A 55260-nucleotide genomic window follows, 5' to 3' on the forward strand; every position below is an offset into this window, starting at 1 on the left:
ACCATGCCGCTCGAGGACATCAACAAGGGGTTTGACCTCATGCATTCCGGAAAGAGTGTCAGGGGCGTCGTGGTTTATTGATCATCCAAGGAAATTATGGACCGGAGCGACATTCAGCGCTCCGGTCCAATTTATTCATGAACGGCTGTATCTGTTGTGCTACTGTTCCGTGGGTAAGGACCAGGACATTGTCATGCATCGAAACCAATCTGTTTCATTGACCGACCGCCAGCAAAAGCTTGTCGACCAACTTGTCGGATCGGGCCGTTATCACGGCGCGAAGGATGTCATCACAGCGAGCTTGCGCTTACTTGAAGACCACGAAAGACAGGCGAATGCCTTCATCGCGGATATGGAACGAGAGATTGCTCTCGGTTTGGAAAGTGGAGAGGCTAAACCGATGGAATCGGTGGACGAATTGCTGTCGATGTTCCGTCGGCAAAAGTAACGCATGGCAGGACAGGTAATCCGAAGGCCGCTTTTCGTTGAAGATGTTCGCTCGGCCTGGGCATATATTGCGGAAGAAAACCCCACCGCCGCCGATGCTTTAGTTCGGGAATTGGAAAAACGGTATCAGATCCTCGCCGCTAATCCGCTGCTCGGTGTTCAGCGGTTTCCGAGATATCCAAATCTTCGTATGTTTCCTTTCCGACAGTACATCATAATCTATGATCCACTGGCGAACGGTTCCGGCGTAGAACTGATCCGCCTACTCCACGCCGCGAGAGATTATCATCGCTTCTTTGATGATTGATGCCATGTCTTTCATCGTTCCCGGATGTTCCATTTTAAGCTTAGCACAATGATTTATGTCGATGCCGATGCCTGTCCGGTGAAACCGGAGATCCTGAAGGTTGCCGAACGCCACGGCATCGAGGTGACCTTTGTCGCCAATTCGGGGCTGCGGCCATCGCGGGATCCGATGGTGCATAACGTCATTGTCTCCAACGCCTTCGATGCCGCCGACAACTGGATCGCCGAGCATGCGGGCGCCGGCGACATCGTCGTCACCGCTGACGTGCCGCTTGCCGGCCGCTGCGTCGCGACCGGAGCGCTGGTGACGGGGCCGACGGGGCGCATCTTCGACAAGACGAATATCGGCATGGCAACGGCCATGCGCGATCTCGGCGCTCATCTTCGCGAAACCGGCGAAAGCAAGGGCTACAACGCCGCTTTCTCGCCGCGGGACCGCTCCGCCTTTCTCGAAACCTTCGACCGGCTTTGCCGGCGTGCCAGAGCATGATCCCAAAAAGTGCGCGGCGTTTTTTGGATAAGATCATGCAAAATCAAAACCCCAGAGCTTGATGGCGTTCGAAGAAAAGTCATCAAGATCTGAAACCAATCAAACGCCTGGAGACCAGCCGTGAACATTATTTCCCAGAACACCGCCTTCGGCGGCATGCAGGGTGTCTTCTCGCATGAGTCCGAAGCCTGCAAATGCGAGATGACGTTCGCTGTCTTCGTGCCACCGCAGGCGGTCAAGGAGCCCCGCCCCGTTCTTTGGTATCTTTCCGGCCTCACCTGCACCCACGCCAACGTCATGGAAAAGGGCGAGTATCGCCGCATGGCCGCCGAGCTTGGTCTGATCATCGTCTGCCCGGACACCAGTCCGCGCGGCAATGATGTACCGGATGAGCTGACCAATTGGCAGATGGGCAAAGGCGCCGGCTTCTATCTCGACGCCACCGAGACGCCCTGGGCCGAAAACTATCGGATGTACAGCTACATCACCGAGGAACTACCCGCGCTCATATCAAAGCAATTCCGTGCCGATATGAGCCGCCAGGGCATCTTCGGCCATTCCATGGGCGGCCATGGTGCCATGACGATCGCACTGAAGAACCCCGAGCGTTTCAAGAGCTGCTCGGCCTTTGCCCCGATCGTACAGCCGTCGACGGCCGATTGGTCCGCACCTGCCCTCGAAAAATATCTCGGCGACGACAAGACCGCGTGGCGCCGCTATGACGCCTGCGCGCTCGTCGAAGACGGCGCCCGATTCCCGGAATTCCTTGTCGAACAGGGCAAGGCCGACAGCTTCCTTGAAAACGGCCTGCGTCCCTGGCTGTTTGAAGAGGCGATCAAGGGCACCGGCATCGGCCTGACGCTGCGCATGCATGAGCGCTACGACCATTCCTACTACTTCATCTCGTCCTTTATGGATGATCATCTGAAGTGGCACGCCGAACGCCTGGCAAAGTGAATGTCTTGAAAAGGGCCTTCGGCAAAGGCATATACCCAATGCGCAGACGACTGCGGCGGCCGGCGGATATGACCAGCCGTAGATACCGCGGGGACGGCCTCGCTCTTAATGATGGAGCGTAAAATGGCTTGGTTCCTGCTTTTCCTCGCAGGCTTGTTTGAAATCGGCTGGGCGGTCGGCCTCAAATATACCGACGGCTTCACCCGGCTACTGCCGACGGTCCTAACCGTCATTTCCATGGTCATCAGCGTCGTGCTGCTTGGTCTTGCCGTAAAGACCCTGCCGATGGGCACGGCCTATGCGGTGTGGACCGGCATCGGCACCGTCGGCACGGTTCTCCTCGGCATATGGCTGCTCGGCGATCCCGCCACTTTCGTCCGACTGCTCTGCATCGGCCTGATCGTGGCCGGCATTGCCGGCCTCAAGCTCGCGGCCTGACAGGCTGCAAGCGGCGCTGGCGATTGTCCAGCGCCCATTTTCCCGGTCCGGCAAACACCAGAAACAGGAAGATGAAGCAGAACAGCACTGCGCCATCTCCCTCATTGTTGGCCGGGAAGAAATTGATCGGCATATGCACCATGAAATAGGCGATCGCCATTTCGCCGCTGAGGAGGAAAGCGACTGGGCGGGTGAAGAGACCAAGCAGGACGAGGATGCCGCCCACGAACTCGATGATCGCAGCCACGAAGAACAGCGTCGTGATGGTATAAGGCGCCGGCGGAAAGCCGAAGAGCTTCTGCGTGCCATGTTCGATGAACAACAGGGCAGTCACGATTCGCAGAATTGAGAGGGCTGTGGGCTGATAGGGCGACAAGCGTTCGGAAAGTGACATGAAGATCTCCGTTCGAAGGGGGATGCGAAGGGAGATCCTGTCGAAAGTATTCTCGCTTCGCTGACAGAGGCATCAACACGCGAGAGACGGATTTATTCGGCAGGCTGGTGCTCGAGCCTGCCGAATAAATGGATTACTTCTTGTTGTTGTCCAGCGCCAGAAGGCCCGGACCTGCGAAGATCAGGAACAGGAAGAGGAAGCAATAGAGGATGGCTCCGTCACCGCCATTGTTGGCCGGGAAGAAATTCTTCGGATAATGCGCCATGAAATAGGCGACCGCCATATTACCGCAGAGAATGAAGGCAACCGGGCGGGTAAAGAATCCGACGACCGTCGCCAATCCCCCGACAACTTCGATGATACCCTGAACCAAAAGCAAGGTCGGCAGCGGGCTTGGAAATTGACCGCCGGCCGGAAAGCCAAACAGCTTCTGCGTGCCATGTTCGATGAACAGCAGGCCGGTCACGATACGCAACACGGTAAGAGCATAGGGCTGATATTGGTTCAGCCGATCGGAAAGCGCCATTTTAAACTCCAGTTTTAACTCCGCCACGAGGAAGCATTAGTGCGGACAGTCGCGAACGTGAAAACACGGCTTCTGACGGCAGATCAATTTTCCGTGTGGTATCCGTGGCCTGTTGTCACAGACCTATAGCGGAATGTTGTCGTGCTTCTTCCAGGGATTGGTCAGATCCTTGTTGCGCAACATCCGGAGCCCCTGCGCCAGCCGGCGCCGCGTCGAGCGCGGCATGATCACCTCGTCGATATAGCCGCGCTCGGCGGCGACGAAAGGCGACAGGAAACGATCCTCGTACATCTTCGTATGCGCCGCGATCTTATCCAGATCGGCGATATCCTTGCGAAAGATGATTTCGACGGCCCCTTTGGCGCCCATGACGGCGATCTGCGCTGTCGGCCAGGCATAGTTGAGGTCGCCGCGCAGATGCTTCGAGGCCATGACGTCATAGGCGCCGCCGAAGGCCTTGCGGGTGATGACGGTCAGTTTCGGCACGGTCGCCTCGGCATAGGCAAAGAGCAGCTTGGCGCCATGCTTAATCAGCCCGCCATATTCCTGTGCCGTACCCGGCAGGAAGCCCGGCACATCGACGAAGGTGACGATCGGGATATTGAAGCAATCGCAGAAGCGCACGAAGCGTGCCGCCTTTCGCGACGCATCGCTGTCGAGCACGCCGGCGAGCACCATCGGCTGATTGGCAACGAAGCCGACCGTGGCACCCTCGATGCGACCGAAACCGCAGACGATGTTCCTGGCGAAACTTTCCTGTATTTCAAAGAAATCGCCCTCATCCGCGATCTTCAGGATCAGCTCCTTGATGTCGTAGGGCTTGTTGGCATTGGCCGGGATCAGCGTATCGAGCGAGTTATCCGGCTCCGTCACGGATTGATAGTATTCGATCTCCGGCACCGTCGCCGTGTTCGACTGCGGCAGGAAATCGATGAGACGGCGCACCTGCAGCAGCGTATCGACATCATTGTCATAGGCAGCATCCGCGATCGACGATTTCGTCGTGTGTACCGAGGCGCCGCCGAGCTGCTCGGAGGTAACGGTCTCGTTGGTGACGGTCTTCACCACATCCGGCCCGGTGACGAACATGTAGGACGTGTCGCGCACCATGAAGATGAAATCGGTCATGGCGGGAGAGTAGACATCGCCGCCGGCGCAGGGTCCCATGATGATGGAGATCTGCGGAATGACGCCGGAAGCCAGCACATTGCGCTGGAACACTTCGGCGTAGCCGCCGAGCGCGGCCACGCCTTCCTGAATGCGGGCGCCGCCGGCATCGTAAATACCGATGATCGGCGCCCGGTTCTTCAACGCCATATCCTGTACCTTGGTGATCTTTTCCGCATGTGCTTCTGAAAGAGATCCACCGAAGACCGTGAAATCCTTGGCAAAAATGAAAACAGTACGCCCGTTGACGGTGCCCCATCCGGTCACAACGCCGTCGCCGGCAATCTTGCTCTTGTCCATGCCGAAATCGGTCGAGCGATGTTCGACGAACATGTCGAATTCCTCGAAGGAGCCCTCGTCGAGAAATATGTCGATGCGCTCGCGCGCCGTCAGCTTGCCGCGCGCATGCTGCGCGTCGATCCGCACCTGCCCGCCTCCGAGCCTCGCGACCCCGCGACGGCGCTCCAGTTCCTGCAGGATTTCCTTCATGCGGTTCTCTCTCCTTCACCGCTTAGACTAGAGCATTTCGCTCTATCATTGCGCGAGCGTCTTTTGAAGCCGGCGGCTCAGTCCGCCAGCCGTGGCGTCGTCAGGGAAAAGATGGAGCGGACGCGTGCCGCGATATCCTCTGCCATCAATTCATCCGCCGTGGCCGGGTCGGGAGCGGTGGTTTTCGTCTCGAAAGACGCCATGGCGACCACGGCACCGCCGTCCACTGCCGCCGCGTCGATGTTGACCTTGGCGCTGTTGCGGTCACGATTGAAGCCGCGCGCCCTGCGAACATCGGTCAGCCGCACGGTGATTGCGACCTGTGGCAAGGGTTGGCTATAGGTGGTTGCCGCGATCGCCGCATTCACGCGATCGTTGACGGCGGCGACCAGCGCCGGCGACACCGGCGGCAGAGCCTGATCGGCGACGACGCTCGCGCTGCGCACGGCATAGGTCGGAGGTGGAGGGTCGACGGACCAGCTTGAGCAGGCTACCAGTGCCAAACATCCCACGAGCGCCGAAGCGACACCCGACTTCAACCACGACATGATATCCGTCCAGACCTACGAACTTTTAAGAAACGAAGGCCGATATAAAGGACTGGAAATCAACAATGTTCAACTGCGAAGCGCGGAAAAAACATCGGTCGCGGCCTGAAATTCCTCAAAACGTTGTGCACGACGCAGCTCGGCCTCTTCATCGCTGCCCCAATGCTCGATCGTCCAGTCTTCATCGAGATGGGCAAGCGACCAGACGTCAGTGAGCGGCAGGAAACCTTCGGCAAACGCCAGCGCCAGGATCGCCGAGCCGGTGAGCGTCGTGATCGTGTGCAGGCTCGCAAGCTCCATCGGCGTGTCATACTTGCGCAAGGCGGCGGCGAAGGCTGCAGTGGCTTCGCCGGGCTGTTCTTGATGCATGACCCCTTCGGCCAGGATGAAGCGGGCGCCGATATCGCGCGCCGCCCATTCGATCACCGGGTTCCAGCGTTCCGACTGTCGCTCGACAAGGCGCTCCGGCGCGTCGGCGCGGTAGCAGAGCAGATCGCTGCCGGAGAAGCGGACGATTTCGTCGAACACCGCGTGGCCCTCCGTCGCAACGCCGTCGATGGCCGTGTTGACGAGGCGCGTCACCGGCATCTTTGCAGGGTCGATGACATCGACCTGTCGCGCCCATTCGGCAGCCACCAGCCTGGCAAGCGCTTCCGTCGGAACTGCTAGGGAATGCCGTGCCGGCGTCTTCACCACCTTGCCGTCAAGAGCGATGGCATGGCCGCCCTCGTCCGCGCTGATCGTCACATCCTTGTAGAAGCGTTTCGGCAGCGGCTTCTTCATCTGGATCTGCGCGCGGCGGATCGGATCGGGATGGCTAAGACCTTCGGAAAGATCGTTCAACAGGTCGCGCATGGCGTCACCTCAGAGAATATGGCTCAACAGGTCGTTCGGATGGTGGGCGATGGCATCGGCTCCGGCCGCCAGCAGCTCCTCGACCGAGGCATAGCCCCAGGCAACGCCAATGGCAGTCGCACCCGCCGCCTTCGCCATCTGCATGTCGTAGATGGCATCGCCAATCACGATCGTATCATGCGGATCCATGCCGGTTTCGTCGCAGCATTCCGTCACCATCGCCGGATGCGGCTTGGACGGGCAATCGTCGGCGGTGCGCGAGACAATGAAATAGGGCGTGAAATCGTTGATCTCAAGGATATGGGTCAGGCCGCGGCGGGATTTGCCCGTCACCGCGCCGATCAGCAGTTCATCGCGGGCCGCAAGCGTCTCGATCAGCGGCTTGATGCCGTCGAAGAGCGGCGTCAGCATGTCCGCCTCGTCCCGTACGTCAGTAAAGATCGACTTGTAATGCGCCGTCATCGCGATCGCTTCGTCGTCGACATGCGGCTTGCCCTGCAGGCGGGCGATGGCGATATCGAGCGTCAGGCCGATGATCGACTTGGTCGCCGAAACATCCGGGCGCTTATAGCCGAAGGCGACAAAGGTTCGCGCCATGACCTCGTGGATAAGCCGCGCGCTGTCGACCAGCGTGCCGTCGCAATCGAAAAGGACCAGCCTCATTCGTCGTCCGGCTCCCCTGCCGATTCCATATCAAAGCCGAGAAGGTTCCAAGTCTGCACCATATGCGGCGGCAGAGGCGCGGTGACGCGCAGGCGTCCGCCGTTCGGATGCGGGATATCGATATGGCGTGCATGCAGATGCAGGCGCTTCTGGACACCGCCCGGAAAATCCCAATTCGGATCGTCATCGAAATATTTCGGGTCCCCGATGATCGGATGGCCCATATGCAGCGCATGGACGCGCAGCTGGTGGGTACGGCCGGTATAGGGCTCCATTTCCAGCCAGGCGAGGCTCTGAGCAGCCGTTTCGAGCACGCGATAGTAGGAAATGGCGTGATCGGCGCCCTCCTCTCCATGCTTGGCGATGCGCATGCGGTCGCCATCCGGCGTCGCTTCCTTCACCAGCCAGGTGGAGATCTTGTCCTCGTGCTTGCGCGGCACGCCCTTGACGAGCGACCAATAGGTCTTCTTGGTGTCGCGCTCGCGAAAGGCCGCGGTCAGCTTCTGCGCTGCACCGCGCGTGCGGGCAACGACGAGCACGCCGGATGTGTCGCGGTCGAGACGGTGCACAAGGCGCGGCTTCTCGCCCTTCTTGCTCGTCCACGCCTCCAGCATCTTGTCGATATGACGCGTAAGGCCGGAGCCGCCCTGCACCGCAAGGCCAGCCGGTTTGTTCAGCACATAGACTTTGTCGTCTTCATGCAGCAGCATGCGCGCAAGAAGCTCGGCGTCGCCGGAATGTTTGAGGTCATTGCCCGCGATCGGACCGCTCTTCAGCGCCTTTGCGTCGACATCGAGCGGCGGCACGCGCACCGTCTGCCCCGGCTGCACGCGCGCATCCGTCTTCACGCGGCCACCATCAACGCGCACCTGTCCGGAACGCATCAGCTTCTGCAATTGCCCGAAGCCGAGCCCCGGGAAATGCACCTTGAACCAGCGGTCGAGGCGCATGCCGGCCTCCTCAGGCTCGACCTGTATATGTTCAATCCCGGCCATTCTTCTTCTTTCAAATACCGCGGCATGTCCCAGGAAGCGCCAAGCGCTCGTTGGACGGGGTCATGCGAATTCAAACGATGGGACCATGAGCCCCACGGCCGGAGATTTCCTAGCCTTTTGACGTGGCTTTAGAGCATTTCGAGGGAAAGTGGAAACCGGAATTACACGGCAGGATAATTTTCTGGCTCAGTTTCCCTTGGCCGAGACGACAGGCAGATCGACGTCGACCATGCCCGCCTTGTCGAACATCAGCATCACGGGCACCGTGCCGCCCTGCTTGAAAGGCGCCTTCACCTGCTTGAACATCATGTGCATCGTATTGGGCGCAAGGGTAACCGTGGCGCCGGCGGGAATGGCGACGCCGCCCTTGATTTCGCGCATCTTCATGATCTCGCCTTCCATCTTCATCTCATGCAATTCCACCTTGCCTGCGGAGGATGAGGTCACGGAGGTGAGCTTGTCGTCGGTCTTGCCGCCGTTGTGGATGGTGATGTAGCCGCCGCCGACCGGCTGGCCGGGGAGCATGGCGCGAACATAGCCGCCGCTGATATCGAGATCGCCGAGCTTCGCCGTGGCAGAGCCCGCAGGCGCTGCGCCCGCATCCATATGCATGCCCGGCATGGATTTCATCGCGCCGCTGTCCTGCGCCATCGCCCCACTAAGGGATAGCGAAAATGTGCCAATCGAAATCAGCAATGCGGCGGAATAGCTGCGGTTCATGGTCATCTCCTGCCCGGCTCCTCAATCGATGAGAAGGGATAGCCTCTCCCATGACAGTTGCAAAGGCCCGCAATCATTAGGGAACGCAGGATTGAGCGGCGCGACAAAAATTTGTTCAGCGGCGACATTTGCCCCTTGCCATCTTTGGCCGCGACCGGATAATGGCAACTGACCTTGTTGGGAGAATCCGGCGCGAGCCGGTGCCGAAGGAGCAACCGCCCCGGAAACTCTCAGGCCAAAGGACCAGCAAGGGGCAGACGGAACTCTGGAGAGAAGCGCGTAAGCGTTCGCCGAAGGGATAACAATCTCAGGCAAACAGACAGAGGGGGCTCATCGTAAGGCGCAGTCGCGCCGAAAGTGTGAGCTCTGCGCTTCGAGATAAGCGCAAAACCCGGAGGCGTCATTTGGACGAGACCGCTGCCCTCAAGACAACACCCCTTCACGCCCTGCATCTGTCGCTCGGTGCCCGCATGGTGCCGTTCGCGGGCTATGACATGCCCGTGCAATATGCACCCGGCGTTCTGAAGGAACATCTTTGGACCCGATCCTCCGCCGGCCTGTTCGATGTGTCGCATATGGGTCAGGTAACGATCCGCGCCCGCTCCGGCAAATATGAGGATGCGGCGCTTGCGCTGGAAAGCCTCGTGCCGGTCGATATTGTCGGCCTCGCCGAAAATCGTCAGCGCTATGGTTTCTTCACCGACGATAAAGGCGGCATCCTCGACGACCTGATGATAACCCATATGGACGACTATCTTTTCGTCGTCGTGAACGCCGCCTGCAAAGAGCAGGATTTCGAGCATCTTCAAGAGCATATCGGCGAGAGCTGCGAAGTTACATTACTCGATCGCGCGCTCATTGCCCTTCAGGGACCGCGCGCCGTCGATGTGCTTGCCGAGCTATGGGCCGACATCGCCCACATGAAGTTCATGGACGTGCGCCATTGTCGCCTCCATGACGTCTCCTGCCTCGTGTCGCGCTCCGGCTATAGCGGCGAAGACGGTTTCGAAATCTCCGTACCAGCAGACAAGGCCGAGGATATCGCCAAGCGGCTGCTGGAGCATCCGGATGTGCAGCCGATCGGCCTCGGCGCCAGGGACTCGCTGCGCATCGAGGCCGGTCTCTGCCTCTATGGCAATGACATCGACCAGACGACGACGCCGATCGAAGGCGCGCTGGAATGGGCCATTCAGAAGGCCCGCAAGACCGGTGGCGCACGCGCCGGCGGCTTTCCAGGAGCACCTCGTATTCTCGGCGAACTCGATGGCGGCACCTCACGCCGCCGCGTCGGCCTGAAGCCCGAGGGCAAGGCACCGGTACGCGGTCACGCCAAGCTCTATGCCGATGCCGAAGGCAAGACGGAGATCGGCGAAGTCACCTCGGGCGGTTTCGGCCCGAGCGTCGAATCTCCGGTCGCCATGGGCTATGTGCCGACCGAGTTCACTGTCCCCGGCACCATCATCTACGCTGAAGTGCGCGGCAAATACCTGCCTGTTGTCGTCAGTGCTCTGCCTTTCATCAAGCCCACCTACAAACGTTGAACGTCTTTTCCAGAGAGGATTATCCATGCTGAAATTCACCGAAGAACACGAGTGGTTGAAGATCGAAGGCGATGTCGCGACGGTCGGCATCACGGCGCATGCGGCCGAACAGCTCGGCGACCTCGTTTTCGTCGAATTGCCGGAAGTCGGCGCCAGCTTCTCCAAGGGTGCTGATGCGGCAACCGTCGAATCCGTCAAGGCGGCCTCCGAAGTCTATTGTCCGCTCGACGGAGAGATCACCGAAGTCAACGAAGCCATCACCGCCGATCCGGCGCTGGTCAATTCCGACCCGATGGGTGCCGGCTGGTTCTTCAAGCTTAAATTGAAGAATGTAAGCGATGTTGATGGTCTTCTTGATGAATCCGGTTACAAGGAGCTGATCGGATAATGACGACGCCTACGGAATTCACATTCACCGACTACCAGCCATATGATTTCGCCAATCGTCGCCATATCGGCCCGTCTCCCTCCGAGATGGCCGATATGCTCAAGGTGATTGGCTACAACAGCCTCGATGGCCTGATCGACGCGACGTTGCCGCCGGCCATCCGCCAGAAAACGCCGCTCGCCTGGGGTGCGCCGATGACGGAGCGCGAGGCGCTCGACAGGCTGCGCGAGACCGCCAACAAGAACAAGGTCCTGGTTTCCCTCATCGGCCAGGGCTATTACGGCACGATCACGCCGCCCGTCATCCAGCGCAATATCCTGGAAAACCCGGCTTGGTACACGGCCTATACGCCCTACCAGCCTGAGATCAGCCAGGGCCGCCTCGAGGCGCTGCTGAACTACCAGACGATGATCAGCGACCTCACCGGTCTCGATGTCGCCAATGCATCACTGCTAGACGAAGCGACCGCCGCGGCTGAAGGCATGGCGATGGCGGAACGCGTCGCGAAATCGAAGGCGAAAGCCTTCTTCGTCGATGCCGAATGCCATCCGCAAACCATCGCGCTGATCAGGACCCGCGCCGAGCCGCTCGGCTGGACCGTCATCGTCGGCAATCCCTTCACCGATCTCGATCCGGTCGATGTTTTCGGCGCGATCTTCCAGTACCCGGGCACGCATGGTCACATCAACGACTTCAGCGGCCTGATCGCACGCCTGCACCAGACAGGTGCCATCGCCATCATGGCGGCCGATCTTCTTTCCCTGACGCTGCTGAAATCTCCCGGCGAGATGGGCGCGGATATCGCCATCGGCTCCTCGCAGCGCTTCGGCGTTCCTGTGGGATATGGCGGCCCGCATGCGGCCTACATGGCCGTCAAGGACGACTACAAGCGCTCCATGCCCGGCCGTCTCGTCGGCGTTTCGGTCGATGCTCGCGGCAATCGCGCCTATCGCCTGTCGCTGCAGACCCGCGAACAGCATATCCGCCGCGAAAAGGCGACGTCGAATATCTGCACCGCCCAGGTCCTGCTTGCCGTCATGGCCTCGATGTATGCGGTCTTCCACGGTCCGCAGGGCCTGAAGGCGATCGCACAGCAGGTCCACCAGAAGGCCGTTCTGATGGCCAAGGGGTTGGAGAAGCTCGGCTATACCGTCGAACCGGAAGCCTTCTTCGACACGATCACCGTCGAAGTCGGCCACATGCAGGCTCTGATCCTGCGCGCGGCCATCGCCGAGGGCGTGAACCTGCGCAAGGTCGGCGAGACCAAGATCGGCATCAGCCTGGACGAACGCACCCGCCCGGCAACGGTAGAGGCCGTATGGCGCGCATTCGGCGGCGATTTCCGCATTGCCGATTTCGAGCCGTCCTATCGCCTGCCGAAGACCCTGCTGCGCACCAGCGAATACCTGTCGCACCCGATCTTCCATATGAACCGCGCCGAAAGCGAGATGACGCGTTACATACGCCGTCTCTCCGACCGCGACCTGGCGCTCGACCGTTCGATGATCCCGCTCGGCTCCTGCACTATGAAGCTCAATGCGACGGCGGAAATGTTGCCGATCACATGGCCGGAGTTTTCCGATATCCATCCCTTCGTGCCGGCCGATCAGGCGCTCGGCTACCGCGAGATGATCGACGACCTGACGGAAAAGCTCTGCGCCATCACCGGCTACGACTCCTTCTCCATGCAGCCGAACTCCGGTGCGCAGGGCGAATATGCCGGCCTCCTGACCATCCGCAACTACCATATTGCCAATGGCCAGGGTCATCGCGACATCTGCCTCATCCCGACCTCCGCGCATGGCACCAATCCCGCCTCGGCGCAGATGGCGGGCATGAAGGTCGTGGTCGTCAAGGTCAGCGACGACGGCGATATCGACATGGCCGATTTCCGCGCCAAGACCGAGCAATATGCCGACAACCTCTCCTGCTGCATGATCACCTACCCGTCGACGCATGGCGTCTTCGAGGAGACTGTGAAGGAGATCTGCGATCTCGTGCACAAGCATGGCGGTCAGGTCTATCTCGACGGCGCCAACATGAACGCCATGGTCGGCCTCTCACGTCCCGGCGATATCGGCTCTGATGTCAGCCACTTAAACCTGCACAAGACTTTCTGCATCCCGCATGGCGGCGGCGGCCCGGGCATGGGTCCGATCGGTGTCAGGGCGCATCTGGCGCCTCACCTGCCCGGCCATCCGGAAACGGACGGCCGCAGCGGTGCGGTCTCGGCGGCAGCCTTCGGTTCGGCCTCCATCCTGCCGATCTCCTGGAGCTACTGCCTGATGATGGGCGGCGAAGGCCTGACGCAGGCGACGAAGGTGGCGATCCTCAACGCCAACTATATCGCGGCGCGGCTGAAGGGCGCCTATGACGTGCTCTACAAGTCCAAGACCGGACGCGTCGCGCATGAATGCATCATCGATACGCGCCCACTGGCCGCAAGCGCCGGCGTGACGGTCGACGATGTCGCCAAGCGCCTGATCGATTGCGGCTTCCACGCACCGACCATGAGCTGGCCGGTTGCCGGCACGCTGATGATCGAGCCGACCGAATCGGAAACGAAAGCCGAGATCGACCGCTTCTGCGAGGCGATGCTGGCAATCCGCGAGGAAGCCCGCGCCATCGAAGACGGCCGCATGGACAAGGCCGACAATCCGCTGAAGAACGCTCCGCACACGGTGGAAGACCTCGTCGGCGAATGGAATCGCCCCTATTCGCGCGAACAGGCCTGCTTCCCGCCCGGTGCTTTCCGGGTGGACAAATACTGGTCCCCGGTCAATCGCATCGACAACGTCTATGGCGATCGCAACCTGATCTGCACCTGCCCGCCGCTGGAATCCTATGCCGAGGCAGCCGAATAGGATTTTTGCGAAAAAGCGAAGCGGTTCAGTCGCTTCGCTGGAAACAGACATAAATCCATCGCGAAACTTGTCTATGAAAACGCCGCGCATCCGAAAGGATGCGCGGCGTTTTTGATGACGCGGCAATGGGGCCCTGGAATTCAGATTGATGCCGGAACGACCGGATTTTCATTTCGTCGCCGGGGCGAGTGGAGGCCTGTTTGCGCCGCCCCGAGTCCGACCGGCTTCTCCAATGGAGCCACCATGGCTGCATCTGCTCCGCGCCGGGAATCATCCACGATTGGCTTCTACGGAAAGGCATATGACATGATTGAGGAGACTCTTTTGGACGCGGACAATCCCGACAGCTACATTGCGGCCGCATTCGCTACCGACGATCCAGCCTCGATCGCCAGGGCATTGGGCGAAGTCGCCCGCACGCGCAACATGAGCAAGCTCGCCAAGGATGTCGGCATGAACCGTTCGGCGCTCTATCGTGCGCTGAGCGGTGATGGAAATCCGGAATTCGCGACGATCCTCAAAGTGATCAGAGCGCTCGGCCTCAAGCTGACGCCGGTATCGGCAGCAAACTAAAGCGCGTCGCGATCTTTCAGATTCGCTTTTCGCGCTTTAGGTCTTTGATTTTACGCATGTCGTTGCCGCAAAACCGCTATACACTTTTGCGCGACATGCATTAGGATTTAGCAGTCCTGTTCCGGGCGTCGCTACCCAATCGCCTCTTCGAGCAGAAGCAACACGAGAAAGCCCGCGAAGAACATCGCCGTCACCCAGGGGCGATCGGGTGTTTCATGGGCTTCGATCAGCAATTCCTCGGTGACGAGATAGAGAAGTGCGATCAGCCCGAAGGCGAAAAAACCGGTCAGAATTGGGCCGGGCAGCGAAGCGATTGGCGTCCCGAGCAAGGCGCCGATCGGCAGCAGGAGCGCAAGCGCGGCCGTAACGGCGACGATCCTCGCACGGGAACGTACGCTCTCACCAAGCTCGTTCGCCACGGTCAGGCCAAGGAACAGCACCTCGATCGTCAGAGCGATCGTCAGCAACAAGCCGACCTTCGGGCCAGCTGCAAAGCCGATACCAAGCACGAGGCCGTCAATCAGGATATCGATACCGATGGCCGCAAGGAGACCGACCGGCCCCTTGGCCCAGTTTTCCAATTGTTTGACCAGCAGCATAACGACGACGCCGATTGCGCCGCCGATCACCGTGGCCACAGGAGAGCCGCGATGCATGACATCGGGCAGGATTTCGCCGGCTGCGGCCGCGAATACGACGCCGGCGGCAAAATGCTGGATTGCGCTGACAAGGTTCGGCCCCGGCCGCGTATTCACCGCAACCGCGGCACCCGCGATGGCTGCAGCCGCCGGGATCAATGTGTAAATCCACGCCGAAGCCACCATGAAGTCCCTCCGTTATTTGCCTTGTCGACTTTATCCGGCTGCGCCGGTCAGCCAAGGAGGCGACAGAGAAACCTAGGCATGCGTCGAGCAAAGCACGAAACGCATCAAGGTGAAATACGACGAAATCTGCTTTTAGGCGGGTTGCGCGGCCTGGCGCTGAGCCGCCAGCGCGGCGAGATCGGCGGGCTTCAATTCGACGGATTCGCCGCAGCCGCAGGCCGAGGTCTGGTTCGGGTTGGTAAAGATGAAGCCCGAGCGCAGCGTCGTTGTTTCAAAGCCCATTTCCGTGCCGAGAAGATAAAGCACGGCCGACGGCTCGACCCAGACCCTCACGCCATCGCGCTCGATCAGGTCGTCCTTTGGATTCGGCTCTGTCACCAGGTCGATGGTATATTCCATGCCGGCGCAGCCGCCCTTCTTGATTCCGACGCGAACGCCCTTGGCGTCCGGTCCGGAATTTTCGACGATTGCCTTGACGCGGGCTGCTGCCGCATCCGTCATGCTCATGACTGCAAAGCCCATGGGCTCATTCTCCTTCCGCAACCGGGGTCAAGATCCGGCGCTTCGAGTCTTAATGTAAAGCCGGCGGCTGAAAGCTTCAATACCAGCCGACGGCGACCTGTGCTTCTTCCGACATGCGGTCCGGCGTCCACGGCGGATCGAAGGTCATGCTGACCTCGACGCCGGACACGCCTTCGACGGCGCCGACGGCATTTTCGACCCAGCCCGGCATCTCGCCGGCAACCGGGCAACCAGGTGCTGTCAGCGTCATGACGATTTTCACCATGCGGTCGTCTTCGATATCGATCTTGTAGATCAGGCCGAGCTCGAAGATATCGGCGGGAATTTCCGGATCGTAGACAGTTTTCAGCGCGGAAATGATGTCGTCGCTGAGGCGGGCCAGCTCATCCTCGGGGATGCTGGAATGCACGATCCCTTCGCGCACGTCGATCTTCTGTTCGCTTTCGTCGAGTGACATTGCTTGCCTCCTTAGGCAAAGAATTTCCGCGCATATTCCAATGCATCCGCCAAAGAATCCACCTCAGCGCGCGTATTGTACATGCCGAACGATGCACGGCATGTGGAGGTGACGCCAAACCGTTTCAAGAGTGGCTGGGCACAATGGGTGCCGGCACGAACGGCAACACCCTGGCGGTCGATCACCATCGAGACATCATGGGAGTGAATACCCGCCAGCTCGAAGGAGAAGATGCCGCCCTTGCCCGGCGCCGTGCCGATCATGCGCAGCGAATTGATATCCCGCAGCCGTTCCGCCGCATAGGCGGCAAGATCGGCCTCGTGGCGAGCGATCGCTTCCCGGCCGATACTGTCGATATAGTCGAGCGCGTAGCCAAGACCGATCGCCTGGACGATCGGCGGCGTTCCCGCTTCGAAGCGATGCGGCGGCTCGTTATAGGTGACGTTTTCCTCGGTAACGTCGAAGATCATCTCGCCGCCGCCCTGGAACGGCCGCATCGCTGCAAGCCGCTCCTTCTTGCCGTAGAGCACGCCGATACCCGAGGGGCCATAGAGCTTGTGACCGGTCATGACGTACCAGTCGCAATCGATATCCTGCACGTCGACGGGCATATGCACCGCACCCTGCGAGCCGTCGATCAGGACGGGAATGCCGCGCTCATGCGCGATCCGGCACACTTCCTTCACTGGAACGATGGTTCCAAGCGCATTCGACATATGGGTAATGGCGACGAGCTTGGTGCGCTCCGTGAGGCTCTTCTCGAAGTCCTCGATATGGAACGCGCCCTCGTCGTCGACAGGCACCCAGACGAGCTTGGCACCCTGCCGCTCCCGGATGAAATGCCAGGGAACGATATTGGAGTGGTGCTCCATGATGGAGACGACGATCTCGTCGCCCTCGCCGATCTCAGGCATGCCCCAGCCGTAGGCGACCGTGTTGATCGCCTCGGTCGAGTTCTTGGTGAAGACGATATCGTCGACCGACGGTGCATTCAGGAATCGGCGCACCTTTTCGCGCGCTGCCTCATAGGCTTCCGTGGCCGCATTGGAGAGGAAGTGCAGGCCGCGATGCACGTTCGCATATTCGTTCGAATAGGCATGCGAGATGGCATCGATGACGACCTGCGGCTTCTGCGCCGAGGCGCCGTTGTCGAGATAGACCAGCGGCTTGCCATGTACCGTCTTCGCCAGGATCGGAAAATCCCGGCGAATGGCTTCGACGTCATAGGCCGTTGCCGGCACGATCTTGTCCACGGGCTTTGCCTCCAATCAGGCGTGCTTTTCCAGCCAGGCCGAGATAACGCCTTCCAGCGCCTCTACCAGGGCTTCGTCTTCCAGTTCCTCGACGATCTCCGCCACGAAGGCATTGACCAGCATGGCCCGCGCCTTGTTCTTCGGAATGCCGCGCGCCATCATGTAGTAGAGATGGTTCTCGTCGATATCGGCGACGGTGGCGCCATGGCCGCACTGAACGTCGTCGGCGAAGATTTCGAGCTCCGGCTTGACCGAGAATTCGGCGTCATCCGACATCAGCAGCGTGTTGCAGGCCATCCGCGCATCCGTTTTCTGCGCATCGGGCGCAACCCGGATCATGCCCTGGAACACGCCACGGGCACGATCGAACACCACGTTGCGAACGATCTCGGTCGAGCCCGTGTGCGGCACGTTGTGGCCAAGCGTCAGCGTCACATCGGTATGCGTGTCGCCGCCCAAGAGGTTGATGCCGCGCAAGGTCAGATCGGAGCCCTCGCCCGTCACCTTCACATGCAACTCCTGGCGCACCAGCTTGCCGCCGGCATTGATGACGAAGAGCTTCAGCTTCGCATCGGCACCGAGATCGACGCGGATCTGACCGAGATGCGTATCCTCGGATCCCTGCTTCTGCAGGATGATCCAGGTAACTTCCGCACCCTTGCCGATCTTGATTTCGCTCACCGACGAAACGAGAGCGGCAGCGCCCTCCACTGCCTGATGGCGTTCGATGACCGTTGCCTTCACGCCAGCTCCGAAGGAAACCGGCAAACGGCTGTGGATCTGCCCGCCGGCATGCACGAATTGCACTTCCAGCGGCGATTCGAGTTCGGCGCCATCGGGGAAATCGATGACATAGCCATCGCGCACGAAGCTCGCATTGATGCGCCCGATGGCGTCATCCTTGTCGAGCGCTTCAAGTCCGGCGGCAGCCGTGCCATTGATCAGGCTGTCGGCATAGCGTCCGACCGCCAGGTTCTTGGCAACAGCCTTTTCACTTGCCTTCCCTTGGAGAACGGCAAAAACCGAAGATCCCTCGACCGTCGGCGGCAACGCCTCCACAAGACCCTTGCCGATGTCGCTCGGAACCAGACGCAGCAGGCTCTTGAAATCGGTATAATGCCAGGCTTCGACGCGGCGCGTCGGCAGGCCCGCGGTCTTCAGCTCGTCCAGCAGGCGATCGCGGACGGCGAAAACTTCGCCGTCACCAGGCAGATCGCCCATCTGGTCGTTATACGCCTCGATCAGCGCCGTTTCGGCTGATGTAAGGCGGTTCGTCGTCTGAATGTTCATCGACGTGTCCTTTCCGCCTCGATCAGGCTGCAGCTCCGATGATGTCGGCATAGCCGTTGGCTTCGAGCTCATGCGCCAGCGTCTTGTCGCCGGACTTGATCACCTGGCCCTTGTAGAGGACGTGAACGGTGTCCGGAACGATGTAGTCGAGCAGGCGCTGATAGTGGGTGATGACGATCACGGCGCGATCCGGAGAACGCAGCGCGTTAACGCCGTCGGCAACGATCTTCAGCGCATCGATGTCGAGGCCGGAATCGGTTTCGTCGAGCACGCAAAGCTTCGGCTCGAGCAGCGCCATCTGCAGGATTTCAGCGCGCTTCTTCTCGCCGCCGGAGAAGCCGACGTTGAGCGGGCGCTTCAGCATGTCCATGTTGATCTGCAGCTTGCCTGCGGCGTCCTTGACGCGGCGGATGAAATCCGGCGTCGTCAGCTCGTCTTCGCCGCGCGCCTTACGCTGCTCGTTCAGAGCAACTTTCAGGAACTGCATGGTGGCGACACCGGGGATTTCCACGGGATACTGGAAGGCCAGGAAAATGCCCTTGGCGGCGCGCTCGGCGGCGTCGAGCTCCAGAATGCTCTCGCCGTTATAGAGGATGTCACCCTCGGTGACTTCGTAGTCGCTACGGCCGGCGAGGATATAGGAGAGCGTCGACTTGCCGGAGCCGTTTGGGCCCATGATGGCGGCAACTTCACCTGCCTTCACGGTCAGGTCCAAGCCACGGATAATCTCGGTGCCGTCTTCGGCGATGCGGGCATGCAGGTTCTTGATTTCAAGCATTTTAGAATCCTATCGCAGGAATGAGTGTGCGGCGCGCCTGGCGCGCCAATGCTAATTCTGTTTCGTGGGCGTCAGCCGACGCTGCCCTCGAGCGAGATGCCGATCAGCTTCTGCGCTTCGACGGCGAATTCCATCGGCAGTTCCTGCAGGACTTCCTTGACGAAGCCGTTGACGATCAGTGCGATCGCCGCTTCGGTCGGAATGCCGCGCTGCAGGCAGTAGAACAGCTGATCCTCAGAGATCTTCGACGTCGTGGCTTCATGTTCGAATTGAGCCGTCGAGTTCTTCGCTTCGATGTAGGGCACCGTATGCGCGCCGCATTTGTCGCCGATGAGCAGCGAATCGCACTGCGTGAAGTTGCGTGCGTTCGATGCCTTGCGGTGAGCCGAGACCTGGCCGCGATAGGTGTTCTGCGAGACGCCGGCGGCAATGCCCTTAGACACGATACGGCTCGACGTGTTCTTGCCGAGATGGATCATCTTGGTGCCGCTGTCGACCTGCTGATGGCCGTTCGAAACCGCGATCGAGTAGAACTCGCCACGGCTGTCGTCGCCACGCAGGATGCAGGACGGGTATTTCCAGGTGATCGCGGAACCGGTCTCGACCTGCGTCCAGGAAATCTTGGAGCGATGGCCGCGGCAATCGCCACGCTTGGTGACGAAGTTGTAGATGCCACCCTTGCCGTGCTTGTCGCCCGGATACCAGTTTTGCACCGTCGAATACTTGATCTCGGCATCATCGAGCGCAACCAGCTCGACGACAGCGGCGTGCAACTGGTTTTCGTCGCGCTGCGGCGCCGTGCAGCCTTCGAGATAGGAGACATAGGCTCCCTCTTCGGCGATGATCAGCGTACGCTCGAACTGGCCTGTATTCTTCTCATTGATGCGGAAGTAGGTCGACAGCTCCATCGGGCAACGAACGCCCTTCGGCACGAAAACGAAGGAACCGTCGGTGAAAACAGCCGAATTCAGCGTCGCATAGAAATTGTCCGTCGTCGGCACCACGGAGCCGAGATATTTGCGCACCAGATCGGGATGCTCGCGGATGGCTTCGGAGATCGACATGAAGATCACGCCGGCCTTTTTCAGCTCTTCCTTGAAGGTGGTGACGACGGAGACGGAATCGAACACTGCATCAACAGCGATCCTCGGCTTCTCGACGCCGGCGAGAATTTCCTGCTCGCGCAGCGGAATGCCGAGTTTCTCGTAGGTCTTCAGAAGCTCCGGGTCCACGTCATCGAGCGACTTCGGGCCGGCGAATTTCTTCGGCGCGGCATAATAATAGATGTCGTTGAAGTCGATCTTCGGATAGTCGACGCGCGCCCATGTGGGCTCTTCCAGCGTCAGCCAGCGGCGATAGGCCTCGAGGCGCCATTCCAGCATCCATTCCGGCTCTTGCTTCTTGGCGGAAATAAAGCGGACAATATCTTCGGACAGACCTTTTGGAGCCTTGTCCATTTCGATGATGGTCTCGAAACCATACTTGTACTGGTCCACGTCAATCAGGCGAACCTGATCGACCGTTTCCTGGACTGCAGGCATTTCGTTCTCCAATCTCGCCGGATCCAAGGTCCGGCAGCTTGTCAACGTTGCGGCAGACTTATGTCTACCCCCTATGTAGTCGGCCAAAAGGGACTTTTCATCCCGCTTGGCAAGCGGAAATTTCGGTTTCCGCAAAATTGTGGCCGTTAGGCCGCCGCACCCGCCAGCTTGCGCCTTGCCGCGATGCGGGCGAAAGCAGCGATTGCGCGATCGACATCCGCCCCGGTGGTGCTCAGCCCCAGCGAAATGCGGAGCGCCCCGAGCTTGGGATCGCATCCCATCGCCACGAGCACATGGCTCTCGCCGACCTTGCCGGACGAGCACGCGGACCCGGCCGATATGGCAACACCCTCGAGATCGAAGGCGATCTGTCCGGTTTCCGATTTCAGGCCCGGCAGGGTGAAAAAGCTGGTGTTCGGAACGCGCGCGCCCTGTTCGCCATGAATAATGACGTCTGGTGCGCTCTGCCGCATGCCCTCTTCCAGCCGATCCCGCAATCGAGCAATTGCGTCATTCCGGCCTTCAAACTCATCGAGCGCCGCGGCAGCGGCCGCGCCGAAGCCGATGATGGCAAGCGTGTTTTCCGTGCCCGAACGATGGCCCTTTTCCTGTCCGCCGCCATGGATCAGCGGCTTCGGCATCAGCACCTCACCGCGCGAAACGAGCGCACCAACGCCCTTGGGGCCGCCGATCTTATGCGAGGACACGATGAGAAAATCCGCACCGATCGCATTGATATCGAGCGGAACCCGGCCGGCCGCCTGAACAGCGTCGACCACGAAGAGACCGCCCGCCGCCTGGACGAGCTTTGCCGCTTCAACGACAGGCTGGAGAATTCCGGTCTCGTTATTGGCGAGCATGATCGCCACCATTGGCAAGCCGGCCGTCTTGTCATGGGCTGATAGCATCGCTTCGAGCGCGGCAAGATCGACCATGCCTTCCGGCGTCACCGGTATTTCGCTGACATTCCCCTTGCCAAACCGTCCGCCCTCGCGCACGGCCGGATGCTCGACGGCGGATATATAAAGACGGCTGATCGTAAGCGGCGTCCGCCCCATACGAAATTCCGGCGTCAGCACCATATTGGCGGCCTCGGTGGCGCCGCTGGTGAAAACGACATGAGCGGGTTCCGCGCCCGTCAGGCTTGCAACTTGCCGGCGTGCGGCCTCGACAGCGGCGCGAGCTGCCCTACCTTCGCCGTGAACGGAATTGGGGTTGCCTTGAATATCCATTGCACGCAACATCGCATCACGCGCCGCCGGATGAAGCGGCGCGGTAGCATTCCAGTCGAGATAGAGGCGCGTTGCCACCATAATCGTCTTCCTGCGCGACTTTGCTTTATTGCGGCCGGCTCGTTTTTCCTTGAAATTTCAGCCGGGCATGCCTTATGACACGTTCCACAAGCCGTTGCACAAACAACGCGCGGAACACCGCATCAAGTTTCGAATTGTTCTAAACTGCGTTCTAGAAAAGATGAGCGCATTCGTCAAGTCAACTTGCTGCGTGCCGTTCGATTTGGACGCAGAAAAAGAAGAGCCGGAGTATCAATGCCCGAAGTAATTTTCAACGGCCCCGCAGGCCGCCTTGAAGGCCGCTATCAGCCCTCCAAGGAAAAAAGCGCCCCGATCGCCATTATTCTCCATCCGCACCCGCAGTTCGGCGGCACGATGAACAATCAGGTGGTCTACCAGCTCTTCTATATGTTCCAGAAGCGCGGCTTCACCACACTCCGCTTCAATTTCCGCGGCATCGGCCGCAGCCAGGGCGAATTCGACCACGGCGCGGGCGAGCTTTCCGATGCGGCCTCGGCACTCGACTGGGTGCAGAGCCTTCATCCGGACTCCAAGAGCTGTTGGGTTGCCGGCTATTCCTTCGGCGCCTGGATCGGCATGCAGCTTCTAATGCGCCGTCCCGAGATCGAAGGTTTCATGTCGATCGCGCCGCAGCCGAATATCTACGACTTCTCCTTCCTCGCGCCCTGCCCGTCATCCGGCCTGATCATCAACGGCGACGCCGACAAAGTGGCTCCGGAAAAGGACGTCAATGGCCTCGTCGAGAAGCTGAAGACGCAGAAGGGCATCCTGATCACGCACAAGGTCGTGCCGGGCGCCAATCACTTCTTCAACGGCCAGGTCGAAACGCTGCTCGGCGAATGCGAGGATTATCTCGACCGTCGCCTCAACGGCGAACTGGTACCGGAACCGGCCGCCAAGCGCATCAGGTAAGAGGCGGTGCCCCCTCTCAGAGCGTTTCCGCCGTTCTCTCAAACACGGAAACGCTCAATCTTGCTGTTTTACGCATTCCGGTCGAAAATCCACTGCGCAGTTTTCTCGGAACTGCTCCTAGCGCGACATCCTGAAGCAAAGGCCTGGAGTGCCGCTGACTACGATCGGTGCTTCATATTGCATGCCGATTTTTTGCAGAACTCGCTGCGATGCAACGTTTTCCGGATGCGTGAAAGCGATGAACCGATCGGCAAAGCCACGGCTGAAAAACCACTGCGCCAGTGCGCCGGCAATCTCCGTCGCATAGCCGTTGCCCCAAGCGTCCTGCCGAAGCGAATAACCGAGTTCGAACTCACCCCGCCCACGCTCCCGGAAGCGCGAGAAGCCGGCGCGGCCGATAAAGCGGCCGTCCTCACGCCGCAACATCTTGTATTTCGTCACGCCGTCGCGTGCCTGTTCTCCGAACCAGCTTTTCAGCCGCTCCTCTGCCTTCTCCAGCGTCCATGGTGCTGCGCCCGAGAGATAGCGCGTCGTTTCGATCGTCGAATGCAATTGCCGAATCACTTCGGCGTCGCCTCTGTCCCACATCGTCAAAATGAGACGCGGGGTCTCTAATATGATCGTGTCGCTCATCGGCTCGATTGCCTTTTCATACTTGACCAAACTTGATGCGCGTCAGTCAACCAAATGGTGAAGAGGCAACCAAATGGTGACGTGCCGCCAAATCAGTGCTAAACGCGCCGCGATAGTTCAACAATAGCGATTTCGCCGCACGACATAGAGATGCGGCGCCCGAGAGACCAAGATCATGGCTGAGTTCAAATCCGATTTCCTGCGCACCCTGCAAGAGCGCGGCTTCATTCATCAGATTTCCGATGAAGCCGGTCTCGACGACCTCTTCGCCAAGGAAACCGTGACGGCCTATATCGGCTTCGATCCGACGGCGTCGAGCCTGCATGCGGGTTCGCTGATCCAGATCATGATGCTGCACTGGATGCAGGCGACCGGCCATCGCCCCCTCTCGCTGATGGGCGGCGGCACGGGCATGGTCGGCGATCCCTCGTTCAAGGATGAGGCCCGCCAGCTGATGACGATCGATACGATCGAGAGCAACATCGCGTCGATCAAGCGCTGCTTCTCGAACTACCTAACCTATGGCGATGGCCCGAAGGACACGTTGATGGTCAACAATGCCGAATGGCTGCGCTCGCTCAACTACCTGGAATTCCTGCGCGACGTCGGCCGTCACTTCTCGGTCAACCGCATGCTGTCCTTCGACAGCGTCAAGACGCGCCTGGACCGCGAGCAATCGCTGTCGTTCCTCGAATTCAACTACATGATCCTGCAGGCCTACGACTTCGTCGAATTGGCCAAGCGCTACGACTGCCGCCTGCAGATGGGCGGTTCGGATCAGTGGGGCAATATCGTCAACGGCATCGACCTCGGTCACCGGATGGGGACGAAACAGCTCTTCGCTTTGACCTCGCCGCTGCTGACGACGGCGTCCGGCGCCAAGATGGGCAAGTCCGCCACCGGTGCGGTCTGGCTGAATGCCGACCTGCTCTCGGCCTACGATTTCTGGCAGTACTGGCGCAACACCGAGGATGCCGATGTCTCGCGCTTCCTGAAGCTGTACACCACGCTGCCGATGGACGAGATCGCCCGTCTCTCCGCGCTAGCCGGCTCCGAGATCAACGAGGTCAAGAAGATCCTTGCAACTGAAGTGACTGCGATCCTTCACGGCCGCGCAGCCGCCGAACAGGCAGCCGAAACGGCCCGCAAGACCTTCGAGGAAGGCGGTCTGTCCGAAAACCTGCCGTCGATCGATGTTCCTGCTTCCGAACTCGAGGCCGGCATCGGCCTGCTGGCTCTGATCGTGCGCGCCGGCCTCGCTGCCTCTAACGGCGAAGCTCGCCGCCATGTCCAGGGCGGCGCAGTGCGCATCAACGACCAGGCCATCAGCGACGAGCGCAAGGTCATCGGCGGCGGCGAAGTGACGGCGGATGGCATCATCAAGCTGTCGCTCGGTAAGAAGAAGCATATTTTGATCCGCCCAGCCGTCTGAGTGGCCGAACTGCCTCAAAACAACAAAGCCGGCGTCCCCTCGCCGGCTTTGTTGTTTCTGCGATCCTTGTACGAATCAAATGGCGTTGCCGGAACAATTTAACCCTCCCAATGTCGGATCGGCACTTGCCCCCTCGTCCTCTGCTAAAATGCTCATTTCGGAGGTGGATCATGGATGAATTTCCGGTCATCAAAACGAGGCGCAAAGGCAGAATCCTTACGCAGAACATGCTGATTCCAAGCGAGGAAATGGTTGTCCGTGCACTCTGGACCGCGCCCGCGGGTCGACTATCGGATCTGGGCGAACTGCGACAATCGCTTGCCAAACAATATGGTGCCGACGCCTGTTGTCCTGTCACCGTTCAGCGACATTTGGTGCAAATCAGCGAAGCCGGCGACGCTCCGTTCTGGCGCGTCGTGGATCCCGATCGACCATTCGCCCGGCGCATGAGCGGTGGAGTAGAACGCATACGCCAGCAATTGGACGAAGAAAAATAATCGTCACGCGGCGTCTTTATGAAAGAGACGCCGCGATCACCCTGCGACGCACTTTGTCAATATTCGAATATCTGCCTGAAAACACCGGGCGCGATGATCGACAGCGGGTTGATCTGAAGGTTCGATTTTTCCAGCGTGCCGGTCAGCCTGAAGGTGATGCCGATGAGGCCGCGATCACTGCCGTTGCCGAGGATGAACCCGACGATCGGAAGTTCCGCGAACAGCCGGTTCAGGCCGTAGGCGGGCATGAAGGTTCCGGTCATATCCATCTTGCCGTTGGCATCCTTCAGCGTTCCCTGGAACGTCGCCCCGAGCTGCACGCCGCGCACCACGCCGTTCTCGACCGACAGCGTGCCGTCCCGCATCACAAGCCGGGCGAAGCCCCGCTCGAAGCTCTGCGAACTTGTATCGATATTCTGCTTCACCGCCGCATTCAGGCTCTTTCCGTTCTTGCCGCTCGGGGTCGAGACGATGGTCGAGAGCTTCTTTTCATCGATGATGGCGAAGTTGCGGATATCGAGCGAGCCATCCCAATCGTCCTGCCCGGTCGAGCGCAACGACAGATTAAGGAGCCCGCCCTTCAGGTGCTTATAGAGATCGGTGAAGCGCGCCACCGCGCCGGCGTCGCCGCTCGTGATCCGGATCACGCCGTTACTGCCCTTGCTCATCTGGGTGACGAGGGCCTCGCCGCTGCGCGTCACACCGGAAAAATCCGCTGCCGTCGTCTTGCCGCCGGTGATCGAATAGACGCCCTTGACGTTGCCCATCGTCTCGTCGTTGAAGCCGATGACCTTGTCGAGATTGGCGCGAACGGTCGCGCTCGCCGAAGCATCGCCATCCGAATTTTGCTGGCCGCCTGAGGTAGACGACTTCAGGCGGGCCAGGATCGGGCGTATGTCGGCGGAGTTGCCCGATATGGCAACATCGTAACCGCCGCTTTTGCCCCGCTTCAAGGAGAGCGCAAAATCATCGAGCGCTGAAAGCTTGACGCTATCGAAGCTCGCCGATGTCAGAGTCCCCTTGCTGATCAGAAGATCGCCGCTGACGCCGAAACCGTCGCCCTTGAGCGTGAAATTCTTGAGCGTCGTCTGGTTCTCGGGACCGGATGCCTCGAACTGCGCAATCGCCCCAATGCCACTGCCCTTCGACCAGCCGACCCAGGGCACTGTGAGCGCCGCCTTGCCGAGATCGACCTTGACGCCCTGCCGATCCTCGTCGATGCGCGTCAATTCCACCTTGACGGGTCCGTCGATTATATCGCGAAGACCGGGCAGAACAGCGTTGCGCTGCGCATCGGTCAGCGTAGCCGTAATCACACGCGCACGCTTGACACTCGATTTGCCGTCGGTCGGCTCGACCATGTCGATTTCAGCGGGAATGCCGTCGATCTGGGCCTCCGCCTGCAGATGAACCGATTGCGGATCGGCGGAAATCTCACCGGTCAGATTGTCGACTTTGCGATTATTCATCGGCTTCAGCAGATCGACATTGTCGAGCTCCAGCTTCGCCTGCCAATCCGGCGGAGGCGGCTGCTGATCCCTGATCAGCCCGATCCTGGCATCGACCTTGGCGACGATCTTGCCGTTGAAATCCTCCGGCTTGAACTCGGTCCGCTGCAGCACCTCGAGCGGCTTGTAGGTCAGGAGTTCGCCTATGGCGTCACCGGAGCCTGAAATCGTCAGGTCGAGATTGGCCATCAGCGGCTTGTCGTAGGTCGCTGGGATCGAGAAGCTGCTGTCGTTCAGAGTGATCGTGCGGCCGGTCGGGAAATAGGAGGTTGCCGTCGCGATATTGACGGCCATGTTCGGCCCGGTCAAATCGAAATGGGCCTTTGTGTCGCGCAACGGCGGGATCTCACCCGGGACGTTCATGCGCGCTCCGGCGATGTCGAAGGCGATGTGCAGCTCGTTCTTACCGAGCTGCAGCTTGCCGTTTTGCGAAGCTTCCCTCAGCCTTCCAGCAGGAATGAAGACGGATATGACGGCATTGGTCACCGAGCCGCCAAAGAGATTGGCCTCGACCCAAGTCCTCGGCTTCGAGGCCATCCAGAAAGGCCAAAGCTGCTTGATGACGGTCGTATCCAGCTTGTCGGCGCGGCCCCCGAAGCTGATTTCCGGCGAGCTGTCGCCGAGCTTTATGTGCAGGGAGCCGAACAGCGCGCCCTGCGGTGTCGATACGCCGAGATTGTCGAACTGGAATTCCTTGGTCTCGGACAGAAAATGCCCCGTCGCGCGACCATCAAAGCTGACGGGCTTTTCCCCCGAAATCGATGATGCGGCAGTGCCGTCCTTGATCAGGAAATCGATGCCGAAACCCTTGCCCGCATTGGCATTGACACGATCGAGATCGATGAGTGCACCGGAAAACGGCACCATGGTGCCAACGAATTGCAACTTCGAAGGCGAAATCTCCAGCGTCTGATGATCAAAATTATACGCCAGGTTGATATTGCCCTGCGTCAGATCCTGGACGTCGCGGTCCATATAAAGGGTGCCGGGCTGCACGTCGATCGAGGCTTCGAGCTTCGGATCGATGCCGGCATCGCCCTTGACGGCAGACAGCGTCACATCGGCAAAACTGATGACACCCTGCCGCGGCGCGCCGTTCGCATCATAGGCCATGGTCAATGGCTTGAGATCGAGATTGGAGATTTTTGCTGTCAGCGACGAACTGTGGCCAGGCTGCTGCGTCGCCTTCACGTCGAGTGCCGCGACCGACCCGTTGACGGCAACTTCGCCAAAGAGATGCAACGCATTCGGCTCGGTGCGCTCGAAGGTGAGATTATCGACCACGAGAGAGATCGGGTCGCCTTCCTGGCGCGCCAGTTTCATCGAAAACCCGGAAATGCGCACGGAATTCGTGCCGCCGCGCTGTACGAAATGCTCAAGGAAATCGAGATTGTCGAAGGCCGCGTTCAGTGCCTGGGGCAGTGCATCGACCCGCAGCTTCGTCAGATCGACGGGATCTCCCTGGGGCAGGAGCGACGTATCGAGCGCGATGCCCTCCGCCGCCACGCTTGCAACTTCCACCCGGCCCTCTAGCAGAGCCAGCGGATCGAGCTCCATGTTGACGGCAGACATCGTCGACAGATGCTTGCCGCTATCCTGATCGACGACGTTCACGTCGTGAACTTCGAGCGTCAGCCGCAGACCGGACGTAAAGCGGATAACGGTCGCGCCGACTTCGGCCTTGTAGCGGGGGCCTATGGCATGATCGAGCGCCGTCTGCGCCTTCTTCGACAGCGGCTCGTCGAAGATGCCGCCTTCGATGGTCGCGACGACGGCTCCGAGGATGATGGCGAGAAATGCACAGAAAACCAGCGTGATGCGGCAGACGTGCCAGACATGCGAACGACGTCGGCGAACGCGCTCCGGCACGTGCACGATCAAGGGATCTTCGGCCTGGGCGGACGGCAGATTGTCGAGCGGCACGAGATCCTTTTTGCGGAATGTTATCTTTTCGCCTCGGATCACTCCTGCGCGTGCCTTTCGCTCTTAACAATTTTGTTGGTGACGTTGCGTCCCACCGGGCGTCCCATTGGACGGCACACCTGGGCAGTATATATGGCTTCCCTCAAGTGTCATCTAAAAAACCGGCAAAAGAAAGGTTTTCCCGTGGCGGAAGTTTTTCCAGTTCAACTCGGCATCGGCGACAAGGCACCGGATTTCGATCTCCCGCGCGATGGCGGCGGCAGAATTCGTCTTGCCGATTTTACCGGGAAGCCGCTGGTGGTCTATTTCTACCCCAAGGACGACACCACGGCCTGTACGACGGAATCGATTTCTTTCACCGCGCTTGCAGCCGCTTTCGCCAAGGCGGGTGTTGCCCTCCTCGGCGTGTCGCCGGACCCGGTCAAGAGCCACGACAAATTCGTGAGGAAGCATGCGCTCTCCGTGCCGCTCGCCTCGGACGAGGAAAAGACCATGGCCACGGCCTATGGCGTCTGGCGGGAGAAGAGCATGTACGGCCGCACTTACATGGGTGTCGTGCGCTCCACCTTCCTGATCGGTGCCGATGGCCGGGTCGCCCGGATATGGGACAAGGTCAAGGTCGCAGGGCACGCCGAGGCCGTTCTGGCCGCCGCGACGGAACTCTGACGGTATGAAGGATGATCTCGAACCAATCACGTCGCTGCGTGGCGGCGCCATTGCCGCCATTCGCGCGGCCGATCTTGATCTGAAGACCGAGCTTGCCCAGGAATCGGCGAGGCGCTGGTTTGCCCGCACCCTGTCGCTGCGTTCGCCGCTCGATCCGCCGCTCGCCGATCGCCCCGGCCGCCCCGACAAGCCGGAATTGGTGCCGCCCAAAAATATGGAGAAGCGTTCCCTGCATACACTCAAGGGCCGCATCGCTTTGCTGCACGCCATCGCCCATATCGAATTGAATGCCGTCGATCTGGCGCTGGATATCGTCGCACGCTTCGCGACGGGGCCTGTCCCCAATTCCTTCTTCGACGGCTGGATGCAGGTCGCCTTCGAGGAAGCCAAGCATTTCCGCATGGTACGGGCGCGGCTGCGCGAACTGGGTGCGGATTATGGCGATCTTCCCGCCCATGACGGCCTGTGGCAGGCAGCCCATGCGACCCGGACCGATCTGACCGCCCGCCTCGCTGTCGTGCCTTTGATCCTGGAAGCCAGGGGGCTCGACGTGACGCCGGCGCTGCAGGCGAAGATGCGCGAAACCGGTGATCTCGAGAGCGCCGCCATCCTCGACGTCATCTATAATGATGAAAAAGGCCATGTCGCCGTCGGCGCCAAATGGTTCCGATTCCTCTGCGCACGGGAGAAGCGCGATCCCGCCCGCACCTTCCAGGAATTGGTGCGCGCCAACTTCCGCGGCTCCCTCAAAGCGCCACTCAACGACATTGCACGGGCGGAAGCGGGGCTGACTCCGTCCTTCTATCGCTCGTTAACTTCTACGAACAGCGCATAATCCACTAACATTAAAGGCTTTTTTCCGGTATTTAACGATGCCCCGGAAAGTATTCGTTAACCATAATGCCGTGTACTTCCAATCAATGCCACAAAGGCATCGATTGGGAGATTCTCGGTGACGGCAAAGCCTCAGAATCGGGTTTTCGGCAAGCAGCAGCGGCACCACACCATTATCGTCGCCAGCGGCGATACGGTGCGCCATATGACCGTGCGTCCATGGATGGCCGCCGTTGCCGTCTGCCTGGCCGGAATTTTTTCGGTCGGCTATCTGCTTGCGACGTCCTATCTCGTGCTGCGCGACGATCTGATCGGCGCGACGATGGCCCGCCAGGCGCGCATGCAATATGACTATGAAGACCGCATCGCCGCATTGCGCGCCCAGGTCGACCGCGTGACTTCCCGCCAGCTCCTCGACCAACAGGTCGTGGAAGAGAAAGTCGACAAGCTGATCGAGCAGCAACAGCAGCTGTCGTCCCGCAACGGCAAACTCGGCACCCTGCTCGACAGGGCCGAAAGCTCCGGCCTGACGGACAAGAGCCAGCATCCGGATACGAACGCCGCCGCCCCAGGCAACGAGCATGCCCAGCTGACTGCGCCGAAGGCGATCGAGACGCTTCTTCTCGGAGGCAAGCCGGCCGACGCGACGCCTGACAACTCCACTCTCGCTTATGTCCCCGCGCCGGAAACGGTCGCCGATCGCGCTGATCGCGTCTTCTCGAAGGTAACCTTGTCGCTGAAGCATGTCGAACAGGATCAGCTGACCCGAATCCGCAACCTCACGGCCGATGCCTCCGAGACAGCGAACGAAATCCAGACGATCATGCACAATGTGGGGGTCAAGGTTCCGAACGAAGTCGTAGCCACAAAGGGCGAGGATGCCGACGGTGGCGTCGGCGGGCCTTATGTGCCGCCTGAAAATGTGGACCGGTTCGAGCGGTCAATGGCGGACCTCGATACCGCATTGACACATCTGGAAACGGTGCGGGGCGCGGCCGAAAGCCTGCCTTTCCGCAACCCGGCGGCGGGCAAGCTCGTTACCAGTCCCTTCGGCAATCGCAAGGACCCATTTTTCGGCACGCTGGCGCTCCACACCGGCACGGACTTTCATTTCAGCCCCGGTGAGAAGATCAAGGCCACCGCCCCCGGCAAAGTCATCGCGGCCGGTTGGACGGGCGGTTACGGCAATATGGTGGAGATCGACCACGGCGATGGCATCTCCACGCGCTACGGCCATATGGAGCAGGTCCTCGTAAAGGTCGGCGATAAGGTCGGTGCAGGCGGCGTCGTGGGTCTTGCCGGCAGTACCGGACGTTCGACAGGAACGCATCTGCATTATGAAGTCCGCGAGAACGGGCGCCCGGTAGACCCGATGTATTTCATCAATGCCGGCACGAAACTCGCAAGTTACATCAGCGGCCTCGGCGCAATTTAGCTGCCGGAATTGTGACAAACGCGCAACAAAGATGGCACTAATCCAAAAATTGCGTTATGAATGAACTTCAGGTCCGTTGAAGCGCCTGCTTTCCTTGACTTCACGGACATTTGGTTCTATGTCGCGCTGCGTTGCGGCACGTTTCCATGTGTCGACTCATGGTGTTCGACTGAACCAAGACGGAACTAGATTTCCCTTTGACAACATTTGCTGACCTTGGCCTGAGCCAAAAAGTCCTTTCCGCGGTAACTGACGCGGGCTACTCCACACCGACTCCGATCCAGGCCGGTGCCATCCCGTTTGCGCTTCAGCGCCGCGATATCTGCGGCATTGCCCAGACCGGAACCGGCAAGACGGCCTCTTTCGTGCTGCCGATGCTGACGCTGCTCGAAAAGGGCCGTGCCCGTGCGCGCATGCCGCGCACCCTGATCCTGGAGCCGACGCGCGAGTTGGCGGCCCAGGTTGCCGAAAACTTCGAGAAGTACGGCAAGAACCATCGCCTCAACATCGCCCTTTTGATCGGCGGCGTCTCCTTCGAAGAGCAGGATCGCAAGCTTGAGCGCGGCGCCGACGTGCTGATCTGCACGCCTGGTCGTCTGTTGGACCATTTCGAACGCGGCAAGCTTCTGATGAGCGGCGTCGAAATCCTCGTCATCGACGAGGCCGACCGCATGCTCGACATGGGTTTCATCCCCGATATCGAGCGCATCGCCAAGCTCATTCCCTTCACGCGTCAGACGCTGTTCTTCTCGGCCACGATGCCGGCGGAGATCCAGAAGCTCGCCGACCGATTCCTGCAGAACCCGGAACGCGTCGAAGTCGCCAAGCCGGCATCGACTGCCAAGACCGTGACGCAGCGCTTCGTTGCCTCGCATGGCAAGGACTACGAGAAGCGCGCCACTCTGCGCGATCTCATCCGCGCCCAGACGGAACTCAAGAACGCCATCATCTTCTGCAATCGCAAGAAGGATGTGGCCGATCTCTTCCGTTCGCTCGAACGCCACGGCTTCTCCGTCGGCGCCCTGCATGGCGACATGGACCAGCGTTCGCGCACGACGATGCTGCAGAACTTCCGTGACGGACAGATCCAGCTTCTCGTCGCCTCCGACGTCGCAGCCCGAGGTCTCGATCTTCCCGACGTCGGTCACGTCTTCAATTTCGATGTTCCGATTCATTCGGAAGATTATGTCCATCGCATCGGCCGCACCGGTCGCGCCGGTCGTTCCGGCGCCGCCTTCACCATCGTGACGAAGCGCGACACTAAGCATGTCGACGCCATCGAGAAGCTGATCGGTGAGGACGTCCAGTGGCTGAATGGCGACCTTTCGGCACTTCCGCCAGCGGAGGAGAGCGGGGATGACAATCGTTCCTCCCGCCGCCGGGACCCGAAGAGCAAGGGCCGCGATCGGGATCGCAGCCGCGGAGGCCGGAGCGCCTCGAGTCATAAATCTGATATCGACGTCGAAGATAATGGCGTCGTAGCGATCGAAGCAGCACCAGCAAAGGCCGAAAGCGTGAGAAACGAGCGCAAGTCTGAGAACAACAACAGGTCCCACAACGGTTCTCGCAATAACAACCGGCCCTTCCCCGCTGCAAACGACGACAATCGCGAACGCCGCAACCGCTATCGTGACCACGATGACGGTCCGACACCGGTCGGCTTCGGCGACGATATCCCGGCTTTCATGCTCATCGTGGCAAACGCCAAGGCCTGATAGATTCGGTTAAGACACGCAACCGGCATATCGGAGGTTGCGGCAACCTCGGGATCTAAGAATTGGGCAAGCCCGGAATCGATTTCCCAGGATTAGGAACCGGTCTCGCAATCTTGCGGGACGGCAAGCTTTTGCTCTATCGGCGCCTCAAGGCACCGGAAGCCGGATTGTGGAGCATCGTCGGCGGCAAGGTCGATCACATGGAACCGGCCGCCAATGCCGCCATCCGCGAGGCCGAAGAGGAAAGCGGCCTAGCTATCGGCAGGATCGACTATCTCTGCACAGAAGAAGTCCTCATCGAGGCTGACCATCAGCATTGGATCTCCCTGATCTATATCTGCAGGGATTTTTCCGGCGAACCGCGCCTGATGGAGCCAGACAAGCTCTCCGATTTCGGCTGGTTCGGCCGCGACGAGCTGCCGGCTGAGCTTTCCGAATTCGCCAGGGCAACCATCGCCCATCTGAGCGATGAAGACTTCCGCTGACGTCTACTTTTCCGAGCGCAATGCCGCCTCATAGGCGAGCCTGACCCATCGCGCCATCTCATCCGGATCATCGAAAGCATCGTCGGGTATCGACCAATAGGGCATGTTGATTGCCTTGCCTTTCTTGCCCTCATAGGCCCAGCGCCGCGCGCCGGCTGCCTCGAATTCGGAAGCGCTGGCATCGTCCGCTTTCAGGAGAATCTCGTCGTCAACTTCAAGCGCCAGAATCCGCCCCATATGGTAGATCCCCTTGCCTCCGAACATCCGCTTGATGCTGATCGGTCCGAGAGACTGAAACATCTCCTCGATATCGGTATTGTCCATTCCCTTACCCCTTCAAAATGCCGCCGGCCGCGACGACGGCCTCGGGCGTATCGACATCGAGATGTGCCGCCTGGCCGATCTCGACGTCGACAACCGGAAGCCCGGATGTCTCGATAATATGCCGGGCGCCGACATCGCCCTCCAGCCTCATGACGGCGTTCAAAACGGATCTCGGCAGGATGACGGGATTGCCGCGCTTGCCTGCGGATACCGCCCGCACAATCGCCTGACCATTCTCCTTGCGAAAGGCAGCAATCAGGGTTCTAAGATCGCCGCTGGTAACGCCAGGCATATCGGCGAGCATAACAAGAACACCGTCGGCTTTCTGAGTTGCCTGTGTGCTAACACCAGCAACCAGCGAACTCGCCATGCCCGAGGCATAGTCCGCGTTGAAAACCGGTTCGACGGCAAGGCCGCTTAACGCGCCTTCGATCTCGTCACGGCGATGCCCGGTGACCGCGACGATATCGGATGCGCCGCTTGCAATGGCAATAGATGCCGAACGGCGCACCAGCGGTATGCCGTCAAATTCCGCCAGAAGCTTGTGCGAGCCACCCTCGCCCATGCGGCTCGCCTTTCCGGCGGCCAGCAGCACGATAGCAACCGATATCCGCGCGGCCGGCTTGGCAACGATGTCGCGTGGCCGCGGCCGCGATGGTATCTCCATGAGCAACCCTCCCACGCCCATGCCTGTGATATCCCGCGACGCCGGTCGCTCGCCGGCTAATAGACGGTCCAGCACCCAGTCGAAACCATTCTCTTTCGGGCTGCGAGCGCATCCCGGCGCCCCGACGACATGAATGCCGGCCACTTTTCCAAGCACCAGCAAATTACCGGGATCGACCGGCATGCCGACCTGGATGACGTCGCCGCCAGCAAGCCGGACCGCCTCAGGAATGACATCGCCGGCATCGATGACGGCGGACGCGCCGAAAACGACCACCAGCTTCGCCATTTGGTCCGGTGCCGCCAAGGCGCGGCGAATCGCGTCAGCAACGGCAGCCGCCTGATGTGCAACTCGCTCTTCCCGCTGCAGTACGCTGCCCGACGGCTGCAGCCGCTGCGACAGGATCCGCGCCGTCTTGTCCATCACCGAAACCTTCAGCGACGGCAGCTCCGTGGCGACGAGCGATATAGCGTGCGGCACGAAAGGCTTGACCTCGAAAACCGGCATTCGCTGCAGAATCTCGACGCCCTCGGCGACCTTGGCCCCGGAAACAGCGAGCGGAATGATCTTGAAGGTCGCGACCATATCACCTGATCGCACCGGCACATGATCCGCGAGACAGGCAAGGGTAATCGCCGGATCGACGCTGTTGAGCTGATCGACCGCTGCACGGTTAGCAACGAACAGGCCATCGACGGCGCTGTGGACATTGACCCGCCCCGTCGCCGCCTCCGAGAAGGTCAGATGATCGGGAGCGACGGCTCGCGCCAGCCGGTCGGCCGCCTCGTCCTCCATGAGGTCGCCCGGCTCGATCCGCGCGGCAATGACGCGCTCGATCCCGGCGGCGGCAAGCCGCTCGATATCTCCGACGGCAAGTCTATGCCCCTTGGAAAAGCTGCCATCGGGCAGCCGGATCGAATGCGCGAGAACCGCACCCTCCGCCTCCGTAGTCGAAAATTCGCCGAAGATCATAGCTTGACGCCCTTTGGCGAGGAGACGTCGCGACCGCGAAGCGAGCCGATGATCTCGGCCAGAATGGCGACAGCGATCTCGGCTGGACTGGCGGCGCCGATGGGAAGCCCGATCGGCGCATGAATGCGGGCAAGCTCCGCTTCGCCCAAACCCTCTCGCCTCAAACGCTCCAGACGACCGGCATGCGTCTTGCGGCTGCCGAGCGCGCCGACATAGAAACAGCCCGTGCTCAGCGCCTGGATGATCGGCTCGTCATCGATCTTCGGATCATGGGTGACGGCGACCAGTGCCATATAGCTGTCGAGCGGCCGCTCCTTCAGCGCGTCGGCGGGCCAATCGGCGATGAGGTCGATGCCTTCGAAGCGCTCCGGCGTGGCAAAGGCGGTGCGCGGATCGATGATCGTCACATCGAAGCCCGCAAGCGCCGCCATCCGCGCCAGGATCTGGCTGATATGCACGGCGCCGATGACGACGATACGCGGCGGCGGCAGATGCACATTGAAGAACAGGCTTTGTCCGTCGACTTCGAGTGCTGCGGACTTGCCCGAGCGGAATGCCGAAGAAGCAGCATCGGCGAGCACGCCTTCCAGCGCATCGCCTTCGACGATGAGCCTGTCCGCCCCCCCTGAGAGATCGGTGACGAGAATCGCCGCCTGCCGCCTGCGCCGCATCTCATTCAGCCGCGCCAGTATCTGCCGATCCATCAGGCAAGCCTTTCGACATAGACGCGGATGCGGCCGCCGCAGGAGAGACCAACCCGCCAGGCCGTCTCATCGGCAACACCGAACTCCAGCATGCGCGATTTGCCCGTTTCGATGACGTCGAGCGCCTCGGTGATAACGGCGCCTTCCACGCAGCCGCCCGAAACGGAGCCGTGGAAATTGCCCTCGCCGTCGATCACGAGATGACTGCCGGAGGGGCGCGGCGCGGAACCCCATGTATCGACGACTGTCGCCATGGCCACATTGCGGCCTGCCGACACCCATTCCTCCGCGATCACGAGCGGATCCAGACTTTCGGATATATCTGACATCGGAGCCTCATTATTTGCCGAGGAACCGTCGTGGATCATAGCTATCCGCGCGGCCGGCTGTGAGGGCCGATACGAGATCGGCCAGAGATAATAGATTGTGAACCGGACGGAATTCGTCAACATGCGGCAGCATTGCTTTTACGCCGCGCGCACGCGCCTCGAAACCCTCGAACCGCAATAGTGGATTGAGCCAGATGAGCCGCCGACACGAGCGATGCAGGCGATCCATCTCCTGATCCAACAATTCCACGCCTTCACGCTCCAGCCCGTCGGTGATCAAAAGCACGATCGCGCCCTGCCCCAGCACCCGGCGCGCCCATATCAGGTTGAATTCCTTCAATGTCTCGCCGATCCGCGTACCGCCCGACCAGTCGCGCACCGCCGCCGCACATTCGTCCAGCGCCTGATCGGGATCCTTGTGACGCATCGCCCGCGTCACATTGGTCAGGCGCGTTCCGAACAGAAACGTATGCACGCGCCGCCGCCGCTCGGTGAGCACATGCAGGAAATGCAGGAAGATACGCGTATATTGGCTCATCGAGCCTGAGATATCGGCAAGCACGACCAGTGGCGGCTGGATTTCCTTCGGTTTCCGGAAGCGCGGCAGGATCAGCGCTCCCCCGGTTCGCAGGGCCGAGCGCATCGTCGCGCGCGGATCGACCTTGGCCGCTGTGTGGGATGGGGCGAAGCGGCGCGTGCGCACGCGGTCCAGCGGCAATTGCAGCTTCTCCAGCTCCTTCTTGGCGACGGCAATCTCCGCCGCCGACATCTGCGCGAAATCCAGATGGCGCAGTATTTCGCTGCCAGAACTGGTAAATCGCGAATCTATTTCGATGTCGGGCGCCTCGCGCTGCGGGCGTCGATCGTCATGGTCGTTCAACAGGGCATCGCTTGCCCGACTCTCGCCCGGCTTCGGTTTTTCCTTTTCCCGGTGGTTGGGCGCGACCGGCGACATCATCGCGATCATCTTTGCGACGAGATCACGCGAGCGCCAGAACAGCCGGAATGCTTCATCGAATACAGCAAGGTCTTCATGCCGCTTGACGAAGACGGAACAGAGGGCGGCATGAAACTCCTCGCGAGAGCCGATGCCGATAGCTTCAACCGCTTCGATGGCGTCGGCTATCGCCCCAGGTCCGATCTTCAGGCCGGCCTTGCGAAGCACTCGGCCGAACAGCACGATATTATCGGCAAGGCGCCCGTCACCTGGCGGTGACGGCGCAGCGATGATGCCATCCTGCGCACCCGGTTCCATGGCTCATCCCGCCGCAAGCAGTTCGGATTTCACCTCATCCAGCACGCGCTTGCCCTCGGCACCCTGGATACGAGCGATATCGTCCTGATATTTCAGCAACGTCCCCAGCGTATCCGAAACGGTCTCGGGATCGAGCGCCAGCCGATCGAGTTCGGTCAAGGCGGTCGCCCAATCGATCGTCTCGGCAACACCCGGATTCTTGAAGAGGTCGAGCGTGCGCAGCTTCTGCACATAGGCGACGATCTGGCGCGACAGCGCCTCGTTGCAGCCTGGCACCTTGCGGCGAATGATTTCGAGCTCCTGCTCGGCCTCAGGATAATCGACCCAATGATAGAGGCAGCGCCGCTTCAACGCGTCGTGGACTTCGCGCGTGCGGTTCGTGGTGATGATGACGATGGGCGGCTCGGCGGCGCGGATCGTCCCGAGTTCCGGCACCGTTACCTGGAAATCGGACAGCACCTCCAGCAGGAATGCCTCGAAAGCCTCGTCGGTGCGATCAAGCTCGTCGATCAGGAACACCGGCGCCCGTCCACCGACACCCGACAGCGCCTGCAAGACAGGCCGGCGAATGAGATAGCGCTCGGAAAAGATATCGGCCTCGATGCGGTCGCGGTCGGTGAGACCGGATGCTTCCGCGAGACGGATTTCCAGCATCTGCGCAGGATAGTTCCATTCGTAGACGGCCGAGGAGACATCGAGTCCCTCATAGCATTGCAGGCGGATCAGCGGCCGATCGAGCGCCTTCGACAGGACCTTGGCGATTTCGGTCTTGCCGACACCGGCCTCGCCCTCAAGAAAGAGCGGCCGCTTCATCTTCAATGCGAGAAACAGGACGGTGCCAAGCGCGCGTCCGGCCAGATAGTCATGCGCGCCGAGCAGCGCCATCGTCTCATCGATGGAACCCGGTAGCGAAGGTAATGTCTGATCCGCCATGATAACTCCCTTGAAGGGGTTATAGCGTGTGATAGCCGCGGTTCATATAGAGCAATGCCGGCTTTGGCTCGCTGTAGCGTATGGCCATCACCTCGCCGAAGATGATGTTGTGCGTGGAGGCCTGCTTGATCTCGATCACGCGGCAATCGAAAGCGGCCAGCGCATCGCTCAGGACAGGCGCACCCGTCACCAGCGTCTCAAACTTGCCGGTTGCAAAGCGCTCGTCGGCGGTCAGCTGTGTCTTGCCGGAAAAGGCGTCGGCCAGGGACTGGTGGTCGGCGCCGAGCGTATTCAGGGCAAAAATGCCGCTATTGAAGAAGATCTCGTTCTTGGCGTTGCTGTTGTTGACGCAGATGAGAACCATCGCAGGGCTGTCCGACACCGAGCACGCGGCCGTGATTGTCACGCCGCGCCGCTCCGAGCCGAGCGCCGTTGTCACCAGCTGCACATGGCCCGCATAGCGGCTCATGGCATCTCGATAAAGCGCCGGATCCATACGCTGCCTGTCTAGCATCACCGTCTCCATATTCCTGTGATACCTTATCTTTCGCTCAATATGGCGGCCAGGTGTTAGCTTTTCTACAATAGCGCCATTGAAAACAGAGCGATTTTGTTGCTTTTTCTTTGACGATGCCCATCAGGCGGATAAATAGAGCAGAAAATTGTCCGGGATAATCCATCGATGAACGTTCTGCGCCGCCTTCCGCTTCTGTTCGTGCTGCTTTCGGCGGCCGGCAGCAGCTACGCCGCGGGAATCCATATCGGTGTGGTGGCACCGCAGGGCGGCAATTTCGCAACGCTGGGCGCCGAAATCACCACTGGAGCGAATTTCGAGATCCAGGCTCAAAAGGATACGGCGACAGTCATCGACGAACCCTGCACCGAAGACGGCGGCCGGGCCGCCGCCGAGGCATTGATCGCCGCTAAGGCGCAGGTCGCGATCGGCTTCCTGTGTACGGAAACGTTGGAAGGCGCGCTTCCGCGCCTCAAGGAGGCCGGTATTCCGGCAATTACCGTTTCCGTACGTTCCCGCATTTTGATGGAGGATGCGCTGAAGAATGGCTGGCCGCTGTTTCGCCTTGCACCCGTGGATAGCGCCGAGGCTACCGTCGCGATCAATACCATCCTGAAAAACTGGGCGGCCGAGCCGATGGCGCTGATCGACGATGGCACGATCCACGGCCGCGAATTGGTAGGCGCGATCCGAAACGCGCTCGAGGAAAAGGGGCTGAAGCCGGTCTTCACCGATACCTACCGTCCGGGCCAGGATCAGCAGATCGCGCTTGTCCGTCGCTTGAAGAAGGCCGGCGCCACGCATGTCTTCATCGGCGGCGACCGCAGCGATATCGCTGTCATCGCGCGCGACGCCAAGAGCGAAAACATCCAGTTGGCGCTGATGGGCGGCGACGCGATGCGTGCAGCCGATACGCCCGTGCCTTTGCTGGAAGGCGTGCAGGCGATCGCACTGCCCGACTATGCAAGCTTGCCGGCCGCACAGCAGACCGTCCAGGCCATGCGCGCCGGCGGCATCGAACCGGACGGCTATATCCTGCCGGCCGCGGCCGCGGCGCAGATCGCCAGTCAGGCAGCCGAAGTTGGGAAGGCGGAAAACAAGCCCGTTGCCGATAAGCTCGTCGGCACGGCCTTCCAGACGGCGATCGGCCCGATCACCTTCGGACAGAACCATGAATTGACCGAAAACCCCTATCGCCTGCTGCAATGGCGCGGCAACGCTTTCGTGCCGGTTACGACGCCGTCGAACTAAGGCGATCCGTTCGGGCGGTTGTTTGCCCGCGACAGCGGTGCTAATCCAGACACCACTGCATAATTTAATCCTTAAATCGGCATCGATTTGAGGATTAAATTATGCAGCAACTTTAAAGCGCTACAGCGACCTTGGCGCGCCACATGTGACGCGCGGCGCTGTAGAAATCAGTTGGAGCTCAGCCACCCATGACCTTGCCGATCCGTATCGCCCCTTCCATTCTCGCAGCCGACTTCGCCAAGCTCGGACAGGAAGTCAAGGATGTGACCGAAGCCGGAGCCGACTGGATCCACCTGGATGTCATGGACGGGCATTTCGTGCCGAACATCTCCTTCGGCGCTGATGTCATCAAGGCGCTGCGCCCCTATACGACCGCGACCTTCGACTGCCATCTGATGATCTCGCCCGCTGATCCCTATCTGGAAGCTTTCGCCAAGGCCGGCTGCGACCGCATCACGGTCCATGCCGAAGCCGGCGTGCATCTGCACCGCTCGCTGCAGACCATCCGTCATCTCGGCAAGAAGGTCGGCGTCACCCTCAATCCGGCAACGCCGCTTTCCGTATTGGAAAACGTGCTCGACGATATCGATCTGATCCTGATCATGTCGGTCAATCCGGGCTTCGGCGGCCAGAAATTCATTCCCGCCATGGCCGACAAGATCCGCAACGCCAAGTCCATGATCGGTGACCGTCCGATCGAACTCGAAGTCGATGGCGGCGTCTCGGTCGACACAGCGCCTCTCATCACAGCTTCCGGCGCCAATGTCCTCGTGGCGGGCTCGGCGATCTTCAAGGGCGAATCGGTCGATGCCTACCGCCAGACGGTCGGCGACCTCCGGGCGGCAGCCGAACGAGGCCGTGTTGGATCAAACTAATCCGACCACTGCCATCATCGCGGCGGGCCGGCCACGGACCGCCGCATTGCGCTGCCTTGAAGTTTTCGGCAATGCAGTCTGCTGGGGCGCGGCCATGGCCGCTTCGGCGCTCGCCGCCCTCTATTGGCGCAACGGCCTTCTGAGCAGTCATCTCCCGGCTCTTGCCCTGGTCTACTTCTTCGGCGGCGCCCTCACATGGCCCATTCTCGTGCCGCTCACCCGGCACTTCACCCGGAGCCGGCCCGCCAGCGCACGCTTCGCCGCTTTCTTTCTGATGCTCTCCATCGGCACCGCGGCCGTGACGGCGTTTCTCTTCGCCATGGACTATCGCTGGTTCTATTCGCGCTGGCATGCCCCATTCGGCTCGCTCATCTGGACATTCCAGTTCCTGTACACCGGCGCCAGCGCCGTCTACCAATTCGCGATACTCGGCCTGCCCCTATTTCTGCCATTCGGCCTCCCATGCCTGATCGCCGTTTCCGCCTATCTTGCGCGACGGACGCGTTAAGGCGTACGAAGGATCGGCCCAAGAAACATTGGGCCAACAAACATTGTGCCAAGAAACATTGTGATTACCGCCCGTCTTTGTTATGGGGGCGCCGAGGTTTCCTTTCCCATTAGCCAAGAAAGCTTTGAGCCAATGATCCCGCGCTACTCCCGACCGGAAATGGTCGCCATCTGGTCGCCCGAAACCAAGTTCCGTATCTGGTTCGAGATCGAGGCCCATGCCTGTGATGCGCTGGCAGCTCTCGGCGTCATCCCGAAGTCGGCGGCGGACACGATCTGGGAAAAGGGCGGCAAGGCCACCTTCGACGTCGCCCGCATCGATGAGATCGAGGCCGTCACCAAGCACGACGTCATCGCCTTCCTCACGCATCTTGCCGAAATCGTCGGACCGGACGCCCGCTTCGTGCACCAGGGCATGACTTCGTCGGATGTGCTCGACACCTGCTTCAACGTCCAGCTCGTCCGCGCCAGCGACCTGCTGCTTGCCGATATCGACAAGCTTCTGGAAGCCCTGAAGCGCCGCGCCTATGAGCATAAGGATACCGTCACTATCGGCCGCTCGCATGGCATCCATGCCGAACCCACGACCTTCGGCGTCAAGCTGGCGCTCGCCTATGCCGAATTCGAGCGCTGCAAGCAGCGCCTGATTGCGGCTCGCGAGGAAGTCGCTACCTGCGCCATCTCTGGCGCCGTCGGCACCTTCGCCAACATCGACCCGCGCGTTGAAGAACATGTCGCCGCCGCCCTCGGCCTGAAGCCGGAGCCGGTCTCTACCCAGGTCATCCCGCGCGACCGCCACGCGATGTTCTTCGCCACGCTCGGCGTCATCGCCTCCTCGATCGAGCGTCTCGCCACCGAAATCCGCCACCTGCAGCGCACGGAAGTTCTGGAGGCCGAGGAATATTTCTCGCCCGGCCAGAAGGGTTCGTCCGCCATGCCGCACAAGCGCAATCCGGTGCTAACGGAAAACCTGACGGGTCTTGCCCGCATGGTCCGGTCCTATTCGCTCCCGGCCATGGAAAACGTAGCCCTCTGGCACGAGCGCGATATTTCCCACTCGTCCGTCGAGCGCATGATCGGTCCGGATGGGACCGTCACGCTCGATTTCGCGCTGTCCCGCCTGACCAGCGTCGTCGACAAGCTGCTCGTCTATCCGGACAATATGATGAAGAATTTGAACAAGTTCCGCGGACTTGTTCATTCGCAGCGCGTGCTGCTGGCGCTGACGCAAGCCGGTGTGTCCCGCGAGGATTCCTACCGTCTGGTCCAGCGCAACGCCATGAAGGTCTGGGAAGAAGGCAAGGACTTCCTTGAGGAGCTTCTGGCCGACCAGGAAGTGCGCGCCGCCCTTTCCGAAGAGGATATTCGCGAGAAATTCGACCTTGGCTATCACACCAAGCATGTCGACACGATCTTCAAGCGGGTCTTCGGTTAAGGCCGACCGATCCATCGATCTGATCTTGAAGGAGCGGCGCGGAAAACGCGCCACTCTTTCTGTTTTGCGGATAAGATCCTGGCGACAGGGTATCCGGCCCGATAAGAAGCCATGGGCTCGACGCATCTACGTTTCGCTAGTGATTTTCCGGTGGATCGATCTTTCCAGCGGTCTTCCACCGTTGTTGTCGTCGCGTCTGGCCGCCTTCGCCACCAGACGGTCGAGATGCTTCAAGTCCTCCTCGTCCAGGTTTTCGATGCCGATGAAGCGGTTCTCGGCTGCGCTGGTCAGGATGAGCTCGTTGAGCTTGGCCTGGATGGCACGCGTGTCGCGCGTCTGCGCGTTCTGCAGCAGGAAGACCATCAGGAAAGTGATGATCGTCGTGCCTGTGTTTATGACGAGCTGCCAGGTCTCGGAAAAGCTGAAGATCGGCCCGGTGAAGCCCCAGACGACGACCAACAGCAGGGCCAGTATGAAAACGACCGGTTTTCCCGCCCCTTCCGAAACCACCGTGGCGAAACGAGCGAAGATATGTTTGAGCCTTGCCATGAACCTTATCCTCGGCTGAACTCCATCTATCCCGCAAATTTATTCCAATCGTGGGATAGCCGCAGATCAACGCTGCAAGGTCACGCTGGTTCCCGCCGAACAGACGGGAACCATATGCAATCCGGCGTCTAGTGAGGTTCGGCCGGCACCACCAGCTTGCGATAGAGATGCCAGGTGGCATGCCCGAGTATGGGCATGATCACGGCCAGCCCCGCAAAGATCGGAATCGTGCCGACCACCAGCAGCCCCGCCACGATCAGGCCCCAGACCGCCACCGGTATCGGATTGATCAGCGTTGCCCTGATGCTGGCGTCGATCGCAGCCACGACGCCGACATCGCGGTCCAGCAGCAACGGGAAGGTAACGACCGTGGTCGCCAGCACGACAAGTGCAAAGATGAAGCCGAGGAGATTGCCCCAGAACATCATCGCCATGCCCGCGGGCGTCGTCAGGATACTCGACACGAAGGATGTGAGCTTCGGCGGCGCGCCATCACCGAAATAGATGAAGTAGAGGTTCTGCGCCACGAAAAGCCAGACGATGAAAAGGCCGAACAGCATCAGGCCGGCGACGATGATCGACGGCAAGGCTGGCGAGAAACGGACCTCGAAAGCATGGCTCCACGACGTATCCAGCCCCTTCTCCCGCCGTCGGCTGATCTCGTAAAGGCCGATTGCCGCGATGGGACCCAGCAGGGCAAAGCCCGACATCAATGGAAACAGCAGCGGCAGCAGGTTCTGGTCCGTGCTCCAGATCGCAAGCGCAATGCCTGCAATCGGATACATCAGGCACAAGAACACGTAATGCGATGGCTTTTCGCTGAAGTCGTCCAGCCCCAGTTTCAGGGCATCGACGAGGTCAGCAATGCCGATCTTGCGGATGGCGGGGCGGGTAAATGTATGGTCCGCTCCTGCCATGACGTGAAAGGCCGTCATAATGCTCTCCTCCTCAACCTCGATGTGCTCGGCTGGCGGCGCAAAATGGCGGCAAAAATGGCTGCCGACATCCTCATTCGCTACCGGCAGTGGCGATATTAGCAAATTTTGCCGCAATTGTCGCCTTTCTCACTTGACAGTTTGGCTCCCCTTTTCCACATCGGCGCAATCATGAAAGCCTCCGACGCAAACATTCTCATTATTCCCGGCTATACGAATTCCGGCCCCGACCACTGGCAGACGCGCTGGGAGCAAAAGCTCTCGACCGCGCGGCGCGTGGAACAGGCGGAGTGGTCGAAGCCGGTGCGCGATGACTGGGTCGCCCGCATTGCCGAGGAAGTGAACGCTTCGGATAAGCCGGTGGTGCTCGTCGCGCATTCGCTCGGCGTCCCCTCGGTGATCCATGCGATCCCGCATTTCCGCAACAAGGTTGCCGGCGCCTTCTTCGTGGCGCCGCCCGATGTTGCCAATCCGGATATCCGGCCGAAGCATCTGATGACCTTCGGCCCCTATCCTCGCGATCCCCTGCCGTTTCCCTCCGTCACCATCGCAAGCCGCAACGACCCCTTCGGTAGTTACGAGCATGCGGATGATGTTGCTAACAGCTGGGGCTCGCTGCTGATCGATGCCGGCGAAGCCGGTCATATCAATACCGAATCTGGGCATGGCCCCTGGCCCGAAGGCACGATGGTTTTCGCCAAGTTTCTCAGCCAGCTGAAGCCTTGATTGCGCCGGAAGCAACGGTGGGTAGAAGTGCGCCTCGCCTCACTAGCCTGTGAAGTAGCGGGCGCCTTCATTCCATCGTCGGATAAAAACCTGTAAAACAGGCTAGCAAAGGATCCCGATTCCCAGCCTTGGCACCCCGTCAAGGCCGGAATTCCGAGGAAGGAGGCGCAGGCGGATTGTGAATTCGCTTCTTATCCGTTATGGGGACGCCCACATGTGATCCACTTGCGCTATCCGTAAGCGCCAAAGACAGAGAACAATACCAATGAACCGTCGCCGCCGTATTTACGAGGGCAAGGCCAAGATCCTTTACGAAGGACCTGAGCCGGGCACACTGATCCAGTTCTTCAAGGACGACGCCACCGCCTTCAACAAGAAGAAGCACGAAGTCATCGATGGCAAGGGTGTTCTGAACAATCGCATCTGCGAGTATATTTTCAGCCATCTGAACAAGATCGGCATTCCCACGCACTTCATCCGCCGTCTCAACATGCGCGAACAGCTGATCAAGGAAGTGGAGATGATTCCGCTTGAGATCGTCGTGCGCAATGTCGCCGCCGGCTCGCTCGCCAAGCGCCTCGGCATCGAGGAAGGCGTCGTGCTGCCGCGCTCGATCATCGAGTTCTACTACAAGTCCGACGCGCTCGAAGATCCGATGGTCTCCGAAGAGCACATCACGGCCTTCGGCTGGGCCAATCCGGCCGAGCTCGATGACATCATGGCGCTTGCCATCCGCGTCAACGACTTCATGACCGGCCTCTTCCTCGGCGTCGGCATCCAGCTCGTCGATTTCAAGATCGAATGCGGCCGCCTCTTCGAAGGCGACATGATGCGCATCATCCTAGCAGACGAAATCTCGCCGGACAGCTGCCGCCTCTGGGACATCGAAACCCGCGAGAAGATGGACAAGGATCGTTTCCGCCGCGACCTGGGCGGCCTGCTGGAAGCCTATTCCGAAGTGGCGCGCCGCCTCGGCATCATCAATGAAAACGAACCCGTGCGCGGCACGGGCCCGGTTCTCGTCAAGTAAGTTCAGAAAGGACAATCGTGATCAAGGCTCGTGTAACCGTCACGCTGAAGAACGGCGTTCTCGATCCACAGGGCAAGGCAATCGAAGGCGCGCTTGGCGCACTCGGCTTTGACGGCGTCCACCAGGTCCGCCAGGGCAAGGTCTTCGATCTCGAGCTGGAAGGCACCGACAAGGGCAAGGCAGAGGCCGACCTCAGAGCCATGTGCGAAAAGCTCCTCGCCAACACGGTCATCGAGAATTATAGTATCGCTCTCGACTAAGGATTGTGGAGTCTGCCTGATGGCCGAAGTGACACAAGAACTGATGTATGAGTTGTTTAAACGTCTTCATACGGAGATCGCATCCGTGAAGGATGGTCAGCGCGAAATCCAGGCTGAAATGAATGCCTTCAGAGGCAGTTTGGTTGCTGTACATCAGGATCTTCTCAACATTCACACGACCATGATCAGGCATGAACAACGCCTTGACCGCATCGAAAATCGCCTGGAATTGCGCGAACTCGCAGAAGCAGCACAAACAAGGTATGAGCCGCACCCATGAAATCAGCAGTCGTCCAACTCCCCGGCCTCAATCGCGATCGCGACATGATTGCGGCACTGACCAAGATTTCCGGTCATGCGCCGGTGACGGTCTGGCAGACCGAAACTGAAATCCCGGATGTCGACCTGATCGTCATTCCCGGCGGCTTCTCCTATGGTGACTATCTGCGCTGCGGCGCGATCGCCGCGCGCATGCCGATCATGCAGGCGATCAAGGACAAGGCCGACAAGGGTGTGAAGGTTCTCGGCGTCTGCAACGGTTTCCAGATCCTGCTCGAAGCCGGCATGCTGCCCGGCGCGCTGATGCGCAACGCCTCGCTGAAATTCGTCTGCCGCGAAGTGAAGCTGGAAGTCGTCAATGCCGAAACGGACTTCACCGCGGCCTACGCCAAGGGCCAAGTCATCCGCAGCCCTGTCGCGCATCATGACGGCAATTATTTCGCCGATGCCGAGACGCTGAAGGCAATCGAGGACAACGGCCAGGTGGTCTTCCGCTATGCGGAAGGCACCAACCCGAACGGCTCGGTCAACGATATCGCCGGCGTGATGAACGCCAAGGGCAACGTGCTTGGCATGATGCCGCATCCCGAAAATCTGATCGAGGCCGCCCATGGCGGCAGCGACGGCCGCGGATTGTTCGCCTCCGCGCTCGGCGTGATCGCGGCCTGACACCAGACCCACCCCATATCGAAACCATTAAATCGGCGCCTTTGCGTAAAACAGCAGGGCGCCGAAACATGATCCGGCAGACTTCGGCAGAACAGCCCTAACCGCCTTATTGGAAAGAGATTGATGCGCCCTCGCCTCCCGACAGGACTTTACTCCGCCGCTGCCATCGCGACGCTAGGGCTGCTGGTCACTTCGTGCGGCCCGCGCCCGCCGGCCATCACCGCGACGGATCGTAGCGCCCTGTCGACGATGGAACGCATCATGCTGAACGCCAGCGCCTGCTGGTTCAAGTCGTCGGACCCCGCCTTCACCGGTTATCAGCTCTCTCCGGAGCTCAATTCCTTTACCGGTCGTCCGCGCATTCTGGTAGTCGACAAGAAGCATCCGACCGGCCGGCCGTCGCTCGTCGTGCAAGCGGAAGGCAATCCCGCACAGCTGCAGGCCTTCGGTCCGATGATGTCAGGCGCCTCCGGCGGCCGTATCACCGGCGACGTCAATCGCTGGGCCGGAGGTTCGAAAGCCTGCAATTAGGCCGATGGCCTGAGGCTGTTTTCCGCCTTAACGACATCCTGCGCCGGCGCACCACGTCCCCACACCCTCAGGGATCATTGTCATGGACAGGTTTGTCATTCTTTCCGGCTGCTCCGGCGGCGGGAAATCCACTTTGTTGGAAGCGTTCAAGCGCCGTGGTCACAAGGTCATTGAAGAGCCGGGACGACGTATCGTCGCCGAGGAACTGGAAGGCGACGGTTTGGCCTTGCCTTGGGTGGATGCACCGGCATTTGCGCGCCGGGCAATCGCCATGTCGCTTGCCGATCGCGAGAAAGCGCTAGCGCTTCCGGGGATTGTCTTCTTCGATAGAGGCCTGATCGACGCCGCATCGGCGCTCGAGCATATGACGGGCGAGCCCGTGCTGGCTTCGCTCAGCCAGTTGCATCGCTACAACAGCCACGTCTTCCTGACGCCGCCTTGGCCGGAGATCTATGTCGGCGACCGCGAACGGCGGCACGATTTTGCAACGGCGGTCGCGGAGTATGACCGGCTGAGTGCAGCCTATCCCGCGCTCGACTACGAAGTCCACGTGCTGCCGAAAATAGGCGTCGAGGAACGCGCCGATTTCGTTTGTCCCGTTCTGGGGCTCGACTAGACCGGTTACCGCTCACTCCCAGAAAAACGACTTCTTTGCTTCCGTCGCCGCCTCGTGCCGTGTCAGGCCGATGTCGCGCAGCTGATCATCCGTCAGGCCTCGCAAGACCCAGCGGCTCTCGCGCTTCTCCAGCCAATGCAGATAGACGGCCCAAAGCCGGAGCACCGGATGCGGCTTTGGCTGTGCCGCCCGGACTTTTACAGCTGCCAGGGACGCCTCTTGCGCCTCGGTCGAACGGATTGCATCTATTGTACTCATCCTCATTCTCACATGATGGTGACAATTTTCGCGTACCGGGCCAAACGATACAAATTGACTCATAAACTTGACTCTATGACAGAGACAATCTAGGAAATTGTCATTATGACAAATTGGCTGCCTGACATTTCAAGCGGGACCGGTCCGGTCTACATCCGCGTCGCCGACAGTATCGAGAATGCGATCACGCACGGCGTTCTGCCGCCCGGCACAAAATTGCCGCCGCAGCGCAATCTTGCCTATGACATCGGCGTCACCATCGGCACGGTAAGCAGGGCCTATGCGCTCGTGCATGAACGCGGCCTTGTGGCCGGCGAAGTCGGCCGCGGCACCTATGTGCTGGAACGCTCGAACGGCAAGCAGATCGAGCTCGTTGATCCGATCACGCAGGCGCTTTCCGGCACCCGCGGCCTGAATACGCCGGAAGCCAAGATCCGCTTCGATACAACTGCCGCGCCCGATATCGGCCAGGGCGTGATTATCGGCAAGCTCTTCGCCGATATCAGCAGCGAGCATCAGACGGAAATCTCCTCCTATTCGCGGAATTTCCCAGCAAGCTGGTTCCAAGCAGGACAAATCTGGCTCTCTCGCAACGGCTGGAAGCCGGCAATCGATACAATCGTGCCGACGCTCGGCGCCCACGCGGCCGCCATCGCGGTCATTTCGGCCGTTACGTCACCGGGCGACAAGATCGTCTTTGAGAACCTCACCTATACGCAGATCAGCCGCGCCGCACGCCTCCTCGGGCGCCGCTCGATCCTGGTGGATTCAGACGAGCACGGCATGATCCCGGAGGATTTCGAGCGCCTGTGCCAGCAGCAGCATCCGCGCCTCGCCTTCATGATGCCGACGGCCCATAATCCCACACTGGTGACAATACCGGAATCCAGACGCCGGGCGATCGCCGCCATTGCGCGCCGGCACAGCGTCTGGCTGATCGAGGACGACCTCTATGGTGGCATGACCGGCGACCCAAACCCGCTCATGGCCGCCATCGCGCCGGAACGGACCTTCGTGGTCAGCAGCCTGTCGAAGTCGGTGACCGCGGGCGTACGCGGCGGCTGGGTCGCCTGTCCGCCGCATTTTGCCCAGCGTATCAAGGTCACCCACAAGATGACGACCGGCGGCCTGCCCTTCATTCTGGCGGAAACCTGCGCCCGGCTCGTACTCGGCGGTCACGCACTGGAATTGCGCCGCAGATCGGTCGAAGAGATCAAGGCCCGCGAACTGATCGCGCGCGAGGCGCTGGCGGGTTTCGAGTTCAACTCGCATCCGCATCTGCCGTTCCTGTGGCTGAAGCTGCCCGAGCCCTGGCTCTCGGGCACATTCAAGAACGCCGCCCTCGCCGAGGGGGTGCTGATCGATGATGAAGACGAGTTCAAGGCAGCGCGAATCGAACGGGTTTTCCACAGGGTCCGCGTCGCCTTTTCCTCACCGCCACAGCGAGAAGATGTCGTGGCCGGCTTCATGATATTGCGTAGGTTGTTGGAAAACGGCTCATCGACATACGATAGTCACATTTAAGCAAGTCTTATCAATTTATCGACAAACATCTTGCGGAAATACTATTGCGTCGTCTCGACTCTTAGCATCCTACCATTCTATCAATAGGTCAGGATTCGCCCGCTACACTAGGGGGAGTGCATGGCTATTGCAGGCTATTTAAGCAAGCGTTTAGTTACGAGTTTTCTGGTAGTCAGTTCCGTATTCATAGCAGATCAATCCATCGCAGCCGCCGCAGACACGGCTGCGGTTGCCCCTCAAGCCAAGATCTTCGACGAATTGCGCTTCGGCGCGAGTGGATCGGTTCAGAGCGGATATGATCACGAGAATGGCGTGTTTCCGGATGTCCAGGTGCTGTTCAATCCGTTCGGCTACAATCCGACCGCCGATTGGAAAGATCAGCTGACCCATCCGCGCATTCATCTGGGAACCTCGATCGGCACGGGCGGTTCGGCGACGCAAGTCTATGGCGGCCTTTCCTGGACGCTGACGCACAGCAACGGCATCTTCACGGAAGTCGGCTTCGGTGGCACAGTGCACACTGGCAATCTTGACGATTGGCAGGATCATGGCCCGATGCTTGGTTGTCGCCTGCTATTCCACGAATATGCCGGCCTCGGCTACAATTTCGACAGCCACTGGAACGTGATGGCGCAGATCGCGCATGCATCGCACGCCAATCTTTGTGACGGCCCCAATGGCGGCATGACGCGCGCAGGCGTCATGGTCGGCTACAAATTCTGATCTTGCGCGGCGGTCACCGATGGCCGCGCACATGACTTCTACATCGTGAATGCCGGCGTGTTGTGAACGCCGGTGATTTTCCTGTCGCACGACAGGGAGACTTGCGCTAAAGAGACCCCGATCCCTGACCGGCCTTCAAACCCTTTACAGGCAAGGACACTCGAGCGCCCATGACCATTTCCAATTCGATCCAGATCACCCCCGAACTGATTGCCGCCCACGGCCTGAAGCCGGATGAGTATCAGCGCATTCTGGATCTGATCGGCCGCGAGCCCACCTTCACCGAGCTCGGCATCTTTTCGGCCATGTGGAACGAGCACTGCTCGTACAAGTCCTCCAAGAAGTGGCTTCGCACTTTGCCGACCAAGGGACCGCGCGTCATCCAGGGCCCCGGCGAAAATGCCGGTGTTGTTGATATCGATGACGGCGATTGCGTCGTCTTCAAGATGGAGAGCCACAACCACCCTTCCTATATCGAGCCCTATCAGGGTGCGGCCACAGGCGTCGGCGGCATCCTGCGCGACGTCTTCACCATGGGCGCCCGCCCGATCGCCGCCATGAACGCGCTGCGTTTCGGCGAGCCGGACCACCCAAAGACCCGCCATCTCGTCTCCGGCGTCGTTGCCGGCGTCGGCGGCTACGGTAATTCATTCGGTGTTCCGACTGTCGGCGGCGAAGTCGAATTCGACGCGCGCTACAACGGCAATATCCTGGTCAACGCCTTCGCGGCCGGTCTCGCCAAGTCCAACGCGATCTTCCTGTCGGAAGCCAAAGGCGTCGGCCTGCCCGTCGTCTATCTCGGCGCCAAGACCGGCCGCGACGGCGTCGGCGGCGCAACCATGGCGTCGGCCGAGTTCGACGAATCGATCGAGGAAAAGCGCCCCACCGTTCAGGTCGGCGACCCCTTCACCGAAAAATGCCTGCTGGAAGCCTGCCTGGAACTGATGCAGACGGGCGCCGTCATCGCCATCCAAGACATGGGTGCGGCCGGCCTCACCTGCTCCGCCGTCGAAATGGGCGCCAAGGGCGACCTCGGCATCGAGCTCGAACTCGACAAGGTGCCGGTGCGCGAAGAGCAGATGACCGCCTATGAAATGATGCTGTCGGAAAGCCAGGAGCGCATGCTCATGGTGCTGCAGCCTGAAAAGGAAGCCGTGGCCAAGGCGATCTTCGTCAAATGGGGCCTGGATTTCGCCATCGTCGGTAAGACGACGGATGATCTGCGTTTTCGCGTCATTCATCAGGGCGAGGAAGTCGCCAACCTGCCGATCAAGGATCTCGGCGATCAGGCTCCGGAATATGACCGCCCCTGGCGGGAATCCGACAAGCGCGCCGCCCTGCCCGCCGATCTGGTAGCTGCCCCGGAAGATTACGGCCAGGCGCTGCTGACGCTCGTCGGCTCCGCTAACCAGTCCAGCCGCCGCTGGGTCTACGAGCAGTATGACACCCTGATCCAGGGCAATTCGCTGCAGCTTCCAGGTGGTGACGCCGGCGTCGTCCGCGTCGAAGGCCACCCGACCAAGGCTCTGGCCTTCTCTTCGGACGTCACCCCGCGCTATGTCGAAGCCGATCCCTTCGAAGGCGGCAAGCAGGCCGTGGCCGAATGCTGGCGCAACATCACCGCAACCGGCGCCGAGCCGCTGGCCGCGACCGACAACCTGAACTTCGGCAATCCGGAAAAGCCCGAGATCATGGGCCAGCTCGTCGGCGCCATCAAGGGCATCGGCGAAGCGTGCCGCGCGCTGGATTTCCCGATCGTCTCGGGCAACGTCTCGCTCTACAACGAGACCAATGGCGTCGCGATCCTGCCGACCCCCACAATTGCGGGCGTTGGCCTGCTGCCGGATTGGAAGGCCATGGCACGCATCGGCTCCGCTTCAGACGGTGACCACGTTTTGATGATCGGCGTCGACGGCAGCCATCTCGGCTCCTCGATCTATCTGCGCGATATTATTGGCTTGAGCGATGGCCCGGCTCCGGAAGTTGATCTCTTTGCCGAGCGCCGCAACGGCGATTTCGTCCGCTCGGCCATCCGCAACGGTCAGGTCACGGCCTGCCATGACATCTCGTCCGGCGGCTTGGCGCTCGCTCTTGCCGAAATGGCGATGGCATCCCGCAAGGGTCTGCGCGTCGACCTCGCGGAATGCAAGACGTTGCCGCATGCAGCGCTTTTCGGTGAGGATCAGGCCCGCTACGTCATCGCCGTGCCGGCCGATGTCGCCGATTTCGTCTGCATCAATGCGGAAAGCGCCGGCATACCGTTCCGTCGCCTCGGAACCGTCGGTGGCGATGCGCTTGCCATCGATGGTCTGTTAACGCTTCAGGTTGAACAGTTGCGCGAGGCGCATGAATCGTGGTTTCCTGCCTTCATGGATGGCGGCTCGCTCGCCGCTGCTGAATAATCGAGGTACCACTTATGCCCATGAACCCCGGCGATATCGAAGACATGATCAAGGCCGGCATTCCCGGCGCCAAGGTGACGATTCGCGACCTGGCCGGGGATGGCGATCACTATGCTGCCGAAGTTGTCGCGGAAGCCTTCCGCGGCAAGAGCCGCGTGCAGCAGCACCAGATGGTCTATGATGCCCTTAAGGGCAATATGGGCGGCGTGCTGCACGCCCTTGCGCTGCAGACGTCAGCGCCCGACTGAGACCGCCTGCTTTTCTTCGCCGGAGTTGAACGCCAGCTCCGGCAGTTTCTTCGAGGAAAACTCGGCGAAATCCGAAGCCGGCAGCGGACCGGCTGTTATCAGCGTGAAATCGAAGAAGGCCTTCACGTCGGGACCGAGCACATATTGCCGGTGCACCCGCAGGAAATCGCGCTTGATTTTCTTGTAATGCTTCTCCGACAGCATCTGCTTGAAGCGCACGAACAGGATCGAAGCCTGCTCGGCATCCGTATGCCCGCAGACAGCGGCGACCTTCGCCTTATAGAAGTGAATAGCATCGGTCAGACAATGAACGTCGAGCCAGAAAATCTCCTTGCAGCGTGCGATCAACCCGACACGCGAACGCA

General features: G+C 60.3%; 61 protein-coding genes and 1 riboswitch (1 of these 62 only partly in view). Of the genes, 32 read left to right on the plus strand and 29 right to left on the minus strand.

The genetic code is table 11. From position 1 onward, the window contains the following. The first annotated feature begins 193 nt into the window (after positions 1–193). The 5 genes from ACPYOP_RS06130 to sugE all read left to right on the plus strand — a co-directional run bounded on the left by ACPYOP_RS06130 (position 194) and on the right by sugE (position 2638). Positions 194–448 (plus strand): type II toxin-antitoxin system ParD family antitoxin, encoded by a 255-nt coding sequence (locus tag ACPYOP_RS06130; protein ID WP_481409675.1) that lies wholly within the window; start codon positions 194–196, stop codon positions 446–448. 3 nt (positions 449–451) lie between these two features. Further along, positions 452–754 carry a type II toxin-antitoxin system RelE/ParE family toxin gene (locus ACPYOP_RS06135; protein WP_481409509.1) on the plus strand — a complete coding sequence of 101 codons (303 nt, stop codon included), beginning with the start codon at positions 452–454 and terminating at the stop codon, positions 752–754. A gap of 48 nt (positions 755–802) precedes the next feature. Continuing rightward, the gene (locus ACPYOP_RS06140; RefSeq protein WP_075850584.1) at positions 803–1243 is read left to right on the plus strand and encodes a YaiI/YqxD family protein; all 441 of its coding nucleotides are present in this window, start codon (positions 803–805) and stop codon (positions 1241–1243) included. 120 nt (positions 1244–1363) lie between these two features. After that, on the plus strand, positions 1364–2200 hold the full coding sequence (gene fghA, locus ACPYOP_RS06145; RefSeq protein WP_481409510.1) for an S-formylglutathione hydrolase: 837 nt from the start codon (positions 1364–1366) through the stop codon (positions 2198–2200). Positions 2201–2323: 123 nt separating this feature from the next. Continuing rightward, positions 2324–2638: a quaternary ammonium compound efflux SMR transporter SugE gene (sugE, locus tag ACPYOP_RS06150; protein ID WP_481409511.1), complete on the plus strand. Its 315-nt coding sequence runs from the start codon at positions 2324–2326 to the stop codon at positions 2636–2638. Here the strand turns inward: sugE and ACPYOP_RS06155 are convergent. The 8 genes from ACPYOP_RS06155 to ACPYOP_RS06190 all read right to left on the minus strand — a co-directional run bounded on the left by ACPYOP_RS06155 (position 2622) and on the right by ACPYOP_RS06190 (position 8995). Next, positions 2622–3032: a DoxX family protein gene (locus tag ACPYOP_RS06155; protein ID WP_481409512.1), complete on the minus strand. Its 411-nt coding sequence runs from the start codon at positions 3030–3032 to the stop codon at positions 2622–2624. The genes sugE and ACPYOP_RS06155 overlap by 17 nt on opposite strands. A 133-nt stretch (positions 3033–3165) precedes the next feature. Beyond that, a complete protein-coding gene (locus ACPYOP_RS06160; RefSeq protein ID WP_481409513.1) occupies positions 3166–3558 on the minus strand; it encodes a DoxX family protein in 393 nt (130 codons plus the stop codon). Between the two features lie 123 nt (positions 3559–3681). Continuing rightward, positions 3682–5214 (minus strand): acyl-CoA carboxylase subunit beta, encoded by a 1533-nt coding sequence (locus ACPYOP_RS06165; protein WP_481409514.1) that lies wholly within the window; start codon positions 5212–5214, stop codon positions 3682–3684. Between the two features lie 77 nt (positions 5215–5291). Then, positions 5292–5762: a hypothetical protein gene (locus ACPYOP_RS06170; RefSeq protein WP_481409515.1), complete on the minus strand. Its 471-nt coding sequence runs from the start codon at positions 5760–5762 to the stop codon at positions 5292–5294. A gap of 69 nt (positions 5763–5831) precedes the next feature. Further along, a complete protein-coding gene (locus tag ACPYOP_RS06175) occupies positions 5832–6617 on the minus strand; it encodes an ATP12 family chaperone protein (protein ID WP_481409516.1) in 786 nt (261 codons plus the stop codon). Between the two features lie 9 nt (positions 6618–6626). Continuing rightward, positions 6627–7280, minus strand: a complete 654-nt coding sequence (locus ACPYOP_RS06180; protein ID WP_481409517.1) for an HAD-IA family hydrolase — start codon at positions 7278–7280, stop codon at positions 6627–6629. Continuing rightward, positions 7277–8275 (minus strand): RluA family pseudouridine synthase, encoded by a 999-nt coding sequence (locus tag ACPYOP_RS06185; protein WP_481409518.1) that lies wholly within the window; start codon positions 8273–8275, stop codon positions 7277–7279. The genes ACPYOP_RS06180 and ACPYOP_RS06185 overlap by 4 nt, the downstream gene beginning before the upstream one ends. Positions 8276–8461: 186 nt before the next feature. Continuing rightward, complete coding sequence (locus tag ACPYOP_RS06190) at positions 8462–8995, minus strand: copper chaperone PCu(A)C (protein WP_481409519.1); 534 nt, start codon at positions 8993–8995, stop codon at positions 8462–8464. Positions 8996–9163: 168 nt separating this feature from the next. Continuing rightward, positions 9164–9251, plus strand: a riboswitch (glycine riboswitch). Positions 9252–9399: 148 nt separating this feature from the next. Here ACPYOP_RS06190 and gcvT point away from each other — a divergent pair. The 4 genes from gcvT (at position 9400) to ACPYOP_RS06210 (ending at position 14361) form a co-directional block, all read left to right on the plus strand. After that, positions 9400–10536, plus strand: a complete 1137-nt coding sequence (gene gcvT, locus ACPYOP_RS06195) for a glycine cleavage system aminomethyltransferase GcvT (RefSeq protein ID WP_481409520.1) — start codon at positions 9400–9402, stop codon at positions 10534–10536. 25 nt (positions 10537–10561) lie between these two features. Continuing rightward, on the plus strand, positions 10562–10924 hold the full coding sequence (gene gcvH, locus ACPYOP_RS06200) for a glycine cleavage system protein GcvH (protein ID WP_481409521.1): 363 nt from the start codon (positions 10562–10564) through the stop codon (positions 10922–10924). Beyond that, on the plus strand, positions 10924–13788 hold the full coding sequence (gcvP, locus tag ACPYOP_RS06205; RefSeq protein WP_481409522.1) for an aminomethyl-transferring glycine dehydrogenase: 2865 nt from the start codon (positions 10924–10926) through the stop codon (positions 13786–13788). Before gcvH ends, gcvP begins: the two co-directional genes overlap by 1 nt. A gap of 306 nt (positions 13789–14094) precedes the next feature. Next, positions 14095–14361, plus strand: coding sequence for an addiction module antidote protein (locus tag ACPYOP_RS06210; RefSeq protein WP_481409523.1), 267 nt, complete (start codon positions 14095–14097; stop codon positions 14359–14361). A gap of 131 nt (positions 14362–14492) precedes the next feature. On the opposite strand, the gene ACPYOP_RS06215 is transcribed toward ACPYOP_RS06210, so the two are convergent. The 8 genes from ACPYOP_RS06215 to ACPYOP_RS06250 form a co-directional block, all read right to left on the minus strand. Then, positions 14493–15185 (minus strand): ZIP family metal transporter, encoded by a 693-nt coding sequence (locus ACPYOP_RS06215; protein WP_481409524.1) that lies wholly within the window; start codon positions 15183–15185, stop codon positions 14493–14495. Between the two features lie 132 nt (positions 15186–15317). Continuing rightward, positions 15318–15707: a Fe-S cluster assembly scaffold SufA gene (sufA, locus tag ACPYOP_RS06220; protein WP_015340009.1), complete on the minus strand. Its 390-nt coding sequence runs from the start codon at positions 15705–15707 to the stop codon at positions 15318–15320. A gap of 76 nt (positions 15708–15783) precedes the next feature. Next, positions 15784–16164 carry an SUF system Fe-S cluster assembly protein gene (locus tag ACPYOP_RS06225; RefSeq protein ID WP_120664094.1) on the minus strand — a complete coding sequence of 127 codons (381 nt, stop codon included), beginning with the start codon at positions 16162–16164 and terminating at the stop codon, positions 15784–15786. Between the two features lie 11 nt (positions 16165–16175). Continuing rightward, positions 16176–17417, minus strand: coding sequence for a cysteine desulfurase (locus tag ACPYOP_RS06230; protein ID WP_481409525.1), 1242 nt, complete (start codon positions 17415–17417; stop codon positions 16176–16178). 15 nt (positions 17418–17432) lie between these two features. Further along, entirely contained in the window at positions 17433–18707 is a 1275-nt protein-coding gene (gene sufD, locus ACPYOP_RS06235; protein WP_481409526.1) for a Fe-S cluster assembly protein SufD, read from the minus strand. A gap of 22 nt (positions 18708–18729) precedes the next feature. Beyond that, positions 18730–19485: a Fe-S cluster assembly ATPase SufC gene (gene sufC, locus ACPYOP_RS06240; protein WP_481409527.1), complete on the minus strand. Its 756-nt coding sequence runs from the start codon at positions 19483–19485 to the stop codon at positions 18730–18732. Between the two features lie 71 nt (positions 19486–19556). Next, complete coding sequence (gene sufB, locus ACPYOP_RS06245) at positions 19557–21026, minus strand: Fe-S cluster assembly protein SufB (RefSeq protein WP_481409528.1); 1470 nt, start codon at positions 21024–21026, stop codon at positions 19557–19559. A 146-nt stretch (positions 21027–21172) separates the two neighbouring features. Next, a complete protein-coding gene (locus tag ACPYOP_RS06250) occupies positions 21173–22339 on the minus strand; it encodes a cysteine desulfurase family protein (protein WP_481409529.1) in 1167 nt (388 codons plus the stop codon). A 234-nt stretch (positions 22340–22573) separates the two neighbouring features. Between ACPYOP_RS06250 and ACPYOP_RS06255 the strand changes: the two genes are divergently transcribed. Further along, on the plus strand, positions 22574–23251 hold the full coding sequence (locus tag ACPYOP_RS06255) for an alpha/beta hydrolase (protein ID WP_004108794.1): 678 nt from the start codon (positions 22574–22576) through the stop codon (positions 23249–23251). Positions 23252–23368: 117 nt separating this feature from the next. Here the strand turns inward: ACPYOP_RS06255 and ACPYOP_RS06260 are convergent, their stop codons facing one another. Further along, entirely contained in the window at positions 23369–23884 is a 516-nt protein-coding gene (locus ACPYOP_RS06260) for a GNAT family N-acetyltransferase (protein ID WP_481409530.1), read from the minus strand. 175 nt (positions 23885–24059) lie between these two features. On the opposite strand from ACPYOP_RS06260, the gene tyrS reads away from it, so the two are divergent. Both tyrS and ACPYOP_RS06270 read left to right on the plus strand, forming a co-directional pair. Next, positions 24060–25316, plus strand: a complete 1257-nt coding sequence (tyrS, locus tag ACPYOP_RS06265) for a tyrosine--tRNA ligase (RefSeq protein WP_481409531.1) — start codon at positions 24060–24062, stop codon at positions 25314–25316. 170 nt (positions 25317–25486) lie between these two features. After that, positions 25487–25813, plus strand: a complete 327-nt coding sequence (locus ACPYOP_RS06270; RefSeq protein ID WP_481409532.1) for a hypothetical protein — start codon at positions 25487–25489, stop codon at positions 25811–25813. 56 nt (positions 25814–25869) lie between these two features. Here ACPYOP_RS06270 and ACPYOP_RS06275 read toward each other — a convergent pair whose 3' ends face one another. Then, a complete protein-coding gene (locus ACPYOP_RS06275) occupies positions 25870–29286 on the minus strand; it encodes a YhdP family protein (RefSeq protein WP_481409533.1) in 3417 nt (1138 codons plus the stop codon). A gap of 141 nt (positions 29287–29427) precedes the next feature. On the opposite strand from ACPYOP_RS06275, the gene ACPYOP_RS06280 reads away from it, so the two are divergent. From ACPYOP_RS06280 to ACPYOP_RS06300, 5 genes are all read left to right on the plus strand, one after another. Beyond that, positions 29428–29910, plus strand: a complete 483-nt coding sequence (locus ACPYOP_RS06280) for a peroxiredoxin (protein WP_481409534.1) — start codon at positions 29428–29430, stop codon at positions 29908–29910. A 4-nt stretch (positions 29911–29914) separates the two neighbouring features. Further along, on the plus strand, positions 29915–30745 hold the full coding sequence (locus ACPYOP_RS06285; RefSeq protein WP_481409535.1) for a ferritin-like domain-containing protein: 831 nt from the start codon (positions 29915–29917) through the stop codon (positions 30743–30745). Positions 30746–30862: 117 nt separating this feature from the next. Beyond that, entirely contained in the window at positions 30863–32179 is a 1317-nt protein-coding gene (locus ACPYOP_RS06290) for a peptidoglycan DD-metalloendopeptidase family protein (protein WP_481409536.1), read from the plus strand. 197 nt (positions 32180–32376) lie between these two features. Further along, positions 32377–33894 (plus strand): DEAD/DEAH box helicase, encoded by a 1518-nt coding sequence (locus ACPYOP_RS06295; protein WP_481409537.1) that lies wholly within the window; start codon positions 32377–32379, stop codon positions 33892–33894. Positions 33895–33956: 62 nt separating this feature from the next. Next, positions 33957–34379 carry an NUDIX domain-containing protein gene (locus ACPYOP_RS06300; protein ID WP_481409538.1) on the plus strand — a complete coding sequence of 141 codons (423 nt, stop codon included), beginning with the start codon at positions 33957–33959 and terminating at the stop codon, positions 34377–34379. A gap of 3 nt (positions 34380–34382) precedes the next feature. On the opposite strand, the gene ACPYOP_RS06305 is transcribed toward ACPYOP_RS06300, so the two are convergent. The 7 genes from ACPYOP_RS06305 to ACPYOP_RS06335 are packed head-to-tail and all read right to left on the minus strand — an operon-like array spanning position 34383 to position 40077. After that, positions 34383–34703, minus strand: coding sequence for a TfoX/Sxy family protein (locus tag ACPYOP_RS06305; RefSeq protein ID WP_481409539.1), 321 nt, complete (start codon positions 34701–34703; stop codon positions 34383–34385). A 4-nt stretch (positions 34704–34707) separates the two neighbouring features. Then, positions 34708–36342, minus strand: coding sequence for an NTP transferase domain-containing protein (locus ACPYOP_RS06310; protein WP_481409540.1), 1635 nt, complete (start codon positions 36340–36342; stop codon positions 34708–34710). After that, positions 36339–37046, minus strand: a complete 708-nt coding sequence (locus ACPYOP_RS06315; RefSeq protein ID WP_481409541.1) for an XdhC family protein — start codon at positions 37044–37046, stop codon at positions 36339–36341. The genes ACPYOP_RS06310 and ACPYOP_RS06315 overlap by 4 nt, the downstream gene beginning before the upstream one ends. Beyond that, positions 37046–37375 (minus strand): XdhC family protein, encoded by a 330-nt coding sequence (locus tag ACPYOP_RS06320; RefSeq protein ID WP_047633158.1) that lies wholly within the window; start codon positions 37373–37375, stop codon positions 37046–37048. The genes ACPYOP_RS06315 and ACPYOP_RS06320 overlap by 1 nt, the downstream gene beginning before the upstream one ends. A 10-nt stretch (positions 37376–37385) precedes the next feature. Further along, positions 37386–38630: a vWA domain-containing protein gene (locus tag ACPYOP_RS06325; protein WP_481409542.1), complete on the minus strand. Its 1245-nt coding sequence runs from the start codon at positions 38628–38630 to the stop codon at positions 37386–37388. Positions 38631–38633: 3 nt separating this feature from the next. Beyond that, complete coding sequence (locus ACPYOP_RS06330) at positions 38634–39563, minus strand: AAA family ATPase (RefSeq protein WP_481409543.1); 930 nt, start codon at positions 39561–39563, stop codon at positions 38634–38636. Positions 39564–39582: 19 nt separating this feature from the next. Further along, on the minus strand, positions 39583–40077 hold the full coding sequence (locus ACPYOP_RS06335) for a flavin reductase family protein (RefSeq protein WP_481409544.1): 495 nt from the start codon (positions 40075–40077) through the stop codon (positions 39583–39585). A 168-nt stretch (positions 40078–40245) separates the two neighbouring features. Between ACPYOP_RS06335 and ACPYOP_RS06340 the strand changes: the two genes are divergently transcribed. From ACPYOP_RS06340 to purB, 4 genes are all read left to right on the plus strand, one after another. Beyond that, entirely contained in the window at positions 40246–41328 is a 1083-nt protein-coding gene (locus ACPYOP_RS06340; protein ID WP_481409545.1) for an ABC transporter substrate-binding protein, read from the plus strand. A 188-nt stretch (positions 41329–41516) separates the two neighbouring features. After that, positions 41517–42203 carry a ribulose-phosphate 3-epimerase gene (rpe, locus tag ACPYOP_RS06345; protein ID WP_481409546.1) on the plus strand — a complete coding sequence of 229 codons (687 nt, stop codon included), beginning with the start codon at positions 41517–41519 and terminating at the stop codon, positions 42201–42203. Between the two features lie 16 nt (positions 42204–42219). After that, a complete protein-coding gene (locus tag ACPYOP_RS06350; protein ID WP_481409676.1) occupies positions 42220–42711 on the plus strand; it encodes a hypothetical protein in 492 nt (163 codons plus the stop codon). Positions 42712–42843: 132 nt separating this feature from the next. Further along, complete coding sequence (gene purB, locus ACPYOP_RS06355; RefSeq protein WP_481409547.1) at positions 42844–44145, plus strand: adenylosuccinate lyase; 1302 nt, start codon at positions 42844–42846, stop codon at positions 44143–44145. 126 nt (positions 44146–44271) lie between these two features. Here the strand turns inward: purB and ACPYOP_RS06360 are convergent, their stop codons facing one another. Then, complete coding sequence (locus ACPYOP_RS06360) at positions 44272–44694, minus strand: low affinity iron permease family protein (protein ID WP_481409548.1); 423 nt, start codon at positions 44692–44694, stop codon at positions 44272–44274. 128 nt (positions 44695–44822) lie between these two features. Continuing rightward, positions 44823–45629 carry a DUF2189 domain-containing protein gene (locus ACPYOP_RS06365; RefSeq protein ID WP_481409549.1) on the minus strand — a complete coding sequence of 269 codons (807 nt, stop codon included), beginning with the start codon at positions 45627–45629 and terminating at the stop codon, positions 44823–44825. Between the two features lie 171 nt (positions 45630–45800). Between ACPYOP_RS06365 and ACPYOP_RS06370 the strand changes: the two genes are divergently transcribed. The 7 genes from ACPYOP_RS06370 (at position 45801) to ACPYOP_RS06400 (ending at position 49740) form a co-directional block, all read left to right on the plus strand. Further along, complete coding sequence (locus ACPYOP_RS06370) at positions 45801–46355, plus strand: RBBP9/YdeN family alpha/beta hydrolase (protein ID WP_149636266.1); 555 nt, start codon at positions 45801–45803, stop codon at positions 46353–46355. Between the two features lie 265 nt (positions 46356–46620). Then, complete coding sequence (purC, locus tag ACPYOP_RS06375) at positions 46621–47385, plus strand: phosphoribosylaminoimidazolesuccinocarboxamide synthase (RefSeq protein ID WP_112339945.1); 765 nt, start codon at positions 46621–46623, stop codon at positions 47383–47385. 17 nt (positions 47386–47402) lie between these two features. Then, the gene (gene purS / locus ACPYOP_RS06380; RefSeq protein WP_481409550.1) at positions 47403–47645 is read left to right on the plus strand and encodes a phosphoribosylformylglycinamidine synthase subunit PurS; all 243 of its coding nucleotides are present in this window, start codon (positions 47403–47405) and stop codon (positions 47643–47645) included. A 19-nt stretch (positions 47646–47664) separates the two neighbouring features. Then, entirely contained in the window at positions 47665–47925 is a 261-nt protein-coding gene (locus ACPYOP_RS06385) for a hypothetical protein (protein WP_481409551.1), read from the plus strand. Then, complete coding sequence (gene purQ / locus ACPYOP_RS06390; protein ID WP_481409552.1) at positions 47922–48593, plus strand: phosphoribosylformylglycinamidine synthase subunit PurQ; 672 nt, start codon at positions 47922–47924, stop codon at positions 48591–48593. Before ACPYOP_RS06385 ends, purQ begins: the two co-directional genes overlap by 4 nt. A 123-nt stretch (positions 48594–48716) precedes the next feature. Then, positions 48717–49124: a hypothetical protein gene (locus ACPYOP_RS06395; RefSeq protein ID WP_481409553.1), complete on the plus strand. Its 408-nt coding sequence runs from the start codon at positions 48717–48719 to the stop codon at positions 49122–49124. A gap of 82 nt (positions 49125–49206) precedes the next feature. Then, positions 49207–49740 carry an AAA family ATPase gene (locus ACPYOP_RS06400; protein WP_481409554.1) on the plus strand — a complete coding sequence of 178 codons (534 nt, stop codon included), beginning with the start codon at positions 49207–49209 and terminating at the stop codon, positions 49738–49740. 12 nt (positions 49741–49752) lie between these two features. Here ACPYOP_RS06400 and ACPYOP_RS06405 read toward each other — a convergent pair whose 3' ends face one another. Continuing rightward, positions 49753–49998, minus strand: a complete 246-nt coding sequence (locus ACPYOP_RS06405) for a DUF1127 domain-containing protein (protein ID WP_481409555.1) — start codon at positions 49996–49998, stop codon at positions 49753–49755. Between the two features lie 105 nt (positions 49999–50103). Here ACPYOP_RS06405 and ACPYOP_RS06410 point away from each other — a divergent pair, with 105 nt between their 5' ends. From ACPYOP_RS06410 to ACPYOP_RS06425, 4 genes are all read left to right on the plus strand, one after another. Continuing rightward, complete coding sequence (locus ACPYOP_RS06410; RefSeq protein WP_481409556.1) at positions 50104–51522, plus strand: aminotransferase-like domain-containing protein; 1419 nt, start codon at positions 50104–50106, stop codon at positions 51520–51522. A gap of 120 nt (positions 51523–51642) precedes the next feature. Continuing rightward, entirely contained in the window at positions 51643–52245 is a 603-nt protein-coding gene (locus ACPYOP_RS06415; RefSeq protein WP_481409557.1) for an acyloxyacyl hydrolase, read from the plus strand. Positions 52246–52415: 170 nt separating this feature from the next. Beyond that, positions 52416–54647 (plus strand): phosphoribosylformylglycinamidine synthase subunit PurL, encoded by a 2232-nt coding sequence (purL, locus tag ACPYOP_RS06420; protein ID WP_481409558.1) that lies wholly within the window; start codon positions 52416–52418, stop codon positions 54645–54647. A 14-nt stretch (positions 54648–54661) separates the two neighbouring features. After that, complete coding sequence (locus ACPYOP_RS06425) at positions 54662–54895, plus strand: BolA family protein (protein WP_004108912.1); 234 nt, start codon at positions 54662–54664, stop codon at positions 54893–54895. Here the strand turns inward: ACPYOP_RS06425 and ACPYOP_RS06430 are convergent. Beyond that, positions 54881–55260, minus strand: partial view of a hypothetical protein gene (locus ACPYOP_RS06430; protein WP_481409559.1) — the end only. 820 nt of this gene lie beyond the right edge of the window; the window shows 380 of its 1200 coding nt (coding positions 821–1200); its start codon lies off the right edge, out of view; the stop codon is at positions 54881–54883. The two genes, ACPYOP_RS06425 and ACPYOP_RS06430, sit on opposite strands and share 15 nt — an antisense overlap.

This window comes from Rhizobium sp. KNZ2-6A, from assembly GCF_056755475.1.

What these genes read in the sequence shown, in the direction of transcription:
- ACPYOP_RS06130 (WP_481409675.1), top strand. Translation starts at nt 194, where the DNA reads ATGCATCGAAACCAATCTGTTTCATTGACCGACCGCCAGCAAAAGCTT.
- ACPYOP_RS06135 (WP_481409509.1), top strand. Translation starts at nt 452, where the DNA reads ATGGCAGGACAGGTAATCCGAAGGCCGCTTTTCGTTGAAGATGTTCGC.
- ACPYOP_RS06140 (WP_075850584.1), top strand. Translation starts at nt 803, where the DNA reads ATGATTTATGTCGATGCCGATGCCTGTCCGGTGAAACCGGAGATCCTG.
- sugE (WP_481409511.1), top strand. Translation starts at nt 2,324, where the DNA reads ATGGCTTGGTTCCTGCTTTTCCTCGCAGGCTTGTTTGAAATCGGCTGG.
- ACPYOP_RS06155 (WP_481409512.1), bottom strand. Translation starts at nt 3,032, where the DNA reads ATGTCACTTTCCGAACGCTTGTCGCCCTATCAGCCCACAGCCCTCTCA.
- ACPYOP_RS06160 (WP_481409513.1), bottom strand. Translation starts at nt 3,558, where the DNA reads ATGGCGCTTTCCGATCGGCTGAACCAATATCAGCCCTATGCTCTTACC.
- ACPYOP_RS06165 (WP_481409514.1), bottom strand. Translation starts at nt 5,214, where the DNA reads ATGAAGGAAATCCTGCAGGAACTGGAGCGCCGTCGCGGGGTCGCGAGG.
- ACPYOP_RS06170 (WP_481409515.1), bottom strand. Translation starts at nt 5,762, where the DNA reads ATGTCGTGGTTGAAGTCGGGTGTCGCTTCGGCGCTCGTGGGATGTTTG.
- ACPYOP_RS06175 (WP_481409516.1), bottom strand. Translation starts at nt 6,617, where the DNA reads ATGCGCGACCTGTTGAACGATCTTTCCGAAGGTCTTAGCCATCCCGAT.
- ACPYOP_RS06180 (WP_481409517.1), bottom strand. Translation starts at nt 7,280, where the DNA reads ATGAGGCTGGTCCTTTTCGATTGCGACGGCACGCTGGTCGACAGCGCG.
- ACPYOP_RS06185 (WP_481409518.1), bottom strand. Translation starts at nt 8,275, where the DNA reads ATGGCCGGGATTGAACATATACAGGTCGAGCCTGAGGAGGCCGGCATG.
- ACPYOP_RS06190 (WP_481409519.1), bottom strand. Translation starts at nt 8,995, where the DNA reads ATGAACCGCAGCTATTCCGCCGCATTGCTGATTTCGATTGGCACATTT.
- gcvH (WP_481409521.1), top strand. Translation starts at nt 10,562, where the DNA reads ATGCTGAAATTCACCGAAGAACACGAGTGGTTGAAGATCGAAGGCGAT.
- gcvP (WP_481409522.1), top strand. Translation starts at nt 10,924, where the DNA reads ATGACGACGCCTACGGAATTCACATTCACCGACTACCAGCCATATGAT.
- ACPYOP_RS06210 (WP_481409523.1), top strand. Translation starts at nt 14,095, where the DNA reads ATGATTGAGGAGACTCTTTTGGACGCGGACAATCCCGACAGCTACATT.
- ACPYOP_RS06215 (WP_481409524.1), bottom strand. Translation starts at nt 15,185, where the DNA reads ATGGTGGCTTCGGCGTGGATTTACACATTGATCCCGGCGGCTGCAGCC.
- sufA (WP_015340009.1), bottom strand. Translation starts at nt 15,707, where the DNA reads ATGGGCTTTGCAGTCATGAGCATGACGGATGCGGCAGCAGCCCGCGTC.
- ACPYOP_RS06225 (WP_120664094.1), bottom strand. Translation starts at nt 16,164, where the DNA reads ATGTCACTCGACGAAAGCGAACAGAAGATCGACGTGCGCGAAGGGATC.
- sufD (WP_481409526.1), bottom strand. Translation starts at nt 18,707, where the DNA reads ATGAACATTCAGACGACGAACCGCCTTACATCAGCCGAAACGGCGCTG.
- sufC (WP_481409527.1), bottom strand. Translation starts at nt 19,485, where the DNA reads ATGCTTGAAATCAAGAACCTGCATGCCCGCATCGCCGAAGACGGCACC.
- sufB (WP_481409528.1), bottom strand. Translation starts at nt 21,026, where the DNA reads ATGCCTGCAGTCCAGGAAACGGTCGATCAGGTTCGCCTGATTGACGTG.
- ACPYOP_RS06250 (WP_481409529.1), bottom strand. Translation starts at nt 22,339, where the DNA reads ATGGTGGCAACGCGCCTCTATCTCGACTGGAATGCTACCGCGCCGCTT.
- ACPYOP_RS06255 (WP_004108794.1), top strand. Translation starts at nt 22,574, where the DNA reads ATGCCCGAAGTAATTTTCAACGGCCCCGCAGGCCGCCTTGAAGGCCGC.
- ACPYOP_RS06260 (WP_481409530.1), bottom strand. Translation starts at nt 23,884, where the DNA reads ATGAGCGACACGATCATATTAGAGACCCCGCGTCTCATTTTGACGATG.
- tyrS (WP_481409531.1), top strand. Translation starts at nt 24,060, where the DNA reads ATGGCTGAGTTCAAATCCGATTTCCTGCGCACCCTGCAAGAGCGCGGC.
- ACPYOP_RS06270 (WP_481409532.1), top strand. Translation starts at nt 25,487, where the DNA reads ATGGATGAATTTCCGGTCATCAAAACGAGGCGCAAAGGCAGAATCCTT.
- ACPYOP_RS06285 (WP_481409535.1), top strand. Translation starts at nt 29,915, where the DNA reads ATGAAGGATGATCTCGAACCAATCACGTCGCTGCGTGGCGGCGCCATT.
- ACPYOP_RS06305 (WP_481409539.1), bottom strand. Translation starts at nt 34,703, where the DNA reads ATGGACAATACCGATATCGAGGAGATGTTTCAGTCTCTCGGACCGATC.
- ACPYOP_RS06310 (WP_481409540.1), bottom strand. Translation starts at nt 36,342, where the DNA reads ATGATCTTCGGCGAATTTTCGACTACGGAGGCGGAGGGTGCGGTTCTC.
- ACPYOP_RS06315 (WP_481409541.1), bottom strand. Translation starts at nt 37,046, where the DNA reads ATGGATCGGCAGATACTGGCGCGGCTGAATGAGATGCGGCGCAGGCGG.
- ACPYOP_RS06320 (WP_047633158.1), bottom strand. Translation starts at nt 37,375, where the DNA reads ATGTCAGATATATCCGAAAGTCTGGATCCGCTCGTGATCGCGGAGGAA.
- ACPYOP_RS06325 (WP_481409542.1), bottom strand. Translation starts at nt 38,630, where the DNA reads ATGGAACCGGGTGCGCAGGATGGCATCATCGCTGCGCCGTCACCGCCA.
- ACPYOP_RS06330 (WP_481409543.1), bottom strand. Translation starts at nt 39,563, where the DNA reads ATGGCGGATCAGACATTACCTTCGCTACCGGGTTCCATCGATGAGACG.
- ACPYOP_RS06335 (WP_481409544.1), bottom strand. Translation starts at nt 40,077, where the DNA reads ATGCTAGACAGGCAGCGTATGGATCCGGCGCTTTATCGAGATGCCATG.
- ACPYOP_RS06340 (WP_481409545.1), top strand. Translation starts at nt 40,246, where the DNA reads ATGAACGTTCTGCGCCGCCTTCCGCTTCTGTTCGTGCTGCTTTCGGCG.
- rpe (WP_481409546.1), top strand. Translation starts at nt 41,517, where the DNA reads ATGACCTTGCCGATCCGTATCGCCCCTTCCATTCTCGCAGCCGACTTC.
- purB (WP_481409547.1), top strand. Translation starts at nt 42,844, where the DNA reads ATGATCCCGCGCTACTCCCGACCGGAAATGGTCGCCATCTGGTCGCCC.
- ACPYOP_RS06360 (WP_481409548.1), bottom strand. Translation starts at nt 44,694, where the DNA reads ATGGCAAGGCTCAAACATATCTTCGCTCGTTTCGCCACGGTGGTTTCG.
- ACPYOP_RS06365 (WP_481409549.1), bottom strand. Translation starts at nt 45,629, where the DNA reads ATGACGGCCTTTCACGTCATGGCAGGAGCGGACCATACATTTACCCGC.
- ACPYOP_RS06370 (WP_149636266.1), top strand. Translation starts at nt 45,801, where the DNA reads ATGAAAGCCTCCGACGCAAACATTCTCATTATTCCCGGCTATACGAAT.
- purC (WP_112339945.1), top strand. Translation starts at nt 46,621, where the DNA reads ATGAACCGTCGCCGCCGTATTTACGAGGGCAAGGCCAAGATCCTTTAC.
- ACPYOP_RS06385 (WP_481409551.1), top strand. Translation starts at nt 47,665, where the DNA reads ATGGCCGAAGTGACACAAGAACTGATGTATGAGTTGTTTAAACGTCTT.
- purQ (WP_481409552.1), top strand. Translation starts at nt 47,922, where the DNA reads ATGAAATCAGCAGTCGTCCAACTCCCCGGCCTCAATCGCGATCGCGAC.
- ACPYOP_RS06395 (WP_481409553.1), top strand. Translation starts at nt 48,717, where the DNA reads ATGCGCCCTCGCCTCCCGACAGGACTTTACTCCGCCGCTGCCATCGCG.
- ACPYOP_RS06400 (WP_481409554.1), top strand. Translation starts at nt 49,207, where the DNA reads ATGGACAGGTTTGTCATTCTTTCCGGCTGCTCCGGCGGCGGGAAATCC.
- ACPYOP_RS06405 (WP_481409555.1), bottom strand. Translation starts at nt 49,998, where the DNA reads ATGAGTACAATAGATGCAATCCGTTCGACCGAGGCGCAAGAGGCGTCC.
- ACPYOP_RS06410 (WP_481409556.1), top strand. Translation starts at nt 50,104, where the DNA reads ATGACAAATTGGCTGCCTGACATTTCAAGCGGGACCGGTCCGGTCTAC.
- ACPYOP_RS06415 (WP_481409557.1), top strand. Translation starts at nt 51,643, where the DNA reads ATGGCTATTGCAGGCTATTTAAGCAAGCGTTTAGTTACGAGTTTTCTG.
- purL (WP_481409558.1), top strand. Translation starts at nt 52,416, where the DNA reads ATGACCATTTCCAATTCGATCCAGATCACCCCCGAACTGATTGCCGCC.
- ACPYOP_RS06425 (WP_004108912.1), top strand. Translation starts at nt 54,662, where the DNA reads ATGCCCATGAACCCCGGCGATATCGAAGACATGATCAAGGCCGGCATT.